This window comes from Pseudomonas sp. (assembly GCF_036404235.1).
GTDB lineage: Bacteria > Pseudomonadota > Gammaproteobacteria > Pseudomonadales > Pseudomonadaceae > Aquipseudomonas.
Genome location: NZ_DASWOT010000191.1, coordinates 1 through 57,671 on the forward strand (window position 1 = coordinate 1; position 57,671 = coordinate 57,671).

At 57.2% G+C, this 57,671-nt stretch carries 40 protein-coding genes (1 of these 40 running past the window's edge); 25 read left to right on the forward strand and 15 right to left on the reverse strand.

The window, feature by feature from the left end:
• Positions 1 to 561 precede the first annotated feature (561 nt).
• Positions 562 to 3,255 (forward strand): putative bifunctional diguanylate cyclase/phosphodiesterase, encoded by a 2,694-nt coding sequence (locus VGC62_RS23930; RefSeq protein ID WP_331189553.1) that lies wholly within the window; start codon positions 562 to 564, stop codon positions 3,253 to 3,255.
• A gap of 107 nt (positions 3,256 to 3,362) precedes the next feature.
• Complete coding sequence (gene msrA, locus VGC62_RS23935; protein WP_331189554.1) at positions 3,363 to 4,022, forward strand: peptide-methionine (S)-S-oxide reductase MsrA; 660 nt, start codon at positions 3,363 to 3,365, stop codon at positions 4,020 to 4,022.
• A gap of 104 nt (positions 4,023 to 4,126) precedes the next feature.
• Here the strand turns inward: msrA and VGC62_RS23940 are convergent, their stop codons facing one another.
• Entirely contained in the window at positions 4,127 to 4,969 is an 843-nt protein-coding gene (locus VGC62_RS23940) for a 23S rRNA (adenine(2030)-N(6))-methyltransferase RlmJ (RefSeq protein ID WP_331189555.1), read from the reverse strand.
• A 395-nt stretch (positions 4,970 to 5,364) separates the two neighbouring features.
• Between VGC62_RS23940 and VGC62_RS23945 the strand changes: the two genes are divergently transcribed.
• On the forward strand, positions 5,365 to 5,628 hold the full coding sequence (locus VGC62_RS23945) for a hypothetical protein (protein WP_331189556.1): 264 nt from the start codon (positions 5,365 to 5,367) through the stop codon (positions 5,626 to 5,628).
• A 685-nt stretch (positions 5,629 to 6,313) separates the two neighbouring features.
• On the opposite strand, the gene VGC62_RS23950 is transcribed toward VGC62_RS23945, so the two are convergent.
• Positions 6,314 to 7,417 (reverse strand): GlxA family transcriptional regulator, encoded by a 1,104-nt coding sequence (locus VGC62_RS23950; RefSeq protein WP_331189557.1) that lies wholly within the window; start codon positions 7,415 to 7,417, stop codon positions 6,314 to 6,316.
• A gap of 429 nt (positions 7,418 to 7,846) precedes the next feature.
• Positions 7,847 to 9,223 (reverse strand): L-serine ammonia-lyase, encoded by a 1,377-nt coding sequence (locus VGC62_RS23955; protein ID WP_331189558.1) that lies wholly within the window; start codon positions 9,221 to 9,223, stop codon positions 7,847 to 7,849.
• Between the two features lie 484 nt (positions 9,224 to 9,707).
• On the opposite strand from VGC62_RS23955, the gene VGC62_RS23960 reads away from it, so the two are divergent.
• The 13 genes from VGC62_RS23960 (at position 9,708) to yccS (ending at position 27,783) form a co-directional block, all read left to right on the forward strand.
• Entirely contained in the window at positions 9,708 to 10,655 is a 948-nt protein-coding gene (locus VGC62_RS23960) for a choline ABC transporter substrate-binding protein (protein WP_331189559.1), read from the forward strand.
• Between the two features lie 67 nt (positions 10,656 to 10,722).
• Positions 10,723 to 11,568: a choline ABC transporter permease subunit gene (choW, locus tag VGC62_RS23965; protein ID WP_331189560.1), complete on the forward strand. Its 846-nt coding sequence runs from the start codon at positions 10,723 to 10,725 to the stop codon at positions 11,566 to 11,568.
• The gene (gene choV, locus VGC62_RS23970) at positions 11,565 to 12,743 is read left to right on the forward strand and encodes a choline ABC transporter ATP-binding protein (protein ID WP_331189561.1); all 1,179 of its coding nucleotides are present in this window, start codon (positions 11,565 to 11,567) and stop codon (positions 12,741 to 12,743) included. The genes choW and choV overlap by 4 nt, the downstream gene beginning before the upstream one ends.
• Before the next feature lie 243 nt (positions 12,744 to 12,986).
• Positions 12,987 to 13,580 carry a transcriptional regulator BetI gene (gene betI / locus VGC62_RS23975; protein ID WP_331189562.1) on the forward strand — a complete coding sequence of 198 codons (594 nt, stop codon included), beginning with the start codon at positions 12,987 to 12,989 and terminating at the stop codon, positions 13,578 to 13,580.
• Between the two features lie 88 nt (positions 13,581 to 13,668).
• Positions 13,669 to 15,141 carry a betaine-aldehyde dehydrogenase gene (gene betB / locus VGC62_RS23980; RefSeq protein WP_331189563.1) on the forward strand — a complete coding sequence of 491 codons (1,473 nt, stop codon included), beginning with the start codon at positions 13,669 to 13,671 and terminating at the stop codon, positions 15,139 to 15,141.
• Positions 15,142 to 15,379: 238 nt separating this feature from the next.
• Positions 15,380 to 17,083: a choline dehydrogenase gene (gene betA / locus VGC62_RS23985; protein ID WP_331189564.1), complete on the forward strand. Its 1,704-nt coding sequence runs from the start codon at positions 15,380 to 15,382 to the stop codon at positions 17,081 to 17,083.
• A 271-nt stretch (positions 17,084 to 17,354) separates the two neighbouring features.
• Positions 17,355 to 18,050, forward strand: a complete 696-nt coding sequence (locus VGC62_RS23990; protein WP_331189565.1) for an RraA family protein — start codon at positions 17,355 to 17,357, stop codon at positions 18,048 to 18,050.
• 182 nt (positions 18,051 to 18,232) lie between these two features.
• On the forward strand, positions 18,233 to 19,675 hold the full coding sequence (locus VGC62_RS23995) for a TldD/PmbA family protein (protein WP_331189566.1): 1,443 nt from the start codon (positions 18,233 to 18,235) through the stop codon (positions 19,673 to 19,675).
• A complete protein-coding gene (locus tag VGC62_RS24000; protein WP_331189567.1) occupies positions 19,675 to 21,000 on the forward strand; it encodes a TldD/PmbA family protein in 1,326 nt (441 codons plus the stop codon). The genes VGC62_RS23995 and VGC62_RS24000 overlap by 1 nt, the downstream gene beginning before the upstream one ends.
• A gap of 183 nt (positions 21,001 to 21,183) precedes the next feature.
• A complete protein-coding gene (mdtD, locus tag VGC62_RS24005; RefSeq protein ID WP_331189568.1) occupies positions 21,184 to 22,626 on the forward strand; it encodes a multidrug transporter subunit MdtD in 1,443 nt (480 codons plus the stop codon).
• Between the two features lie 87 nt (positions 22,627 to 22,713).
• Positions 22,714 to 24,093, forward strand: coding sequence for an ATP-dependent RNA helicase DbpA (gene dbpA, locus VGC62_RS24010; RefSeq protein ID WP_331189569.1), 1,380 nt, complete (start codon positions 22,714 to 22,716; stop codon positions 24,091 to 24,093).
• Between the two features lie 155 nt (positions 24,094 to 24,248).
• Complete coding sequence (locus tag VGC62_RS24015; RefSeq protein WP_331189570.1) at positions 24,249 to 25,427, forward strand: NAD(P)/FAD-dependent oxidoreductase; 1,179 nt, start codon at positions 24,249 to 24,251, stop codon at positions 25,425 to 25,427.
• A 145-nt stretch (positions 25,428 to 25,572) separates the two neighbouring features.
• The gene (gene yccS, locus VGC62_RS24020) at positions 25,573 to 27,783 is read left to right on the forward strand and encodes a YccS family putative transporter (protein ID WP_331189571.1); all 2,211 of its coding nucleotides are present in this window, start codon (positions 25,573 to 25,575) and stop codon (positions 27,781 to 27,783) included.
• Here yccS and VGC62_RS24025 read toward each other — a convergent pair.
• Positions 27,764 to 28,501 (reverse strand): substrate-binding periplasmic protein, encoded by a 738-nt coding sequence (locus tag VGC62_RS24025; protein WP_331189572.1) that lies wholly within the window; start codon positions 28,499 to 28,501, stop codon positions 27,764 to 27,766. The two genes, yccS and VGC62_RS24025, sit on opposite strands and share 20 nt — an antisense overlap.
• Before the next feature lie 368 nt (positions 28,502 to 28,869).
• On the opposite strand from VGC62_RS24025, the gene VGC62_RS24030 reads away from it, so the two are divergent.
• Positions 28,870 to 29,328: a GNAT family N-acetyltransferase gene (locus VGC62_RS24030; protein WP_331189573.1), complete on the forward strand. Its 459-nt coding sequence runs from the start codon at positions 28,870 to 28,872 to the stop codon at positions 29,326 to 29,328.
• Positions 29,329 to 29,346: 18 nt separating this feature from the next.
• Here VGC62_RS24030 and VGC62_RS24035 read toward each other — a convergent pair whose 3' ends face one another.
• Genes VGC62_RS24035 through VGC62_RS24045 form a run of 3 tightly spaced genes read right to left on the reverse strand, consistent with a single transcriptional unit; the run spans position 29,347 to position 32,412 of the window.
• Entirely contained in the window at positions 29,347 to 29,643 is a 297-nt protein-coding gene (locus tag VGC62_RS24035; protein WP_331189574.1) for a winged helix-turn-helix domain-containing protein, read from the reverse strand.
• A 57-nt stretch (positions 29,644 to 29,700) separates the two neighbouring features.
• A complete protein-coding gene (locus VGC62_RS24040; RefSeq protein ID WP_331189575.1) occupies positions 29,701 to 30,219 on the reverse strand; it encodes a M48 family metallopeptidase in 519 nt (172 codons plus the stop codon).
• Positions 30,220 to 30,258: 39 nt separating this feature from the next.
• Positions 30,259 to 32,412, reverse strand: a complete 2,154-nt coding sequence (locus VGC62_RS24045; protein ID WP_331189576.1) for a putative bifunctional diguanylate cyclase/phosphodiesterase — start codon at positions 32,410 to 32,412, stop codon at positions 30,259 to 30,261.
• Positions 32,413 to 32,717: 305 nt separating this feature from the next.
• Between VGC62_RS24045 and VGC62_RS24050 the strand changes: the two genes are divergently transcribed.
• Positions 32,718 to 33,389, forward strand: coding sequence for a polysaccharide lyase family 7 protein (locus VGC62_RS24050; protein ID WP_331189577.1), 672 nt, complete (start codon positions 32,718 to 32,720; stop codon positions 33,387 to 33,389).
• Between the two features lie 58 nt (positions 33,390 to 33,447).
• On the opposite strand, the gene putP is transcribed toward VGC62_RS24050, so the two are convergent.
• Complete coding sequence (gene putP, locus VGC62_RS24055; protein ID WP_331189578.1) at positions 33,448 to 34,932, reverse strand: sodium/proline symporter PutP; 1,485 nt, start codon at positions 34,930 to 34,932, stop codon at positions 33,448 to 33,450.
• A gap of 442 nt (positions 34,933 to 35,374) precedes the next feature.
• Here putP and putA point away from each other — a divergent pair, with 442 nt between their 5' ends.
• Positions 35,375 to 39,328 (forward strand): trifunctional transcriptional regulator/proline dehydrogenase/L-glutamate gamma-semialdehyde dehydrogenase, encoded by a 3,954-nt coding sequence (putA, locus tag VGC62_RS24060; protein ID WP_331189579.1) that lies wholly within the window; start codon positions 35,375 to 35,377, stop codon positions 39,326 to 39,328.
• 239 nt (positions 39,329 to 39,567) lie between these two features.
• Complete coding sequence (locus tag VGC62_RS24065) at positions 39,568 to 41,370, forward strand: acyl-CoA dehydrogenase (protein ID WP_331189580.1); 1,803 nt, start codon at positions 39,568 to 39,570, stop codon at positions 41,368 to 41,370.
• A 21-nt stretch (positions 41,371 to 41,391) separates the two neighbouring features.
• On the opposite strand, the gene VGC62_RS24070 is transcribed toward VGC62_RS24065, so the two are convergent.
• Together VGC62_RS24070 and VGC62_RS24075 are read right to left on the reverse strand one after the other, a co-directional pair.
• Positions 41,392 to 41,949, reverse strand: a complete 558-nt coding sequence (locus VGC62_RS24070; protein ID WP_331189581.1) for a hypothetical protein — start codon at positions 41,947 to 41,949, stop codon at positions 41,392 to 41,394.
• Entirely contained in the window at positions 41,946 to 44,006 is a 2,061-nt protein-coding gene (locus VGC62_RS24075) for a dermonecrotic toxin domain-containing protein (RefSeq protein WP_331189582.1), read from the reverse strand. Before VGC62_RS24075 ends, VGC62_RS24070 begins: the two co-directional genes overlap by 4 nt.
• Positions 44,007 to 44,624: 618 nt before the next feature.
• On the opposite strand from VGC62_RS24075, the gene VGC62_RS24080 reads away from it, so the two are divergent.
• The 3 genes from VGC62_RS24080 to selO are packed head-to-tail and all read left to right on the forward strand — an operon-like array spanning position 44,625 to position 51,283.
• Positions 44,625 to 46,367 carry a potassium/proton antiporter gene (locus tag VGC62_RS24080; protein WP_331189583.1) on the forward strand — a complete coding sequence of 581 codons (1,743 nt, stop codon included), beginning with the start codon at positions 44,625 to 44,627 and terminating at the stop codon, positions 46,365 to 46,367.
• A gap of 35 nt (positions 46,368 to 46,402) precedes the next feature.
• On the forward strand, positions 46,403 to 49,771 hold the full coding sequence (gene mscK / locus VGC62_RS24085; RefSeq protein WP_331189584.1) for a mechanosensitive channel MscK: 3,369 nt from the start codon (positions 46,403 to 46,405) through the stop codon (positions 49,769 to 49,771).
• Between the two features lie 48 nt (positions 49,772 to 49,819).
• Entirely contained in the window at positions 49,820 to 51,283 is a 1,464-nt protein-coding gene (gene selO / locus VGC62_RS24090) for a protein adenylyltransferase SelO (protein WP_331189585.1), read from the forward strand.
• Here the strand turns inward: selO and VGC62_RS24095 are convergent.
• The 4 genes from VGC62_RS24095 to VGC62_RS24110 all read right to left on the reverse strand — a co-directional run bounded on the left by VGC62_RS24095 (position 51,278) and on the right by VGC62_RS24110 (position 55,834).
• On the reverse strand, positions 51,278 to 52,195 hold the full coding sequence (locus tag VGC62_RS24095) for a hypothetical protein (protein WP_331189586.1): 918 nt from the start codon (positions 52,193 to 52,195) through the stop codon (positions 51,278 to 51,280). The two genes, selO and VGC62_RS24095, sit on opposite strands and share 6 nt — an antisense overlap.
• A gap of 344 nt (positions 52,196 to 52,539) precedes the next feature.
• Complete coding sequence (locus VGC62_RS24100) at positions 52,540 to 53,349, reverse strand: hypothetical protein (protein ID WP_331189587.1); 810 nt, start codon at positions 53,347 to 53,349, stop codon at positions 52,540 to 52,542.
• Positions 53,350 to 53,490: 141 nt separating this feature from the next.
• On the reverse strand, positions 53,491 to 54,357 hold the full coding sequence (locus tag VGC62_RS24105; RefSeq protein WP_331189588.1) for a hypothetical protein: 867 nt from the start codon (positions 54,355 to 54,357) through the stop codon (positions 53,491 to 53,493).
• 778 nt (positions 54,358 to 55,135) lie between these two features.
• A complete protein-coding gene (locus VGC62_RS24110) occupies positions 55,136 to 55,834 on the reverse strand; it encodes an aspartate/glutamate racemase family protein (RefSeq protein WP_331189589.1) in 699 nt (232 codons plus the stop codon).
• Positions 55,835 to 55,994: 160 nt separating this feature from the next.
• On the opposite strand from VGC62_RS24110, the gene trxC reads away from it, so the two are divergent.
• Positions 55,995 to 56,429: a thioredoxin TrxC gene (trxC, locus tag VGC62_RS24115; RefSeq protein ID WP_331189590.1), complete on the forward strand. Its 435-nt coding sequence runs from the start codon at positions 55,995 to 55,997 to the stop codon at positions 56,427 to 56,429.
• A gap of 142 nt (positions 56,430 to 56,571) precedes the next feature.
• On the forward strand, positions 56,572 to 56,964 hold the full coding sequence (locus tag VGC62_RS24120) for a PAAR domain-containing protein (protein WP_331189591.1): 393 nt from the start codon (positions 56,572 to 56,574) through the stop codon (positions 56,962 to 56,964).
• Positions 56,965 to 56,987: 23 nt separating this feature from the next.
• On the opposite strand, the gene VGC62_RS24125 is transcribed toward VGC62_RS24120, so the two are convergent.
• Positions 56,988 to 57,671, reverse strand: partial view of a ParA family protein gene (locus VGC62_RS24125; RefSeq protein ID WP_331189592.1) — the 3' portion only. Its footprint extends 93 nt past the window's final position; 684 of the gene's 777 nt are visible here — the last part of the coding sequence; its start codon lies off the right edge, out of view; it ends in the stop codon at positions 56,988 to 56,990.

Sequence of the window (57,671 nt, forward strand, 5' to 3'; positions counted from 1 at the left end):
CAGGCGAAGAAGATGGTGGGTGAGTCGGTCTCGATCTACAACGGCGAGCGACCGCACCTGTCTTTGAAATACAAAACGCCCGATGCGGTGCATCGGGCGTTGGGATGAAACAGGTGTAAACCTATTTCAGGACTAGACAGAGCGATCTGCTGGCCGCCCCTCGTACCATCTTGCTGTAAGGGCGTTAAAGGGGACTGATCTTATTTACAGCGCTCCACCGTAAATAAATCTGTCCCCTTTAAATACCCGTTAGGCGCGACAAGCGCCGACTGTTTTTCGAGCTGCCACGCTCGTACCTCAACCCCGCTATTTGGCGGGGCTTTTTTTGCCTGAGAGCTGAATTCAGAATGAGCACAATCGGTCGATAACAATCACTTAGCGCCCATTCCGGAGAAATCCGACCAACAACCTTCAGTTACCGTCTCATTTGCCGAAAGATTTATAGCACTAAGCCATCGCACTCACTTGTCAGCCCACGCTGCATGATGCAACCTTGCTACACGCGAATTAACGACGGGTGCTTTGCCCGTGCGCGATCAGTACTCTGGAAGTGAGTCCTTCATGAAAAGCCAGCCTGATGCTTCCGGTAGAACGGCGGCCGAGGTAGTGACGCAATTACCGGTGCCTTCGCGGCTCGGCATGCTGCGTTTTGAGCGGCTTAATGAAACCAGTTGGACGCTGCTGTATCTGGACCCCAATTGTGAAAAACAGTTTGGCATGCCAGCCGTCGAGCTTTGCGCTCTAATCGGCGCGCCTTATGCCAGCCTGATGGAGCCCGAGGCTCGCTATCAGTTGCACGATGCAGTGCAGATGCAACTGGTCAGCAGCCCCTATTACCTGATTCGCTACACCCTACACACCAGTCGCGGCCCGCTGGGGTTGCTGGAACTGGGTGAAGGCTACAAACAGCACAACCGCCACCTACTGCGCGGCTATCTGATGGTCGTCGATGGGGTCTTCGAAGAAAGCGAGTTTAGCGTCAAGCCCGATCTGGAAACCCAGAACAGCCGACTGCAGATCGCCCTTGAATTGAACCAACGCGCCCAGCATGAACAGATGCGTCATCTGGAGCGCGTGCGTGCCCAGCAAAGCCTCATTCTGCGTCTGGCACGCCATCGCTACAGCTCAAGCAATTCGCTGCAAGAAGCGGCTGAACTCATTACCAAAAGCGCCTGTGAGATTTACGACATCGCTTGCGCCAGCATCTGGAACCTCAACGACCAGGTACTTGAACCTATTGCTGAATACCTACGCAGCACCAGCGCGTACCGAAAACCCAATCCGATCGACATCAGTCACTTTCCCAGCTACCTCGAAGCACTGCACACCAGTCGTGCGATCGACGCCAACGATGTCGAGCATGATCCGCGTACCCGCGAGCTGGTCGAATGCCTGCGCCCGCGCGACATCAACGCCATCCTCGACGCCAGCGTGCGCATCGACGGTCAAGTGGTAGGCGTGCTGTGCCTGGAACAGACGGGTACGCCGCGTGAATGGCAATCCGATGAAATCGCCTTCGCTGGCGAGCTCGCCGATCAGTTCGCGCAAGCGATCAACAACCACAACCGGCGTACCGCCACCAACGCGCTGCATCTGTTCCAGCGCGCAGTGGAGCAAAGCGCCAACGCGTTTTTGCTGGTCAATTGCGACGGAGTGGTGGAATACGTCAACCCGAGCTTTACCGAGATCACTCAATATTCCGCCGATGAAGTTCACGGCCACAAACTGTCCGAACTGCCGGCGCTGGAGAACCTTAATGCGCTGCTGCTGGATGCCAATTCCAGCCTGGCTAGCAGCAATAGCTGGCAGGGCGAATTCAAAAGCCGACGCAAGAATCTCGAACCGTATTGGGGTCAGCTATCGATTTCCAAGGTCTACAGCGATGATCGCGAGCTTACTCATTACATTGGTATCTACGAGGACATCACGCAGGCCAAGCTGTCGCAGCAACGTATCGAACGTTTGGCGTACACCGATAACCTGACCAATCTGGGTAACCGCCCGGCGTTCATTCGCACCCTTGACGAGCACTTTGCCCGGGACGTCGAAACGCCGATCAGCCTGTTGTTGGTCGATATCGACAACTTCAAACGCATCAACGACAGCCTCGGCCATCAGACTGGCGACAAGCTGTTGATCAGCCTTGCGCGTCGCTTACGCAACAGCCTGAGCCCGAATGGCATTCTGGCGCGTTTCGCCAGCAACGAGTTCGCGGTGCTGCTCGATGACACCAATCCAGAAGAAGGCCAACGCATCGCAAGCCAGGTGTTGACAACCCTGGACAAGCCGATGTTCGTCGACAACCAGTTGATCAGCGTAACCGGCTCGGTGGGCGTGGCGTGTGCCCCGTTGCACGGACGCGACCCGCAAACCCTGATGAAGAACGCAGGCCTAGCACTGCACAAGGCCAAAGCCAATGGCAAACATCAGGTTCAGGTGTTCACCGAAGCGCTCAATGCCGAAGCCAGTTACAAACTGTTTGTCGAGAACAACCTGCGTCGCGCGCTGACTCAAAACGAACTGGAAGTCTTCTATCAGCCCAAGCTGTGCCTGCGTTCCGGTCGGCTGCTGGGCATGGAGGCGTTGCTGCGCTGGAACCATCCGGAAAAAGGCATGATCCGCCCGGACCAGTTCATCAGCGTGGCTGAAGAAACCGGTCTGATCATTCCGATTGGCAAATGGGTGGCGCGCCAGTCGTGCCGCATGAGCAAGCAACTGACGGCCGCAGGCTACGGCAAGTTGCACGTAGCGATCAACGTCTCGCCCAAGCAGTTTTCCGACCCGGAACTGGTGGCGTCGATTGCCAGTATCCTCAAGGAAGAACAACTCGACGCGTCGCTGCTGGAGCTGGAGCTGACCGAGGGCCTGCTGCTGGAAGCCACCGACGACACGCGACTGCAGTTGGAGTCGTTGAAGACACTGGGCCTGACCCTGGCGATGGACGACTTCGGTACCGGTTATTCGTCGTTCAGCTACCTGAAGAAATTCCCCATCGATGTGATCAAGATCGACCGCAGCTTCATCCGCGACATCCCGGACGATCAGGACGATATGGAAATCACTTCGGCGGTCATCGCCATGGCCCACAACCTCAAGCTCAAAGTGGTGGCCGAAGGCATCGAGACCGCCGCACAACTTGCATTCCTGCGGCGTCATCAATGTGACGTCGGCCAAGGTTATTTGTTTGACAGGCCAATCCCCGGGGAAGACTTGATCGACAAACTGCGACGTTACCCACGCGGACCACTCGCCTGAGCCCTCTTCCCTGCTTGCGGCCCTTGCGGCAGAATTTTCTGACCCCATATACACCCTCTTACTGACAATACCTGTCGGTTATCTTGCTCCCAGAGAGGATTTACCTCATGGTCTTGCGCTCGGAAATTCTTGTGAACAAAAACGTATTGCCTACCGCTCAGCAGGCGTTGCCAGGGCGTGAAACACCGATGCAATTGCCTGAACACCACTTCGTCAACGGCAATCCGTTACTTGGTCCGTTCTCCAGCAACGTGGATTTTGCGATCTTCGGCCTGGGCTGTTTTTGGGGTGCCGAGCGGCGCTTCTGGCAAAAAGAAGGCGTGGTCAGCACCGTCGTCGGATACGCAGGGGGGTTCACGCCGAACCCGACCTACGAAGAAGTCTGCTCGGGCCTGACTGGCCATAGCGAAGTCGTGCTGGTGGTGTACGAACCGGAGAAAGTCAGTTACGACGAACTGCTGGCGATGTTCTGGGAGCTGCACAACCCGACGCAAGGCATGCGCCAGGGCAACGACATCGGCACCCAATACCGCTCGGTGATCTACGCCACCTCGCCCGCACAACTGGACGCAGCCAAAGCCAGCGCACAGGTGTTCCAGGCTGAATTGACCAAAGCCGGCATGGGCGACATCACCACCGAAATCGAACAAGCGCCCACGGTGTACTTCGCCGAGGCGTATCACCAGCAATATCTGGCGAAGAATCCAGACGGGTATTGTGGGATTGCCGGGACAGGGGTGTGCATGCCGCCGAGTTCAAATCCGTAACCTAGCTATCGGCAGGGGCTCGCCCGTCGCGCAGCTCCTTCAGAAATTTAGAAAGTCTCTTTTATTCAGAGAGTTACAGTGTCCCTGATGAGAGCAGCGCCCAATCACGCTTCGGCAATCAACCAATCCATCTTCCAGTCACCCTGAGTCTGCCCCAGCGTTTTCGCCAACCACGGCAGCAATTCGCGCAACTCTTCTTCCAACCCCCAAGGCGGGTTGGCGATGGCCAGGCCTGAGCCGTTCAGGCTGTTCGGCGTATCCAGCGGGTGGACCAGCAACTCCACCCGCAAAAGCTTTGGCGCACCGGTTTCAGCCAGTTCCTGATAAAAACGCTTGAGCGCGCGCTGGTCCTTGATCGGGTACCAGATCGCCGCCACGGTCTGACGCATGCGGCTGATGGCTTCTTTGAGCGCAATAGAGCAACGCTTCATTTCATCCAGTTGCTCAAAAGGCGGATCGATCAGCATCACCGCACGCTTTTCCTGCACCGGCAACAGCGCCCGAGGCACATGCCAACCTTCTCCCAGATGCACGGCGACGCGGCGGTCGAATTTCATGTTGTCTTTGAGCAGCGCGCCATCTTCCGGATGTTTCTCGTTGAGCAGCACCCGGTCTTGCTCGCGGGTTAGACGGCGGGCGAGTTCAGGAGAGCCTGGGTAATAACGCAGTTCGCCTGTCTTGCGATTCATATGGCGCAGCACGTCCATGTAGCCAGATGCCAACTCGAGCACATCAGGCGCATCCCACAACCGCCCAACACCCTCGATCCATTCGCCAGTCCGCGTAGCCTGGTCGCCCTGCAGATCGTACAGACCAATACCGGCGTGTGTATCGAGGTAAGCGAACGGCTGCTCTTTGCGCGCCATCAAGGCGAGGATACGAGTCAGGACGATATGTTTGAAAACATCGGCGTGGTTGCCGGCGTGGAAGGCGTGACGGTAATTCATGGCAGCTCCTGCAAGGCCGCGCAGTTTAGCAAAACAGCCGACCTTTGGCAGACCGCTCGCACTGCCATTGGCAGCACACTCGAAATCCAGGCAAAAAAAGCCCCGGTTAAGCCGTTACAAAACCAGAGGCAGGTATTGCGCAGGCCTGAAGGTGACCAAACCATGATCGGCGCAATGGGAGTGGAATCAGCTTGCCTAACTGACCGAACAGTCACTTAGTCGAAAACGACCTGTTCATAGGTATGCCAGCCATTGTCGACAAGAGCCCTTGCCGAGGTCCTCGGGCGCTACCAGAATCGATCCGAGAACGGGGACAGATTCATTTACGGTGAAGCGTTGTAAATAAATCAGTCCCCTTCCACAACCTCCCACACGCCAACAAAGGAACGAGCGCCATGATGCATGCGGACCTGATCGACCAGGAAGACCTGCTCAGTCAACTCAGATCACTGGGGTTTGAAATGCCTGCCGGTGCCACCGCAGAACAGGCCTGCACCCAAGCGGTTTGCGGCCTGAACGACGACCGTGCCCGCGCGTTGCGTCAGTTGGTGGAAAAAATGCTCACCGGCAGCGCGACAATCTTGCCAGCCGTGCGCCAGGCGATCGATCAGCAGTTGTTGCCGGCATTGGCGACGTACAACAAAACCCGTAGCGTTTAACCGATCTGTTGGAGCGAAGCTTGCCCGCGAAGGCGGTGTGTCAGCTGATAAACGGACCACTGACACACTGCCATCGCGGGTAATTGTGTTGTGGTCGAGGCTGCAGAGCGCGCTTCATCTGTAGGAGCCAACTTGTTGGCGAGGCGTCCAATGCGGCGCGCCCGAAACACCGCCTCGAGAACAAGTTCGCTCCTACAGCGGGTCCAAGGCATCCGCCAATAGCGCGCCGCGACGGATGAGCAGCGGCAGCCAATGGTGTCGAAACGCGCTTCACCTGTAGGAGCCAACTTGTTGGCGAGGCGTCCAACGCGGTGTGCCCGAAACACCGCCTCGCGAACAAGTTCGCTCCTACAGCGGGTCCAAGACATCCGCCAATATCGCGCCGCGACGGATGAGTAGCGGCAGCCAATGGTGTCGAAACGCGCTTCACCTGTAGGAGCCAACTTGTTGGCGAGGCGTCCAACGCGGTGTGCCCGAAACACCGCCTCGCGAACAAGTTCGCTCCTACAACTGGCCCACTATCGTGTGGAAGGCATCCGCCAATAGCGCGCCGCGACGGATGAGTAGCGGCAGCCAATGGTGTCGAAACGCGCTTCACCTGTAGGAGCCAACTTGTTGGCGAGGCGTCCAATGCGGGCGCCCGAAACACCGCCTCGCGAACAAGTTCGCTCCTACAACGATCGATCTACAACCGCACGCTCGCAAACGTCGATTCGTTACGCGCTTGGCTCAATGCCGACAGCGGCCCAGACAGCGGCGCAAGGACCATCGCTTGCGGGATTGGCATCATCGCCACTTGCTGCGCAGTGTTGGAACCTACGCGTTCGTCGCGTGGTGGAATGCCGAAGTATTCGCGGTAGCACTTGGAGAAGTGTGGCGTCGACACGAAGCCGCAAACCGAGGCGACTTCGATGATCGACATCGGCGTTTGCTTAAGCAACTGACGCGCGCGGATCAGGCGCAGCTTCAGGTAGTAGCGCGACGGCGAGCAATGCAGGTATTTCTGAAACAGCCTCTCCAACTGACGGCGGGACACCGCGACGTACACCGCCAGTTCATCCAGATCGATCGGTTCCTCTAGATTGGCCTCCATCAGCGCGACGATTTCTTGCAACTTCGGCTGATTGGTCCCGAGCATGTGTTTGAGCGGCACACGCTGGTGATCCTGCTCGTTACGAATGCGCTCGTAGACAAACATCTCCGAGATCGCGGCGGACAGTTCACGGCCGTGATCGCGGCTGATCAAGTGCAGCATCATGTCCAGGGGCGCAGTGCCGCCTGAGCTGGTGAAGCGATTACGGTCGAGGGTGAACAGGCGAGTGCTCATGGCAACGCGCGGGAAGGCTTCCTGCATCGCAGCCAGACACTCCCAATGCACGCTGCAATCGAAACCATCGAGCAAACCGGCACAAGCCAGCGCCCAACTGCCGGTGCAGACGGCACCCAGACGACGCGATTGACGCGCCTGGCTTTGCAGCCAGCTCACGTGTTCGCGGGTAACGGTTCGTTGTATACCCACGCCGCCACAGACGATCACGGTGTCCAGCACCGGGGCCTTGTGCATCGCGGCGTCAGGGGTGATTTGCAGACCGTCGCTGGCCCAGACCTGACCGCCGTCAACGCTCAACGTGGTCCAGCGATACAGCTCGCGACCGGACAACTGGTTAGCCATCCGCAGTGGCTCAACCGCCGATGCGAGGGAAATCAGCGTGAAATTGTCCAGCAGCAGAAAGCCAATGGATTGCGGCGCACGGTTCTGGGGTTGTGCCCCGGAGTTGAACGAAGTCATCACGGTATCTCCTCACACGAAAAGCGGTTGATGGCCCCACATGAGGCTCTTGTTTTGTGCTCTCTTTTGAGTGGAGAGCATGCCATTGCAACGCAAATGCCATGCCTAAAGTTGAACGAGCATTCAATAAACCCTGATTGCGACGTCGCGATGCGTCTAATTGGTAGCGACACGACCATCCGATTCGCGACCTTCAGGCCGCGAAGCCACGGGAATGGCGGGAGTGATGAGCACTTCGGTAGCACTTTTGAGAAGGCTCGAAGTGTCGACAGAAACGGAGTGTCACCCCATGCACGGGTGACCGACGGTCAGCATCAAAGTCCCGCACCGCATGGCTTTACGCCATACGCGCAGGGATTACGCGCTAAAAAGCAGCGGGGGAATTGGTTCGTGATCGAAAAGCGAGCAGTGGCCTTGTTGCTTACTTGCTCAACACTCCACCGCACTCACCGCCAACCCACCACGCGACGTCTCTTTGTATTTGTCGTGCATGTCGGCGCCGGTGTCGCGCATGGTGCGGATCACCCGATCAAGGGAGATGAAGTGCTTGCCGTCACCGCGCAAGGCCATTTGGGCGGCGTTGATGGCTTTCACTGCGGCAATCGCGTTGCGCTCGATGCATGGCACTTGCACCAAACCACCGACCGGATCGCAGGTCAGCCCCAGGTTATGTTCCAGCCCAATCTCGGCGGCGTTGCACAGTTGCTCAGGCGTCGCACCAAGAATGTCCGCCAGCCCTGCCGCTGCCATTGCACAAGCCGAACCGACTTCCCCCTGACAACCGACCTCGGCGCCAGAAATCGACGCGTTCTTTTTACACAGAATCCCCACTGCCGCCGCGCCCAAAAAGTAATCCACGACGTTGGCCTCGCTGACCTCGTCGCTGAACTTGACGAAGTAATGCAGCACCGCCGGAATGATCCCGGCCGCGCCATTGGTCGGCGCGGTGACCATGCGCCCACCCGCTGCGTTTTCTTCGTTGACCGCCAGAGCAAACAGGTTGACCCATTCCATCGCGCTCAAGGTCGAGCCGATCACGTTGGGCTTGCCCAGCTCCTGCAAACTGCGATGCAGACGCGCGGCCCGACGACGCACATTCAAGCCACCCGGCAAAATGCCTTCGTGCTGCAAACCTTGCTCGACACAATCCTGCATCGCTCGCCACAGCTTCATCAGGCCAGCACGAATTTCCTCTTCGCTACGCCAGACCTTTTCGTTGGCCATCATCAACTCAGAGACGCGTAAGCCATGCTGCTCGCACAATTTCAATAATTCATCGGCGCTGGAGAAGTCGTAAGGCAGCACAGTGCTGTCCATGTCCAGCACGCCACTTGCTGCCTGAGCCTCATCAACAACAAACCCACCGCCGACCGAATAGTAAGTGTCGCGATGAAACTCGCCGCCCTCACCCTGCGCGATCAGCGTCATCGCGTTGGGGTGGAACGGCAGGTTTTCATCGATCAGTCGCATGTCACGCTGCCACACGAAGGGGATCGAGCGCTGACTGTTCAGCTGGAGGGTGTCGGTTTCCTTGAGCACGGCAATACGCTGCCCGATCACCGATGGATCGATTGCGTCAGGCCACTCGCCCATCAAGCCCATGATCACAGCGTTGTCGCTGCCATGGCCGATGCCGGTGGCCGAAAGCGAGCCGTACAGACGAACTTCCACGCGTGTTACCTGTTCCAACTGATCGCGTTCGCGCAGCCCTTGCACGAACAACGCCGCGGCGCGCATAGGGCCCACGGTATGAGAACTGGAGGGTCCGATACCGATTTTGAACAGATCGAACACGCTGATAGCCATGAACCGCAAACCTCCGAAGGCAGGATTTCCGGCGCGCCAGACGGCCGGTGACGGAGCTGCTACGCTCAAGCTGCTATCCGTCAAGATGGCGGCATCATCAGTCTTTTATCGTGGCGGACGTCGTCTCACACCGACTTACTCATGCCCACTAACGTCGCTTTGGCGAGCGAGCCTGCGCAGTACACTTGGCTTGCGGTTTTCATGGCGGTTCTGGCCGTTTTTTACCGTATCAGCACCTGAAAAGCGCTTCCGGAGACGCTAAGAAATCTGTATGCGACGTCACTGACACTGGATACGACCCCGTATGTACTGGTTACGACGCCCCCTGTAGGCGTTTATTTTTCCCTGTTACATGATCGGCTCGACTCGATCGCCACACGCAGTGATAGAGCCGTTGCGCAACTTGACTCGCCAACATCAAAAAACGTCGGTTTCTGGCTGACAACGAGAAGCTGATATCAAAAAAACACCTAAGGAGTCCTCCATGAAAGGTTCACAGAAGTTGTTGCTGGGCGTTGCGCTGAGTCTGCCACTGCTGGCTCAGGCGGCAGAACCCGCTCAATGCGCAACGGTCAATTTTTCCGATGTAGGCTGGACCGACATCACTGTCACCACTGCAGTTACCAGCGCCGTACTTCAATCGCTGGGCTACAAAACCAAGACCACCATGATCTCCGTGCCCGTGACCTACAAATCATTGGCAGACGGCAAAAACATGGACGTGTTCCTCGGCAACTGGATGCCGACCATGGAAAACGACATCAAGTCTTATCGTGACGCTGGCACCGTTGAAACCGTTCGCGCCAACCTGGAAAACGCCAAATACACCCTGGCCGTTCCTCAAGCGCTGTATGACAAGGGGCTTCACGACTTCGCCGACATCGCTAAATTCAAGAAAGAACTCGACGGCAAAATCTACGGTATCGAGCCGGGTAACGACGGCAACCGCCTGATCCAGAGCATGATCGACAAAAATGCTTTCGGCTTGAAAGACGCAGGCTTCAAGGTCGTCGAATCCAGCGAAGCCGGCATGTTGTCGCAGGTTGATCGTGCGTCCAAACGCAACACCGACGTGGTGTTCCTGGGCTGGGAACCACACCCGATGAACACCCGTTTCAAAATCCAGTACCTCACTGGTGGCGACGATTACTTCGGCCCTAACTTCGGTCAGGCCACCATCTACACCAACACCCGCAAGGGCTACACCCAGGAATGCAGCAACGTGGGCCAGTTGCTGAAAAACCTGTCGTTCACCCTGCCGATGGAAAGCGCGCTGATGGGCAATGTGCTGGATGACAAGCAAAAGCCTGATGTCGCTGCCAAGGCGTGGATCAAGAAAAACCCTCAAGTGCTCGACACCTGGCTTGCAGGCGTGACCACTGTAGACGGCAAGCCTGGTCTGGAGGCCGCCAAAGCCCAACTGACGAAGTAACCCGACACGCAGGCGGCCAAGCCGCCTGTTGTCCTAAATTTCCTCCCGTATGCGGACAATCGATACCATGCTGACTGATCACAAAATCCCCTTGGGCCAGTACATCGCGGCCTTCGTCGAATGGCTGACGCAACATGGCGCCAGCATTTTCGACGCGATCGCGTCGTCGTTGGAAACCATGATCCATGGCCTGACATTTGGCCTGACCTGGTTCAACCCTCTTGTATTGATCGGCCTGATTGCTCTGCTTGCCCATTTCATCCAGCGCAAATGGGGCCTGACGATTTTTGTCATCGCCTCATTTCTGTTGATCCTGAACCTGGGTTATTGGGTCGAGACCATGGAAACCCTGGCGCAGGTGCTGTTCGCCACACTGGTCTGCGTCGTGATCGGCGTGCCGCTTGGCATCGTTGCCGCGCACAAGCCGCTGTTCTACACCCTGATGCGTCCGGTCCTCGACCTGATGCAAACCGTGCCGACTTTCGTTTACCTGATTCCAACCCTGACCCTCTTCGGGCTGGGCGTGGTGCCTGGCCTGATTTCGACGGTGGTGTTCGCGATTGCAGCGCCCATCCGCTTGACCTACCTGGGCATCCGCGATGTACCCCACGAATTGCTCGACGCGGGCAAAGCCTTCGGCTGCTCGCGCCGTCAACTGCTGTCACGTATTGAACTGCCCCACGCCATGCCCAGCATCGCGGCTGGTATCACCCAATGCATCATGCTGTCGCTGTCGATGGTGGTGATTGCCGCACTGGTGGGTGCCGATGGCTTGGGCAAACCCGTGGTCAACGCACTGAACACTGCTGATATCGCCCTGGGCTTCGAAGCCGGATTGGCGATCGTATTGCTGGCGATCATGCTCGACCGTATCTGCAAACAACCTGACGCACAGGTCAAGGGGGACGCATGAGCATTATCAAGTTCGATAACGTCGACGTTATCTTCTCCAGGGACCCTCGCGAAGCACTCAAGCTGCTCGATCAAGGCCTGAACCGCGAACAAATCCTGAAGAAAACCGGCCAAATCGTCGGCGTTGAAAAAGCCTCTCTGGAAATCGAAAAAGGCGAGATCTGCGTACTGATGGGCTTGTCCGGTTCGGGCAAATCCAGCCTGCTGCGCTGCATCAATGGCCTGAACACCGTGAGTCGCGGCTCGCTGTTTGTCGAGCATGAAGGCTCGCAAATCAACATCGCGTCCTGCACCCCGGCCGAACTTAAGATGATGCGCACCAAACGCATCGCCATGGTGTTCCAGAAGTTCGCCTTGATGCCGTGGCTGACCGTGCGTGAAAACATCAGCTTTGGTCTGGAAATGCAGGGTCGCCCCGAGAAAGAACGGCACACGCTGGTGGACGAAAAACTGGAGCTGGTCGGCCTCACGCAATGGCGCAACAAGAAGCCAGACGAGCTGTCCGGCGGCATGCAGCAGCGCGTGGGCCTGGCCCGTGCGCTGGCAATGGACGCTGACATTCTGCTGATGGACGAGCCGTTTTCCGCGCTCGACCCCCTGATCCGCCAGGGGCTGCAAGACGAACTGCTGGACCTGCAGAAGAAGCTAGCCAAAACCATCGTGTTCGTCAGTCACGATCTGGACGAAGCGCTCAAGCTCGGCAGCCGGATTGCGATCATGAAAGACGGCCGGATCATTCAGTACAGCGTCCCGGAAGAAATCGTCCTCAACCCGGCGGACGATTACGTGCGTACCTTCGTGGCCCACACCAATCCGCTGAACGTACTCTGTGGCCGCAGCCTGATGCGCACCGTCGACAACTGCACCCGCGTCAATGGCTCGCTGTGCCTGGACCCGAGCGGCGACTCTTGGCTGGATCTGGCCGAAGGCAATCTGATCAAAGGTGCCCGCCAGAATGGCGCGCAACTCGACTTGCAAAACTGGGAACCGGGTCAGGCGATGGACACCTTGGGTCGTCGTCCAACCGTGGTCCACTCTGATATCGGCATGCGCGACGCTCTGCAAATACGCTATCAGACCGGCAATAAACTGGTCTTGCAGGAAAATGACAAAGTGGTCGGGATACTCGGTGACAGCGAGCTGTATCACGCATTGCTCGGTAAAAACCTGGGCTAACGCGGCCATTTTTCTGTAGGAGCCAACGGGTTGGCGAACCGTTCGATGAGAGGTGTCAGGCACACCGCTTCGCGAACAAGTTCACTCCTACAGAAGCCCGATCTCAGGTGCTGAAGTGTTGCGGCTTTCTCGCTTTCCGTGCGCCTATCGTTTTTTGTTGATTGAACGTTCAATTAAAGATTGTTAGGGTGCAGGCCACTTTTAGTCACCGCTATTACGCTGGCGAGCCAAGGAGACACCTCAATGCCCAAGGTCGGAATGCAACCGATTCGTCGTCAACAGTTGATCCACGCCACTCTCGAAGCGGTCGATCAAGTGGGGATGGGGGACGCCAGTATTGCGCTGATCGCCCGGCTGGCAGGGGTCTCCAACGGCATCATCAGCCACTATTTTCAGGACAAAAACGGCCTGATCGCCGCGACCATGCGCCACCTGATGAATGCACTGATCATCAATGTCACCGAACGCAGACAAGCGCTGACCGACGACAGCCCTCGGGCACACCTGAAGGTGATCATCGAGGGCAACTTCGACGCCAGTCAGGTCAACGGTCCGGCGATGAAAACCTGGTTGGCCTTCTGGGCTACCAGCATGCATCAACCGTCTTTGCACCGGTTACAGCGGATCAACGATCACCGTCTGTATTCGAACCTGTGCTGCGAGTTCCGCCGCGTGCTGCCGTTGGATCAAGCACGCAACGCAGCACGTGGTTTGGCGGCACTGATCGACGGTTTGTGGTTGCGCGGCGCGCTGTCGGGAGACGCGTTCGACACCGAGCAAGCGCAACAGATCGCGTACGAATACATGGATTTCCAACTGGCAAAAGCTGCGTGCTGAGCGCCACGTCATACACCGCTGAACACTGACCAGGACAACCCGCACGGCCCCCTGATCACAGCCCATAACAGAGAACACCGAGGACTTTATGGCCCGTTTCGAACTGCAAAAACTCTACATTGACGGTGGTTACGTCGACGCCAGCAGCGATGCCACCTTCGAAGCCATCAACCCGGCCAACGGTGAAGTGCTCGCTCAGGTTCAACGCGCCACCAAAGAAGACGTCGAACGTGCAGTCGTCAGCGCCGAAAAAGGCCAGAAAATCTGGGCCGCGATGACCGCCATGCAGCGTTCACGCATCCTGCGTCGTGCGGTCGACATCCTGCGTGAACGCAACGATGAGCTGGCCGCGCTGGAAACCCAGGACACTGGCAAATCGATTTCCGAAACCAAATACGTCGACATCGTCACCGGCGCTGACGTGCTGGAGTACTACGCAGGTCTTGTGCCGGCCATCGAAGGCGAGCAAATCCCGCTGCGCACTTCATCGTTCGTCTACACCCGCCGCGAACCGCTGGGCGTGACTGTCGGCATCGGCGCCTGGAACTACCCGATTCAGATTGCCCTGTGGAAATCCGCGCCAGCCCTCGCAGCAGGCAACGCGATGATCTTCAAGCCGAGCGAAGTGACTTCGCTGACCACCCTGAAACTGGCAGAAATCTATACCGAGGCCGGTCTGCCGGATGGCGTTTTTAACGTGCTGACAGGCAGCGGTCGTGAAGTCGGTGGCTGGCTGACCGAGCATCCGCGTATTGAGAAAATCTCCTTCACGGGCGGCACCGACACGGGCAAGAAAGTCATGGCCAGCGCGTCGAGTTCGTCGCTCAAGGAAGTGACCATGGAGCTGGGTGGTAAATCACCGCTGATCATCTTCGACGACGCCGATCTGGATCGCGCCGCAGACATCGCGATGATGGCCAATTTCTACAGTTCCGGCCAGGTCTGCACCAACGGCACCCGCGTGTTCGTGCCGAGCGCACTCAAAGCAGCGTTCGAAGCCAAAATCGTCGAACGCGTGAAGCGTATTCGTGCTGGCGACCCGCAGGACGACAACACCAATTTCGGCCCGCTGGTGAGCTTCGCCCACATGGAAAGCGTGCTTGGTTATATCGCCAAGGGCAAGGAACAAGGCGCCCGCGTGCTGATCGGCGGCGAACGCCTGACCGAGGGCGAGTTTGCCAAGGGCGCATTCGTGGCACCGACGGTGTTCACCGACTGCACCGACGACATGACCATCGTCAAAGAGGAAATCTTCGGCCCAGTGATGAGCATCCTCAGCTACGACACCGAAGAAGAAGTCATCCGCCGCGCCAACGACACCGAAATGGGCCTGGCCGCTGGCGTCGTCACCAAAGACCTGAACCGCGCCCACCGGGTGATTCATCAACTGGAAGCCGGTATCTGCTGGATCAACGCCTGGGGCGAGTCGGCGGCTGAAATGCCGGTCGGTGGCTACAAGCAATCCGGCGTTGGACGCGAAAACGGCATCAGCTCGCTGGCGCAGTACACGCGCATCAAATCGGTACAGGTCGAGTTGGGCGAGTACGCGTCGGTGTTCTAGCTCCCGACCAAACCTTCTGTAGGAGCCAACGTGTTGGCGAGGCTCTAGGCGGTGTGTCAGGCAGGCCAGCTCGCGAATGAATTCGCTCCTACAGAGGCGTATTACCCCGCTCGGCTCTGTAGGAGCCAACGTGTTGGCGAGGCTCTAGGCGGTGTGTGTCAGGCAGGCCAGCTCGCGAATGAATTCGCTCCTACAGAGACGTATTACCCCCGCTCATATCAACGAGGGAGCATGCCCAATGTCCCAGGAATTCGACTACATCATCATCGGCGCAGGCTCGGCCGGTAACACCCTGGCAGCCCGTCTCACTGAAGACGCAGGCGTCACCGTGCTGCTGCTTGAAGCGGGCGGCCCGGATTATCGCGCGGACTTTCGCACGCAAATGCCTGCCGCGCTGGCGTTTCCGCTGCAAGGCCGTCGCTACAACTGGGCCTATGAAACAGACCCCGAACCGCACATGAACAACCGCCGCATGGAGTGCGGGCGTGGCAAGGGCCTGGGTGGCTCGTCGCTGATCAACGGCATGTGCTACATCCGCGGCAACGCGATGGACTACGACGGTTGGGCGAAAAATCCAGGGCTCGAAGACTGGAGCTACCTCGATTGCCTGCCGTATTTTCGCAAAGCTGAAACTCGCGACATCGGCCCCAACGACTATCACGGCGGCGACGGCCCGGTCAGCGTGACCACGCCCAAAGCGGGCAACAATCCACTGTTCGCGGCCATGGTCGAGGCCGGCGTCCAAGCCGGTTATCCCGCGACTTCTGACCTCAATGGTTATCAGCAGGAAGGCTTCGGCCCCATGGACCGCACAGTCACCTCGTTTGGTCGGCGCTCCAGCACCGCACGCGGTTATCTTGATCAGGCGAAGAAGCGCCCAACACTGACCATCGTCACCCACGCTCTGACCGACCGCATTCTGTTCGACGGCAAGCGCGCGGTCGGTGTGGCTTATCTGGTCGGTAGCAGCGACGCCCCCGTCGAAGCCAAAGCGCGCAAGGAAGTCCTGCTGTGTGGCGGCGCGATTGCCTCGCCGCAGATTTTGCAACGCTCAGGGGTCGGTCCGGCCCAAGTGCTGAAAAAACTGGATATTCCCGTGGTCCACGACCTGCCAGGCGTGGGTGAAAACCTTCAGGACCACCTGGAAATGTACCTGCAATACGCTTGCAAGGAGCCGGTCTCGCTGTACCCGTCGCTGCTGTGGTGGAACCAGCCGCCCATTGGCGCCAAGTGGATGTTCCTCGGCAAAGGCATCGGCGCCAGCAACCAGTTCGAAGCCGGTGGTTTCATTCGCTCTCGCGAAGAGTTCGAGTGGCCGAACATTCAGTATCACTTCCTGCCCGTAGCGATTAACTACAACGGCAGCAAGGGCGTGCAGGAGCATGGTTTCCAGGCACACGTCGGCTCGATGCGCTCGCCAAGTCGCGGTCGCGTACAAGTGAAGTCGAGGAACCCGCGCGAATACCCGAGCATTCTTTTCAACTACATGGCCACCGAGCAGGACTGGCAGGAATTTCGCGACGGCATCCGCCTGACCCGTGAAATCATGCAGCAGCCTGCTCTGGACAAGTATCGCGGCCGGGAGATCAGCCCCGGCATCGAGGTGCAGACTGACGAGCAATTGGACCAGTTCGTTCGCGAGCACGCCGAAACCGCTTATCACCCGTCCTGCTCGTGCAAGATGGGCACCGACGACATGGCGGTGGTCGATGGTCAAGGCCGCGTGCATGGATTGCTGGGCCTACGTGTAGTCGATGCTTCGATCATGCCGCTGATCATCACCGGCAACCTGAACGCCCCCACGATCATGATCGCCGAGAAAATCGCCGACAAGATTCGTGGGCGGGCGCCGTTGCCGCGCAGCACGGCGGACTACTTCGTGGCAGGTGACAAACCTACGCGTGGCAAGCCGTTGCGAGACGTGAGCCGCAGCGCGCAGTAGTCCATTACGTGGGCTTGCCTCCTCTCCTGCTCAGGCTGGGCGAAGCGAGGCTCGCCCGCGAAGGAGCCAACACGCTCTACCCACTTCGTAACCTGAGCCAACAGCTTCGCGCCAACAAGTCATGCGCTCCCCTTTACAGTTCATAAACCCTCCGTCCACCGCGCCGCGCTTGATCCGGGCATCCCCGCAGGCCTACTCTAGCGCCAGCACAATCGTTTAATCTCCCCGTTTCATTGACACGCCGGTACTGACTGGCCACGAGGCTTTTTCCATGTTTGATGTCGTTTCTTCGAGCAAATGGCCCACCGGCTACCTGATTAGCCCGAACGCAGAGCCTCTGGACCCGAAATGGTTGAAGGAATTCAGCAAGATCCCGGCCGCAGCAGTCAGTGACTGTCTGGGTCGCAACGTCGGCGGTCTGGGTCTCAAGCCTTTTCACGGCAACACCCCGATGCTTGGCAGTGCGCTGACCGTGCGCGTGCGTCCCGGTGACAATTTAATGATCCTCAAAGCCATGCAAATGGCCCGCCCTGGCGACGTGCTAGTAATCGACGGCAGTGCCGACCTGACCCGCGCCGTGTTCGGCGGCATCATGCGCGCCATGGCATTGAAGGCTGGCATCGTCGGCGTGGTCATCAACGGCGCGATACGTGACCTGGATGAGTGGCTGACAGGCGAATTGCCGGTCTATGCCATCGGTGGCGTACACCGTGGTCCGAGCACGGACGGTGGCGGCGAAATCAACGTACCGATTTCCTGCGCGGGCATGCTGGTGATGCCGGGCGACCTGATGATTGGTGATGGCGACGGCGTGGTTGCTGCCGCGCGCTCGGAGTTGCCTGAACTGCTGATACGTTGCCACGACCTGCTGGCGCGTGAAAAAGCCACCCTGGTGGGCATCGAAGCCGGCACCCTCGACCCGGACCGTTTCGACGCGATCCTGCGTGCCAAGGGTTGCCCGTTGTAAAATCCGCAGCAACACCGAATTGTCCCTGTGGGAGCCGACGAAGGCCGCGAAACGTCGTAACATCCGACGCATGTTCAGCGCTTGCCAAATCGCATCGCAGCCTTCGGCAACTCCTACCTGAGTCCGCGTTTCGCTTCAGGTCTTGTTTTGCCTGAAAGCACGCAAAAAAGGAGCCTCTTTGCATGTTCGACTTTTCCGCTCAACTCAAGCAGCGGTTTGCCGCGCTGCAGAGTAGCGCCCAGTTCTTCTCCCTGCGTTATGTCAAACAAACCAGCCAGCACTTGTCAGTGCGCAAGAACGTCGCTGCGCCGCCGCATTTAAGCACCGACGAAGGCGCGATGCTGACCGTGCGCGTCAACGGCGTCGAAGCCTATGCAGCCACTAACGACATTTCCCAGCGCGGCCTGCAAGCGGCACTGGAACACGCTGAAATCCAGGCCCGCATGCTAGCGCCGTATTCATTGCTGGACCTGAGTAAGCAGAGCGTTTCCAGCAGCCGCGCCGATTATCTGTCGCCTAACCTGAGCAGTGCCTTTCCTTCGCTCAGCGATTGCTACGCCCTGCTCAGCGCCGAGTCAGCGGCAGTCCCGAAAGACCAGCGGCTGGTGAACTGGCAAGTCAGCCTGGGCCTTGAAAACGTCGAACAGATTTACCTCAACAACGCTGGCGCCGAGATTCGTCAGGCGCAGCGCTTCGTCTTCCCTGGGCTGAGCGTCACGGCCTATGACGGCAACGACAGCCAGACCCGCAGCCTGGGCCGCGAGAACTTTGGCCAACAAGGCGGCGCAGAAGTCATTACCACGTGCGGCATCATCGGCGCGGCAACGAAGGTCGCCGATCAGGCGCTGCAACTGATCATGGCGCCCAACACGCCGTCCGGACCGCGCGATCTGCTGCTCACCCCCGACCAAATGATCCTGCAGATCCACGAATCCATCGGCCACCCGCTGGAACTGGACCGCATCCTTGGCGACGAACGTAACTACGCAGGCACCAGCTTCGTTAAAGCCAGCGACTTCGGCACGCTGCAATACGGTTCCAGCCTGCTGAACGTGACCTTCGACCCGGACATCCCCGAGCAACTGGCGAGCTATGGCCACGACGATGACGGCACCCCGGCCAGCAAGCAATTTTTGATCAAGGACGGCGTACTGGTCCGACCGCTGGGCAGTGCGCTGTCTCAGTTTCGCGCAGGCATGGACGGCGTCGCCAATAGCCGCGCTTGCGGCTGGAACCGCGCACCGATTGATCGCATGGCCAACCTGAATATCGAGCCGGCCGACAAGTCGATGGAGCAACTGATCGGCGCGATTGAGCACGGCATTCTGATGAGCACCAACCGCTCATGGTCGATCGACGATGCGCGCAATAAATTCCAGTTCGGCTGCGAATGGGGCCAATTGATCGAAAACGGCGAACTCAAGGGCGTGGTGAAGAACCCGAACTACCGAGCCATCTCCGCTCGGTTCTGGCGTAATCTCAGCGCGGTGGGCGACGCCAGCACCTTCAAGGTCCTGGGTACGCCGAACTGCGGCAAGGGCGAGCCCAATCAAGTCATACGTGTGGGCCATGCATCGCCCGCCTGCGTGTTCTCCAATGTCGATGTCTTCGGGGGTGACGCCTGATGTCCCATCAAGCTCAATTCACAGCCTTGGTCCAGTGGTTGCAGGGCGCGATCACGCCTCAAGAGCGTTTCACTCTGAGCTACAACGCAGAGGCTTCGGATTTCATCCGTTTCAATCACGCGAAAGTACGCCAGGCAGGGCATGTGCAGCAGGCTAGCGTGGATTTCAAGCTGATCGATGACGGCCGCCACGCCAACCTCAATCTGACACTGTCAGGCGACGGCGATGTTGACCGTCAGCGCTTGTCCGAGGCCCTGCATCAACTGCGCGAAACCCTGACGCTGCTGCCGGAAGATCCTTACCTGCTGCTCAATGAGGACGACTGGCAGAGCAGCAACGTTCAGGACCAACCGCTGCCCGACAGCGCCCATGTCGTGGGGCAAATCGCGCGGTTGGGCGAAGGTCTGGATTTGGTAGGCATCTACGCGGCGGGCCAGTTGTATCGCGGTTTCGCCAGTTCCAATGGCGCGTTGGGCTGGCATCAGGCCAATAGCTTCAATTTCGATTGGAGCCTGTTTCATGAGAACGGCCAGGCCGTGAAGGCCAACTACGCCGGTCACGCCTGGAGCGATGAAGCGTTTGCGCGGCGCTTCAACCTGGCTCGCGAGCAATTGGCGTTTCTCGGGCATCCTTCCCATACCTTGGCGCCTGGGCAATATCGCGCTTACCTGGCGCCCGCCGCGCTGGAAGAAATCATTGGCATGCTGTGTTGGGGCGGGTTCTCGGCGCAGTCGCTGGCCGACAAAACCAGCCCGCTGCAACGCCTGTACAGCGGCGACCTTGCGCTTAACCCGCTGGTGAGTTTGGACGAACAAGTCAGCGGTTCGCTTTCACCCGCGTTTTCCGGCGAAGGCTATCGGCGCTCAGACTTGTCGCTGGTGGTTGACGGCGCTGCACGCGATCAATTGGTAGGGTCGCGCAGCGCGGCGGAATATGGCCTGACGGCCAATGGCGCAGGCTGGGGCGAATCGCCGAGTGCATTGAGCATGAAGGGCGGCTCGCTGGCGCTGGACGAGGTACTGCAAAAGCTCGGCACAGGTTTGTACATCAGCAACCTGTGGTATCTCAACTTCTCCGACCGCAGCGCGGGCCGCATGACTGGCATGACCCGGTTTGCGACGTTCTGGGTCGAAGACGGCAAGATCAAGGCACCGGTCAGCACCATGCGTTTCGACGACAGTGTGTACAGCCTGCTGGGCAGTGCCCTGGAAGAATTGACCACAGAACGGGAACTGATTCTGTCGGCCAGTACCTATAGTCAGCGCGATACCAGTTCGAACTGCCTGCCGGGGGCGTTGATCGGCAGGCTGACGTTGACGTTGTAGGAATACCGCCCCCTTCTAGGAGCGTGGCTTGTCCCGCGATTGGCCGCAAATCAGTCGTGAAACAAGCGCTGCGGTGCATCAGCTTCAACCGAGTAAATCGGTTTTGCTGCCGCTACGCACCAGATCGCGGGACAGCCGCGCTCCTACAAGTCGTCAATAACAATACAAGGACCCACGATTCACATGCCGACTACAACCCCGCAGTTGGACGCCAAAACCCTGCGCTGGATGCCCTGGGTCATTGCCATCGCATTTTTCATGCAAAGCCTGGACGGCACGATTCTCAACACTGCCCTGCCCTCCATGGCTCGCTCGCTGTCCGAGGACCCGCTGCGCATGCAGTCGGTGATCATCGCCTACATGCTGACCATCGCCCTGCTGATTCCGGCGTCGGGCTGGATTTCCGACCGCTTCGGCATCAAACGCATCTTCTTCAGCGCGATCCTGTTGTTCAGCTTTGGCTCACTGCTCTGCGCGCTTGCCAACTCCCTGAGCATGCTGGTCGCGGCGCGGGTGATTCAAGGTCTGGGTGGGGCGTTGATGATGCCGGTAGGGCGCTTGATCGTGTTGCGCGCCTACCCGCGGACCGAACTGGTGCGTACCTTGAGTTTCATCACCATGCCGGCCCTGCTGGGGCCGTTGATGGGCCCGACTGTCGGCGGCTGGCTGGTGGAATACCTGAGCTGGCACTGGATCTTCCTGATCAATATCCCGGTGGGTCTGCTGGGTTGCTATGCGGTAAAACTGTTTATTCCGGATTTGCAGGGCGGGGGACGAACCCGGTTCGACCTGGTGGGGTTTGCGCTGTTCGGCGCGGCAATGGTGCTGATCACCATTGCGCTCGAAGGTCTGGGGGAACTTCATCTCCCGCACATGCGCGTTGTCATGCTGCTGTTTGGTGGCCTGGCCTGTTTGACCGCGTACTGGCTGCGCGCCAGCCATGTGGAGTTCCCGCTGTTTTCAGCGTCGCTATTCCAGACCCGCAGTTTTGCCGTGGGCATCATGGGCAACCTATTCGCCCGACTGGGCAGCGGCGCCCTGCCGTTTCTGGTGCCGCTGATGCTGCAAGTAGCGCTGGGCTATTCACCGTCCCACGCAGGGATGAGCATGATCCCGCTAGCCATCGCGGCGATGTTTGCCAAACCGCTGGCGACCCGCGCTATCGAGCGTTTGGGTTATCGCGTGGTCCTGACCGGCAACACCTTGCTGCTGGGAATTCTGCTGGCGAGCATGGCGCTGGTCGATGCGCAAACGCCTTACTGGATTTTGCTGACGCATCTGGCATTGCTGGGCGGGGTCAACTCGCTGCAGTTCTCGGCGATGAACGCGGTGACGCTGATCGACCTCGATGACGCTAATGCAGCCAGCGGCAACAGTTTGCTGTCAGTGGTGGCGCAGTTGTCCCTGAGCCTGGGCGTGGCATGCGCTGCGGCGCTGCTGGGCGGTTTTACCGATGACGTGGCCAGCGGTGAAGTCAGCAGCGTGCTGGGCGCGTTCCAGCTGACGTTCCTCTGTGTCGGTGTACTGGCGATGCTCGCTGCGTCGATCTTCTTGCAGTTGTCGCCCCGAATTCCACCCGAGAATCCCCCACGCAAGCCGCAAGCAGAGCCGGAAATCGAAGCATAGAAAGCCTGCCATTTATCGCCAGCGGCCCCAAGGCAGGGGCCGCGACCTGATACACTGCGCGACATTTTGTTTTGCAGGCTCACTCTTGTGACTAACACCGCGTTTAACTCACTGCCCCTTTCCGCCGCCATGTTGGCTAACCTGGAGTCCCTTGGTTATGCCGAGATGACGCCGATTCAGGCGCAGAGCCTGCCGGTGATTCTCAAGGGCATGGACCTGATCGCCCAGGCCAAGACCGGCAGCGGCAAGACCGCCGCCTTCGGTGTCGGCCTGTTGAACCCGATCAATCCGCGCTATTTCGGCTGTCAGGCGCTGGTGTTGTGCCCGACTCGCGAGCTGGCCGACCAGGTCGCCAAGGAAATCCGCCGTCTGGCGCGTTCCGAGGACAACATCAAGGTCCTGACCCTGTGCGGCGGCGTGTCTTTCGGCCCGCAGATCGGCTCGCTGGAACATGGCGCGCACGTCATCGTCGGCACACCGGGCCGTATCCAGCAGCATTTGCGCAAGGGCTCACTGGTGCTGGATGGCTTGAACACGCTGGTCCTGGACGAAGCCGACCGCATGCTGGACATGGGGTTCTACGACTCCATCGCCGACATCATCGAGCAAACGCCGTCGCGCCGTCAGACTTTGCTGTTCTCGGCGACCTACCCGGTGGGCATCAAGCAGTTGTCGTCCAAATTCATGCGCGACCCTCAGACCGTCAAAGTCGAAGCGCTGCATGCCGACAGCCAGATCGAGCAGATTTTCTACGAAATCTCTCCAGAACAGCGTTTGGAAGCGGTGGTAAAAGTCCTCGATCATTTCCGTCCGCAGTCCTGCGTGGCGTTCTGTTTTACCAAGCAGCAGGTTCAGGAAGTGGTCGATCACCTGACCGCCAAAGGCATGTCGGCGGTCGGCCTGCATGGCGATTTGGAGCAGCGTGATCGCGACCAAGTGCTGGCCATGTTCGCCAACCGCAGTACGTCGGTGCTGGTAGCGACTGACGTAGCCGCTCGCGGTCTGGACATCGATGCGCTGGACATGGTGATCAACGTCGAACTGGCACGGGACTCGGAAATCCACATCCACCGCGTCGGTCGTACCGGCCGCGCGGGCGAAACCGGGATTGCCGTCAGCCTCGTTGCGCCATCGGAAAGCCAACGCGCGCGCGCCGTTGAAGAGTTGCAGAAAGCGCCTCTGAACTGGCAGCAATACGACGACCTGACACGCACCGAAGGCGGCAAGCTGCTGCCACCGATGACAACTTTGTGTATCGGCTCGGGCCGCAAAGACAAGCTGCGCCCTGGCGATATTCTCGGCGCGCTGACCGGTGAAGCGGGTATTCCAGGCGCCCAGGTCGGCAAGATCGCGATCTTCGATTTCCAGGCCTACGTCGCCGTTGAACGCAGCATGGCCAAACAGGCGCTTGAGCGTCTGAACAACGGCAAGATCAAGGGCAAGTCGTTGCGGGTCCGGATTCTCTAAGAACTGCGCAATCTCCTTGAGCTGCGCCCGACCTGTAGGAGCTAACTTGTTGGCGAGGGATGCGTGCGAGGTGTCGGTGACGACGCCTCGCGAACAAGCTCACGCCTACAAGCGATTCGTTCGACTGCAAGACTGATAAAACAGAGGAATCCGCTTTGCCCGTTACTGACGTTGTGATCATCGGCGCTGGCGCCGCAGGTTTGTTGTGCGCGTTCACGGCAGCCAATCGTGGGCGTCGGGTGATGCTGATCGATCACGCCAATAAGCCGGGCAAAAAAATCCTCATGTCCGGCGGCGGGCGCTGCAACTTCACCAACATGTACACCGAGCCGAGTAACTTCCTGTCGCAGAACCCACATTTCTGCAAGTCGGCGCTGGCGCGTTATACCCAATGGGATTTCATCGAACTGGTGTCCAGGCACAACGTGCCTTACCACGAGAAAAAGCTCGGCCAGCTGTTTTGCGATAACAAGTCCAGCGACATCCTTGGTCTGTTGCTCGATGAGTGCGATCAGGCTGGGGTGCAACTGCACATGGACACGTCAGTGCAGCACATCGAGAAAACCGAAACGGGCTACCTGCTGCAAACCACCTTGGGCGAAATCAGCTGCGAGTCGTTGGTGATCGCCACCGGCGGCCTGTCCATCCCGACATTAGGCGCCACCGGTTTCGGCTATCAAGTGGGCAAGCAGTTCGGCCACACCTTGCTGCCGACCCGCGCGGGCCTGGTGCCGTTCACCATCACTGACCAGCTCAAAGAGTTGTGTACGGAACTGTCGGGCACCTCAGTGGATTGCCTGGTTAGTTGCAACGACACGCACTTCAGGGAAAACATCCTGTTCACCCATCGCGGCCTCAGCGGTCCGGCGATTCTGCAAATCTCGTCTTATTGGCAGCCTGGCGACAGCATCGAAATCAACCTGATGCCCGACCACGATGTGCCCAGTTGGCTGGCTGAGCAACAAGCCGAACGCCCCAACAGCGAGCTGAAAACCCTGCTCGGCGAGATCTTCACCAAGAAGATGGCCAACCTGATCGCCGAGCAATGGTTTGTGTCCAAACCCATGAAGCAATACACCCATGCACAACTGGCCGACATCGCCGGCAAACTGGCGAGCTGGCAGGTGATTCCGGCCGGCACCGAGGGCTATCGCACGGCCGAGGTTACGCTGGGCGGGATCGACACGCGGGAAGTGTCGTCCAAGACCATGGAATCGCTGAAATCGCCTGGCCTGTATTTCATCGGCGAAGTGCTGGACATCAGCGGCCACCTGGGCGGCTTCAACTTTCAGTGGGCCTGGGCCTCGGCTTACGCAGCCGCGCAATACGTCTGAACCAAGGGCCAGCCCAACAGCTACGTTGGCTGGCGCCGCGCCAGCAAGGAATAAATTTCGCCAGGCCGATGTACAGCCCTCGTTGATCGCTGTACATATCCATGTGCGGGATCGACTCATAACGAACAAGGCCGTCAGCATTTATATGGCATCGAAATCGTTGCATAACACTTTCCGCCGCCTATGGGCGCTGGACAAGTTCAGCTACAGCGTACGGGTGTTCATCGCACTGACCGGCAGCATGGTGCTCTGCTGGTACCAGAACGAAATGGCACTGCTGATTCCGCTGTTCCTGGGGATTATCGCCTGCGCCTTGGCCGAGACCGACGACAGCTGGCAAGGCCGTCTCAATGCACTGGCCGTGACACTGGTGTGCTTCAGCATTGCGGCGCTGGCCGTGGAGCTACTCTTCCCCTACCCCATCTTGTTTGTCATCGCCCTGGCGGTTGCGGCGTTTTGCCTGACCATGCTCGGCGCCTTGGGTGAACGCTACGGAGCGATTGCCTACGGCACGCTGATTCTGTCGGTCTACACGATGATCGGTGTGGACCAGCGCGGCGGCGAAGTCACCGATTTCTGGCATGAGCCCATGCTGCTGGTGGCAGGCGCGGCGTGGTATGGCCTGCTCTCGGTACTGTGGCAGATGCTGTTTTCCAACCAGCCGGTGCAACAGGCATTGGCGCGATTGTTTCGTGAACTGGGCCTGTACCTGAAGTTAAAGTCCGAGCTGTTCGAACCGATTCGCACGCTGGATGTAGAGGCCCGTCGTCTGGAATTGGCCAAGCAGAACGGCAAAGTGGTCGCGGCGCTGAATTCGACGAAAGAGATCATCCTCAATCGCGTGGGCAATGGTCGACCCGGCTCGAAAGTCAGTCGTTACCTGAAGCTGTACTTTCTGGCGCAGGACATTCACGAGCGCGCCAGTTCGTCGCACTACCCCTACAACTCGCTGGCCGAGGCATTTTTTCACAGCGACGTACTGTTCCGCTGTCAGCGCCTATTACGTCAGCAAGGCACAGCCTGTCGCGATTTATCGATATCGATTCAACTGCGTCAGCCATTCGTTTACGACGACAGTTTTACTCACGCACTGGACGATCTGCGCGCCTCTCTGGAGCACCTGCGCATCCAGAGCAACCCGGCCTGGCGCGGACTACTGCGGTCATTACGCGCGCTGGCCAATAACCTTGGCACGCTGGATCGTCTGCTCAGGGACGCCAGCAACCCGGATGCGCTCGCCGACGCCACTGACAGCAGCCTGCTGGACCGCTCGCCGCGCAACCTCAAAGACGTGTGGAACCGTCTGCGTCTGCAACTGACCCCAACCTCGCTGTTATTTCGCCACGCGCTGCGTCTGCCGCTGGCGCTGGTCATCGGCTACATCACGGTTCACCTGGTTCATCCGTCGCAAGGTTACTGGATCATCCTCACCACGGTTTTCGTCTGCCAGCCGAGCTATGGCGCGACGCGACGCAAATTGGGTCAGCGGATCGTCGGCACGGCCATCGGCCTGACCGTCGGGTGGGTGCTGTTCGATGTGGTGACGTCGCCGATTCTGCAGTCGATGTGCGCGGTGATCGCTGGCGTGGTGTTCTTCGTCAATCGCACCACACGCTACACGCTGTCGACAGCGGCAATCACGGTGATGGTTCTGTTCTGTTTCAATCAGGTCGGCGATGGTTACGGGTTGTTCCTGCCGCGCCTGCTGGATACCTTATTGGGAAGCCTGATCGCAGGCCTGGCGGTGCTTTTGTTCCTGCCGGACTGGCAAGGCCGACGCCTGAACAAGGTGCTTGCCAACACTCTGACGTGCAACAGCATTTACCTGCGCCAGATCATGCAGCAATACGCACAGGGCAAGCGCGACGACCTGGCCTATCGCCTCGCTCGCCGTAATGCTCACAACGCTGACGCTGCGCTGTCGACCACTCTGGCAAACATGCTGATGGAGCCAGGCCAGTTTCGCAAAGAAGCTGACGTGGGCTTTCGCTTTCTGGTGTTGTCACACACGCTACTCAGCTATCTGTCGGGCTTGGGTGCGCACCGGGAAACCTCTTTGCCCGCCGAAGTGCGCGAGCATTTGATCGAGGGTGTGGGCGCCAATCTGGCCAGCAGTATTGATGAGATCGCGCAAAGCCTGGCAACCCGGCAACCTGTAGCCATTCATAGCGATGCCGAGCAAGCGCTGGCAACGCAGCTGGAGCAGATGCCCGAGGAGCTCGACGAAGGCCAGCGATTGGTGCAAACCCAGCTAGCGTTGATCTGTCGTCAGTTGGGGCAACTGCGCACGCTGGCGGCGCATTTGATCAAGGGCTCAGATACCGAGCAAGACGAAACTAAAGGCCGTGCAGCTTGAACAGCGTGTCGTAACTGCCATCGGCTTTCATCGCCGCGATTTCCTGGTCGAACCTGGCGACGATCTTTTCATGGTCGGGGTTCTTCAGGCTGACCAGGATGTGCAGGGTATTCTCGGCCAGCGGCTTGGACAAAAACTCGACGCTGTCACGCACTTGCTGTGACTCGCGACTGAGCGCGAAACGAGCGGCATATTCATCCTCGACGGTTAACTCGACACGTCCCGCCGCCAGCATTCTCACGGCTGTCGAGAAGCTCGCCACAGGGATTTTCTTGAGTTCGTAATCATTGTCGAACGCATTCGAGTACGCATAGCCGCGCACCACCGCGATGGAATGAGCGTGCAATTGGGCAAGGTTCTGGTAATCGATATCAGAATTCTTGCGCTTGATAAAACGTAGCCGATTGGTCAGGTACCCAGCGGAGAATTGACCGATGCGGGTACGCTCATCGCTGTACCACGCGTCGATCAATACGTCGTAGCGCCCTTCACCCAGATCGTATATCGCACGCGCCCAAGGCACTTGTTCGTATTCAGTGGTGTAGCCCGCCCGGCGCAGCGCGGTGCTGATCAGGTCTATTGCCAGTCCGCCATTGAGTAACGATGCATCCGCGTAGGGTGCCCAGGCATCGCCAACCATGCGCAACTTGTCCGCAGCTGCGGTGTGGGCCGCCAACATTAAGCCCAACAACCCTATGGCTCGAAGCAAACATGGCATGCTCAAGATCCCTGGCCAGACTAACAGCCCTTTATTATTCCAACGCCCAGTTGGCGGCGTGGCGTCCCTGGTTCGAGCGTTTGACGGCGCGGTTTTCACGGCTCTGTAACGTTGCGGCCTAGGTCAAATCGCCAGCAACCACCGTGCGTTACCCAACGCCCGCGTGGAGAAAGATGGCAACTTGCCGTCATTGAAAACCCATTCGGCCCTCAGCACAACTCATAAAAATGTGACGTTTGTGCCGCAGTTCACGAACATCATCAACACAGACTCACTCCACTGCGTCAGAGCAACCGGGCCAATACCTGTTTGGGCTTGCGCCCTTAAGCGTTTAGTATCCACATGGATTTCTCTTTCGAGCTTGTGTCATGTCGATCAACTGGGTTTGCAAACACCATACCGAACTCACCAAAGAACAGCTGTACGCGATTCTTCAGCTGCGCGCGCAGGTGTTCGTGGTGGAACAGAAATGCTGTTATCTCGATGTGGACGGGCAGGATTTACTGGGCGATACCTGCCACTTGATGGCGTGGCAGAACGATCAGTTGGTGGCGTATCTGCGCCTGCTCGATCCCATTCAGCAAAACGGCGACGTCACGATAGGTCGCGTTGTCACCGCCCCATCGATACGCAATAAAGGCATGGGGCATGAGTTGATGGTGCAGGCCCTCGACAATGCTGAGCGTAAGTGGCCCGATCAGCCTATTTACCTTTCGGCTCAAGCGCATCTGCAGGGGTATTACAGCCGGTATGGCTTCAACGCAGTGGGCGAGGTCTACGTTGAGGACGGTATCGAGCACATCGGTATGCGCCGCGATCTGGATTAAACGGTGGGCCATCCGGTTTCAGGGGTAACCCAACACTGATTTGATCTGTGAAAGATGGGTGGCGATCCAATGCTTGTCGATCGCGCCCCAATCGCAAATCTGATAACCGCCCGCATGATTGCGCGCGCCATCGAGTTGCTCGAACTCACAAACGATATCCAGATCCGCCAGCGCCGCGATGGTGTCCTGTGCAGTACGCCGTGGCATACCGGTGACCTCGGTCAAGGCTGGCACATTGCTGGCGAGCCGACTGTCGATCAGATACGCCACGTACAAGCGACGGTAGAAACTGGTTTTGGTCTTGCTGACGTCCATCGTCAGGGGTCCTTGCTGGTCAGTTGACACTTAACTGTTTTAGAAGAAGAAAGCTCACTACTTGCCCGACACCTGCATGTCCCGCCACGTCAGGTACACCCGCAAATCGAACTCCAACTGGTGATAACCCGGCTGCATGTGCTCGCACAGGTTGTAGAACGCCTTGTTGTGGTCGGACTCCTTGAAGTGCGCCAACTCATGCACCACGATCATCTTCAGAAACTCAGGCGCGGCATCCTTGAACAGCGAGGCGACGCGTATTTCCTTTTTGGCCTTGAGCTTGCCACCTTGCACCCGCGACACCGTGGTGTGCAGGCCGAGCGCGCGATGGGTGAGATCCAGACGGTTATCGAACAACACCTTGTCGATGTTTGGCGCGTTACGCAGGTATTCCTGCTTAAGCGAAAGCGCATAGGCGTACAACGCTTTGTCGCTCTGCACCTCATGACGACCGGGGTAGCGTTGCTCCAGATAAGCGCCCAGTTTTTCCTGGGCAATCAACTGCCGCACTTGCTCCTGCAGACCCGGAGGATAGGCCTGCAGGTACTTCAGCGGAATAACTATCGGTGAACTCATGTTCGCTTCAACGGGCCGAAAAATGCCGAGTTTACAGGGTTAGTTCTTGCTGATCTGCAAAGGATCGACGGGCATGGTCACGCCATCGACAAAGCGCAAGGCATCGTCCGGCGCCATGGGGTGCCCCAGCAGAACCCCCTGGATGACCTGACACCCGTTACCGACCAGCCAACGATATTGCTCCACGGTTTCTACGCCTTCGGCGATCACCTCAATATCCAGCTGTCGACACAAGTCGATGATACTTCGCGCCACGGCCATGTCCCGCGTAGAACCCAGCAGCCCAGTGACGAAGTGTCGGTCGAGCTTGAGGGTATCCAGATCGAGATTGCGCAGATGGATGAGCGAACATTCTCCTGAACCGAAATCATCCAGGGATACCCGAACACCAATGTCATGCAGGCTCTGCAGCTGTTTGCGGCTGTGGACCAGATTATGGACCAGCGAAAGCTCGGTTATTTCGACCTCAAGTTGACGCGGGTGCAAATCATGAATGTGAATGGCCCGCTGCAGCTCCGTCGCAAGGTTAGGCATGCTGAACTGCGCCGGACTGACGCTGACACTCATCACCAGATCGTCTGGAAACACATCGTTCCAGCGCTGGCGCTGGGCAGCGCTCTGCTCGTAAATCCAGCCACCCAGCTTGTTGATCAGGCGTGTTTCCTCAAGCAACGGAATAAACAGACCGGGCGGCACGTCCCCCGCCGAGGGATGCTGCCAACGCAACAACGCCTCGAAACCACGAATACTGCCGTCAGCGACGCGCACCTGTGGCTGATAAACCATCGTGAAATCCTTACCTTCGATGGCCGTACGCACACTTTCCTCAAGCATCAAGCGTGATCGCGCGCGCCCGTTCATGTCTTGATCATAAAAACGATACTGTTGGCGCCCGGCGCGCTTGGCTTCGTACATCGCGATATCAGCCGCGCGCAGCAACGCGTCGAGGTTCAAGCCACAATCGGGATACACGGCAATGCCGATACTGGCACCCAGGGTTGCCTCCAGACCATCGATCTGTCGCCGGACCGAGACCCGCTCGATCAGCTTCTCTTCCACTTTCGCGGCGTGTTCGGGGTAGTCAAGACCATTGATTACCACCACAAACTCATCACCGCCCAGACGCGCCAGCACATCATAGGGCCGTAAGCTGTCTTTTAACTGCTCAGCCACCCATAACAGAACCTGATCGCCGGCGTCATGTCCGAGAGAGTCGTTGACGTGCTTGAAGCCATCGAGATCCAGATACAAGACCACCAGAAACTTATCGGCGTGCTCATTGCGTAGCAACATGCCTTCGACGGCCTGATAAAAACCACGGCGGTTGAGCAATCCGGTGAGCGCATCCGTCACCGCCTGCTTTTCCAACTGGCTATACAGATCGCGCACCACCGACATGTCGAGAATGCTCAACACCATCGCCTTCTGCTCACCGGGTAATGGCGCGCAGGACAGCGCCACTGGCACTTGTCGACCTTCCGGCGAGCGCATGATCGCGTCATGCACCCGATAAGTGTCGGCACGGCGATAGTGATGATAGAAGCCTGAGTCGGTCCATTCAGAGACGCAGGGTTCCAGCAGATAGCAGATCAATTGAGTGCCGCGCAGTTCGCCGTCGGTCATGCCCAACAATCGACAGATCGCCGGATTGGCAAAACTGATCAGGCCCAATTCGTCGACTACCAGGATGCCTTCCGCAACGTTCGCCAATACCGAGGCGTTAAACGCCCGAGCCGCCTCAAGCTCGCGGCTGAGTTTCTGCAACGCGCGACGATTGGCCTGATGCTCAAGCAGCGCCTGCACTTTGGACTTGAGGATCTTGGGGTCGAACGGTTTGAACAGGTAATCCACCGCTCCACTGGCATACCCCTTATGGACAGCGTCCTGGGATTGCTCGTTGGCGGTAAGGAAAATAATAGGCGTCAGTCGAGTGCGCTGGCTGCCGCGCATCAGGTGCGCCACTTCAAAACCATCCATGTCAGGCATTTGTACGTCGAGCAAGACCAGATCGACCTCGACATCCAATAACAGACTCAGGGCTTCCATCCCCGAGCTGGCCGTGACGATATCCCAATCCTGTCGCTGCAAGACCGCACGCAGGGTGACTAGATTTTCCGGATAGTCATCGACAACCAATAAAACCGACTTGCCAGGCACTAGGTGGGATTGCACGCATTCCATGCTGCTACTCATTCATTACTGCTGCCCGGGAATGGGGCTCCGCCCATGATCCGAATGACTTTCACTCTAGACGTCTCTGGAGAAAAGAGAAGAGCAATAGCCTTGTGCCACACACAATACTCTCACCACCCGACTAACGGTCATTAGCCTGAGAAGACCTGTAGCGCTTATTCACAGGACAAATAGAGGCAATCTGACTTCATCCGCTCGACGGAATTGCGTTAACAAACCCCATAACGAATCGTATAAGGAACACCCTTCAAACCCTTGCGCCAGGCGCTATTGCTGGCAATGAGACACATTGGACGAACCAGACAATGATTGATTTGGGATCCTGGAATCTAAGTATTCCTGTGGGCTCGCCCCCCGCGACGATTGAAACGCAGCAACTGGTAAAAGGCTACGACAGCAAGTATTTCAAGTCCGAATCTTCTTCGATTGTGTTCTGGTCACCCGTGACAGGCAGCAAGACTGCCAACGCGATTTATCCTCGCAGCGAACTCCGGGAAACCTGGTCCAACGGCCAATTGCATAACTGGTTCTACCCTGACGCCGACAACTACTTGAATGCCAAATTGCAAGTCAATCAAGTGCCGTCTTCGGGCAAGATCGTCATCGGCCAGATCCATTCGTATGAAAGCACCCAACCGCTGCTCAAGGTCGAATATCAGTTCAAGGACGCCACCCACTCCGGGAACATCGTCGCCAAAGTGCGCTTTCATCCTGACGACAAAGAAAGCCGCGTCTTCACCATTGCCGAGGACGTGCCCCTCAATGAAACGTTTAACTACATCATTCGCCTGAGCCCAGGCGGCATGTTGAACGTCACTGCGCACAATATGAACTGGCACGACCGGATCAGCGCCACCTGGAGTGTCAAACCCCTGTATTTCAAGGCTGGGGTCTACACTCAGGACAATACCGGCTATACCAGCGAAGGCGGTAAGGCGACGTTCTTCAATCTGGATATCGATCACAACAAGACATGATGCAAGAAAGGCCCGCCCTCTTCCGAGACGCGGGCCTTGCTTGATAGACGCTGAATGCCTAAGCCGCCTTGTACTCTTTTTCCGCCGCATCAAAGCGCGCATGCATCGATGCCGATGGGCCTTTACCCGTCAAGCTGAACACGACGATAGCCATGCTGGCGAAGATGAAGCCCGGGATAATTTCGTACAGCCCCATGACTTCGAAGTGCTTCCACACCACAACCGTAATCGCCCCGACCAGAATCCCTGCCAGCGCGCCATTGCGCGTCATGCCTTTCCACATTACCGAAATCAGTACCACCGGACCGAACGCCGCACCAAAACCAGCCCAGGCGTAACTCACCAGACCCAGCACACGGTTTTCCGGATTTGCCGCCAGCGCAATCGCAATCAATGCCACCAGCAGCACCATGGCGCGTCCGACCCACACTAACTCCACTTGTGAAGCGTTCTTGCGCAGGAACGCCTTGTAGAAATCCTCGGTCAATGCGCTTGAGCACACCAACAACTGGCAACTCAGAGTGCTCATCACCGCCGCTAGAATGGCCGACAGCAGCACACCGGCAATCCATGGATTAAAGAGAATCTTGGTGAGCTCGATGAACACACGCTCATGATTTTCAGTGACTGGCGCGGCAAGCTCCGGATGTGCCGAGAAGTAGGCGATACCGAAGAAACCCACCGCCACCGTGCCGCCCAGGCAAAGAATCATCCAGGTCATGGAAATACGACGGGCCTTGGCGATGGATTTAACCGAATCGGCCGCCATGAAACGCGCCAGGATATGCGGCTGGCCGAAGTAACCCAAGCCCCAGCCCATTAGCGAAACGATGCCAATGAAGCTGGTGTTTTTAAGCAGGTCAAAGTTCGTCGGATCGTTTGCTTCGATGGCCAGGAAGGTTGTATCCACACCGCCAGTCGCCAGCAACACGATGATGGGGGTCAGGATCAGCGCGAAAATCATCAGCGTGGCCTGTACGGTGTCGGTCCAGCTGACAGCCAGAAACCCACCGATGAACGTGTAGGCAATGGTCGCAGCAGCACCGGCCCACAACGCCGTTTCATAGGTCATGCCAAACGTGCTTTCGAACAACCGCGCACCTGCGACGATGCCCGAGGCGCAGTAAATGGTGAAGAACACCAGAATCACAATGGCCGAGATCACGCGCAGCAAGCCGCTGGCATCTTCGAATCGGCTGGTGAAATAATCCGGCAACGTCAGCGCATCACCGTTGTGTTCGGTCTGCACTCGTAGGCGTCCGGCCACGAACAGCCAATTGAGATAGGCACCGACGATCAGGCCAATGGCAATCCAGCTTTCAGAGAGGCCGGACATATAGATGGCGCCAGGCAGCCCCATCAACAGCCAACCGCTCATGTCCGAGGCGCCGGCTGACAGTGCGGTGACAACGCTGCCAAGACTGCGGCCACCGAGGATGTAATCAGAGAGATTGTTGGTCGAGCGATAAGCCATGAGTCCGATCAAGACCATCGCCGCGATGTAGATCACGAATGTAATCAATGTTGGGTTGCTGACACTCATTGTGTACGCCCTTTGCTTGTTTTTATTAAGGCGAATGGGGCAGCAAGCGTTCGTCCTGACGTGCGCACTTGTCACTCCATCGCCGTGCGTATGGACGAAAAAATCCCAGGGAAATCATCGCCATTGCAGCTTCCAGCCGCTCATAGGGACCGATCCCGCGAATGCTAATCAACTAGCCGAAGCAGGTGCAACCCCTAGTCGGAAATTAGTCGCACCTGAGCCTGAATAAAATGTAACCGCGTCCTTTTTGTGCGCCCTTTCGGAGCAGATATCCCTTAAGCCATAGGAAATAGCCCCTTATCGTGCAGGCCTTTTCGCACAGCTGACGAGCAGTTCAAATATCCTGAAAAAACAGGTTGCACCCGGTTGCACCTACCGCAGAGCAAGGCTAATCTTTGCAACTGCTGAAGCCATAGAACCGTGGCTAATATGAGGACAAGACATGGCGACCACCACTCTGGGTGTCAAACTCGACGACCCAACCCGCGAGCGATTGAAAGCAGCTGCGCACTCCATTGACAGGACCCCGCACTGGCTTATCAAACAGGCGATTTTCAATTACCTGGAAAAGCTCGAAGGTGGTGCAACGCTTAATGAACTCAATGGCCTGACCAGCAAGGATGCCGACGAACAGGGTGACGTGCCCCCGGACAGCACTCACCAGGCCTTTCTCGAGTTTGCGGAAAGTATCCTTCCGCAGTCTGTTCTGCGCGCAGCGATAACCTCCGCGTATCGTCGTCCCGAGCCAGAAGTCGTTCCGATGCTTCTGGAACAGGCGCGTCTCCCAGCCGCCATGGCACAAGCCACTCACAAACTGGCGTCCTCGATCGCCGAAAAGCTACGCAACCAGAAAAGTGCCGGCGGACGTGCGGGTATCGTTCAGGGCCTGCTGCAAGAGTTCTCGCTGTCTTCGCAAGAAGGCGTGGCGTTGATGTGCCTGGCCGAAGCGCTGTTACGCATCCCGGACAAAGGCACCCGCGACGCATTGATCCGAGACAAAATCAGCACCGGCAACTGGCATCCGCACCTGGGTAACAGCCCATCACTGTTCGTCAACGCCGCCACGTGGGGGCTGCTGCTGACCGGCAAACTGGTCAGTACCCATAACGAGGCAGGCCTGACATCCTCCCTGAGTCGCATCATTGGCAAAAGCGGCGAGCCCATGATCCGCAAGGGTGTAGACATGGCGATGCGTCTGATGGGCGAGCAGTTCGTCACCGGCGAAACCATCGCAGAAGCCCTGGCCAATGCCAGCCGCTTCGAAGCCAAAGGCTTCCGTTACTCCTACGACATGCTCGGCGAAGCGGCGCTGACCGAACACGATGCGCAGAAATACCTGGCCTCCTATGAGCAGGCCATTCACTCCATTGGCAAAGCGTCCAATGGCCGCGGCATTTATGAAGGCCCCGGTATCTCTATCAAGCTGTCCGCCTTGCACCCGCGTTATAGCCGTGCGCAGTACGATCGCGTGATAGACGAGCTGTACCCGCGCCTGCTGTCTCTGACCTTGCTCGCCAAGCACTACGACATCGGCCTGAACATCGATGCCGAAGAAGCCGATCGCCTGGAACTGTCGCTCGACCTTCTTGAGCGCCTATGCTTCGAACCGCAACTGACCGGCTGGAACGGCATTGGCTTCGTGATTCAGGCTTACCAGAAGCGCTGCCCGTACGTGATCGACTATGTGATCGATCTGGCCCGCCGCAGCCGTCATCGCCTGATGATTCGCCTGGTAAAAGGCGCATATTGGGACAGCGAGATCAAGCGCGCTCAGGTTGAGGGCCTTGAGGGTTATCCGGTCTACACGCGAAAGGTGTACACCGACGTTTCCTACATAGCGTGTGCTCGCAAACTGCTGTCGGTCCCGGAGGTCATTTATCCGCAATTCGCCACCCACAACGCGCACACGCTGTCGGCGATTTATCACATTGCCGGCCAGAACTATTACCCCGGCCAGTACGAATTCCAGTGCCTGCACGGCATGGGCGAACCACTGTATGAGCAGGTCGTCGGCAAAGTTTCCGATGGCAAGCTAAACCGTCCATGCCGCGTGTACGCACCGGTCGGCACCCACGAAACCCTGCTGGCGTATCTGGTTCGTCGCCTGCTGGAGAATGGTGCCAATACCTCGTTCGTCAATCGGATCGCCGACCAATCGATCTCGATTCAGGAACTGGTCGCCGACCCTGTGAGCAGTATCGAACACATGGCCACCCAGGAAGGTGGGTTCGGTCTGCCGCATCCACGTATTCCCCTGCCACGCGACTTGTATGGTGGCGAACGCGCCAACTCGGCAGGCATCGACTTGTCCAACGAACATCGCCTGGCATCGCTGTCTTCTGCGTTGCTGGCGACCGCGCATAACGACTGGAAAGCCGCGCCAATGCTGGGTAGCCCGGTCAGTGCCGGAGCTTGGGTTACTGTGCTGAACCCATCCGACCTGCGCGATGTGGTCGGCCATGTTCAAGAGGCCAGCCTGGAAGACGTCGATAACGCCCTTCTCAGCGCGGTGAGCGCAGGGCCGATCTGGCAAGCCACACCGCCCGCAGAGCGCGCCGCGATCCTTGAACGGGCCGCCGACCTGATGGAGGCCGAGACTCAACCACTGATGGGCCTGCTGGCTCGCGAAGCTGGCAAGACCTTCGCCAACGCTATCGCCGAAGTCCGTGAAGCCGTGGACTTCCTGCGTTACTACGCGGTGCAGGCTCGTAACGATTTCACCAACGACGCCCATCGCCCACTGGGCCCCGTCGTCTGTATCAGCCCCTGGAACTTCCCGCTGGCGATTTTCAGCGGTCAAGTCGCGGCAGCGCTGGCAGCCGGCAACCCGGTACTTGCCAAACCCGCCGAGCAAACTCCATTGGTCGCCGCTCAAGCCGTTCGGTTACTGCTGGAAGCTGGTATTCCTGAAGGCGTCGTGCAACTGCTGCCAGGCCGTGGCGAAACCGTCGGCGCTCGCCTGGTCGGTGATGATCGGGTCAAAGGCGTGATGTTCACCGGCTCCACCGAAGTCGCTCGTCTGCTGCAACGCAACATCGCCGGGCGTCTTGATGCACAAGGTCGACCGATCCCGCTGATCGCCGAGACCGGTGGCCAAAACGCGATGATCGTCGACTCATCAGCGCTGACCGAACAAGTGGTCATCGACGTGGTGTCATCGGCCTTCGACAGCGCCGGTCAACGCTGCTCGGCGCTACGGGTATTGTGCCTACAGGAAGATTCAGCCGAACGCGTCATCGAAATGCTCAAGGGTGCAATGGCCGAAAGCCGCCTTGGCAATCCTGAGCGCCTGTCCGTTGACATCGGTCCTGTAATCGACGCAGAAGCCAAGGCGGGCATCGAGCAACACATCCAGACGATGCGCGACAAAGGCCGCTCGGTGTACCAGATGGCCATCGCCGACAACGACGAGATCAAGCGCGGCACTTATGTGATGCCAACCCTGATCGAACTCGAAAGCTTCGACGAGTTGCAACGCGAAGTCTTTGGTCCGGTGCTGCACGTTGTGCGGTACAAACGTAAAGAGCTGGACCAACTGATCGGCCAGATCAATGCGTCGGGATACGGTCTCACGCTCGGTGTCCATACTCGCATCGACGAGACCATTGCCAAGGTGGTGGACAACGTCAACGCCGGCAACATGTACATCAACCGCAACATCGTCGGTGCCGTGGTGGGTGTGCAACCGTTCGGCGGTGAAGGCCTGTCGGGCACCGGTCCGAAAGCTGGCGGTCCGCTGTACCTGTATCGTTTGCTGTCGACCCGCCCAGTGGACGCCATTGAAAAATCGTTCTTGCGTGGCGATGCGCTAACCGCATCCGATACCCGCTTGCGTAACTCAATGAGCAAACCACTGAACGCCCTGACAGCGTGGGCCACCAACAACCAACACACCGACCTGGAAGCGCTGTGCAGCCAATTCGCGAAACAATCGCAAAGCGGCATCACTCGGTTGCTGGTTGGCCCGACAGGTGAACGCAACAGCTACAGCATCCTGCCGCGCGAACACGTCCTGTGCCTGGCAGAAGACGAAACAGACCTGCTGACTCAACTGACTGCGGTCGTGGCTGTCGGTAGCACAGCGATCTGGCCAGAAAACGAACTCAGCAAACCGCTGCGCAATCGCTTACCCAAGGAAGTACAGGCACGCATAAAGCTGGTCGCCGATTGGAGCAAGGAAGACGTGATCATTGATGCCGTGTTGCACCACGGTGATTCGGACCAACTGCGCTCGATCTGTGAGCAAGTTGCCCAACGCGCCGGGGCCATCGTTGGTGTTCAGGGTTTATCGAAAGGCGAAACCAACATTGCGCTGGAGCGCCTGGTGATCGAACGCGCATTGAGCGTCAACACAGCGGCGGCAGGTGGTAACGCAAGCCTGATGACTATCGGGTAAGTTTCTACGCCGTTTGCAGGAACGCGCTTGCCCGCGATAGTTTCAGCCAGACAACGCTGCTGTGTCTGGCTGGCTCTATCGCAGGCGAGCGGCCTCCTATAGCCAGAAAGGCTATGAGTAAGCGACCCGTCTTGGCGAATGGCACGTCTTCTACCCCTCCATCACCCACATCAATCTTCCTGTTCACCCCTGCGCTGCGCACCTAGACTCCTCGGCACGCCAATAAAAGGTACGCCGCTATGCCTGAGACGCTGCTCAGTTCCCGCAATCTGGCTTTCGAGCTGTATGAAGTGCTGGATGCCGAAGCGCTGACTCAGCGCGAGCGTTTTTCCGAGCACAATCGCGAAACCTTCGATGCAGCCATCGCCACGGCACGGACCATAGCCGAGAAGTACTTCGCACCACACAACCGCAAGGCCGACGAGAACGAGCCGCGTTATGAAAACGGCGAAGCGATCCTGATTCCTGAAGTAAAACCGGCGGTCGATGCCTTTCTGGAGGCCGGTTTCCTCAATGCCGCGCGAAGCTTCGACGTCGGCGGTATGCAATTGCCAACACTGCTATCGCAAGCCTGCTTTGCGCATTTTCAAGCGGCCAATGCCGGTTCGGCGTCCTACCCTTTCCTGACCATGGGCGCGGCCAACCTGATCGAGAGCTTTGGCAGCCAGGAACAAAAACGGCACTTCCTTGAGCCGATGATCAACGGTCGATTCTTCGGCACCATGGCGCTAACCGAACCCCATGCCGGCTCATCACTGTCGGACATTCGTACCCGCGCCGAACCGATGGCAGACGGTACCTATCGCCTGCGTGGTAACAAGATTTTTATCTCTGGCGGCGACCATTCACTGTCGGAAAACATCGTGCATATGGTCCTGGGAAAACTGCCAGATGCGCCTGCGGGGGTGAAGGGTATCTCGCTGTTCATTGTGCCCAAGTTTCTGGTCAACGATGACGGTAGTCTGGGCACGCGCAATGACGTGCTGCTGGCCGGGTTGTTTCACAAGATGGGCTGGCGCGGCACGACATCGACCGCGCTCAACTTCGGCGACAACGGTGAGTGCGTCGGTTATCTGGTGGGCAAGCCGCATCAAGGCCTGAGCTATATGTTCCAGATGATGAATGAGGCGCGCATCGGTGTCGGCATGGGTGCAGTGATGTTGGGTTATGCCGGTTATCTGTACTCACTGCAATATGCTCGCGAACGTCCACAAGGTCGTTTGCCGGACAACAAAAGCCCTGACAGCGCGCCGGTTACGATCATCCAGCATGCGGACGTAAAACGTATGCTGCTGACACAAAAGGCTTATGTGGAGGGCGCCTTCGATCTGGGCCTCTACGCTGCACGGCTGTTCGACGACACCCAGACCGGCGAAAGCGAGGAACAACGCAAACAGGCTCATGAATTGCTCGACCTGTTGACGCCCATCGTCAAATCCTGGCCATCGGAGTTTTGCCTAAAGGCCAACGAACTGGCGATCCAGATTCTCGGCGGTCATGGCTACACCCGTGAATACCCTGTAGAGCAGTACTACCGCGACAACCGTCTGAATCCGATTCATGAAGGCACCCACGGCATTCAGTCGCTGGACTTGCTGGGACGCAAACTGGCGCAGAACGATGGCTCCGGCCTCAAACAGCTGATCCGGCTGATTACCAACACCTGCAAACGCGCGCAGACTTATGAGTCATTGGACGGGCTGCGCCAGCCTTTGGAGCAACTGGCAGCACGCCTGCAAAACGTCACCATCGGCTTGTTGACAGGCATGGCGCAAGGCGAAGTCAACAGCACGCTTGCCAACTCGGCGCTGTACTTGAAAGCGTTCGGCCACACAGTCATCGGCTGGCGCTGGCTCGAACAAGCCATTCGCGCCGAGGAAGGTTTAAGCAAAGGGAACGCCGCAGAAACCCACTTTTATAAAGGCAAACTTCAGGCAGCCCGGTACTTCCTGACGTGGGAAGTACCGAGCTGTCATCACGAACTGGCCATCCTGGAAAGTCAGGATGACACTTGCTTGTCGATGAAGAACGAGTGGTTTTAACGAGTTACCAGGTCACCTACCTCATGGGAAAAAGCGATCCACCAGCGATGTCGCATCTGGCCCCAGTCTGGCCGCATAGGCCTCGCGACTGAAAGCCTCTCCGGTACGCAGGTCATAGACGCCGCCAGACGCCTGCGATGCGTCGATTTCCTTCATCTGGAGCTGAATGAAACGGTAGTTCGAGCCCACCACTTCCTCGATGCTTTCGACACGAAAGTAATGTCCGGGCAAAAACACGGACTCTGCTTCTTTCGAACCCGAGGCAAAGGGAGCAATCGGGATAGCTCCAAAATGATTGTTGGCCTCAATGACATAGATGATCGATGTTTCATCGAACGTCCCCAGGTCTGTGGCTTTGATCGAGACTTCTCCGCCCCGGCTGTTCGCGAAGTTTCTCGCCACATAGGGGTTCTCGCTGAATGAGGTGATGTCAGTGTTGACCAACGTGTCCCCAGACTTGATCACACCTTTGCGAAAGGTCTCTCCGGACGTGCCGCGCTCACCGCTGCCTCCACGATACAACGTCACAGAGCGATCCAGACCGACCTGCTCCAGATCATCGGCAAGTGCCTCGATCATGAGCACTGGATCGTGATACGAGAATGCCACCCCCGTGCGCAGGAATTGATTGTAAGCATCGTCTTCCTGTACGTAGTGCTGGATATTCCCACCATTGAAATGACCGTCATCGGTCTTGAAGACCCGATGATGATCGCCCCACTCATCAATAAATTCATCATAGCCATCGTCACTACAACGAGTTCCTCCCCCGGCACCTCCAACACTTCGACAATGTCTTTTTGCCGCGCCATCGCTACATTGGACAAACGCAGTTCTTCTTCACGATTGAACTGCATGTAGGGCTCCCAGAAGGCTGAGGCAGTAGTGGTTTGTGGATTGGCTGTTGGCGTGCCACCCATCTGCGAAGAGCCAGCCTGCTCATCCATACCCCCTTTCAGCTTCGGCGCCGGGAGTAACTCCCATTCACCCTGGGCATTCAGCCGGACGGGGTTGGCGCCATAAAACGCGAAGGGGTTGGCCGGATCGACAATAGTCCAGACCTGAAGCTCGTCGCTGTAGCGCACCTGGTAGGGCAGATCATTCAGACTGATCCAGTTCTGGCCATTGGCATTCATATAAACACCACGCAGGCGCCCTTCGGTCGCTAGCGATTGAGCGTCATCCAGAATTTCATTACCTTCAAGACCCGCGAGCGGATTCTCGACATTGAGCCCGATGACCGACGGCTCAGTCGTCGATACCGGTGTAGACGGCAGTTTGAATGTATCCTCGCGGGCTCCGGTTACCTCCACCCCGTCGCCAACCTCCCCAATATCTGCGAGCAGCGGCAAGTTGAAGAGGACAAAAATCGAATTGATAATCGCCGCTTCCACCCCGGCTTTGCGCAACTGCGCGCTCGCGCCGTTGACCGCCTGATCCACGTTCAAACCGACATTGATGGTGCCCGCACCAATCACTGTCAACGCCACGGGCCATCCCAGAGGCGCCAAGCCACCGAACACATGAGTGAAGGCACTCAGATAACCAATCCACATTTGTTTGTGGAGGGAAAGGTTGGATGTCAGCAACGTGAAGGCATCCGACGCCATTTCCTGCCGGGCTATTTCGCGCACATGTTCAAACGGATCACCCAGGATAAATTCGTCACGCCTGTCGACGATCGGTCGCTCGAACCACTCTTGCCTGCGCAACCGATCAATCACGCCAGCGAACGCCTCGCCATCTGACTCGCGCGCAGCGGCCGAATGCAAGAAGTGCTGTGTAAAGGCCGCCCTTGACCCCTCATCGGCAACACGACTGCGAGTCCACTCGTACAGTTCGCGCTTGCTGCCAAACCCATGGAAGGCTGTTTTTTCGCCGGGCACATATACAATCTGCCGCCCCGAGGCATCGACAATGCGCAATATGTCGCGAGACACATACTCATCAAGACTAAAGGTATGTATGGAGATACCAGCCTTCGGCGCGACCTTGGCTTTTAGCGTGGCCAACGTCATGGTCGGCTCAAGCCCGTCGGTGACTGAGTGAATGACTGTTTGGAAGTCATCCTCGCAAAGGTGTCCACTGCGTCGACATTGCAGCGCTGAGACCAGGAAATGTGACTTGGCCAGCGTACGAAAATCCTCACTATGGGTCGCCCAGAAACGCTGCATCCTCCGCGCGTAGACGGCACTGAAATCAAGCGCCCAAAAGTCATCCATAACGTCTTTGGGCAGCATGCACACTTCGTTGCGCTCATCGAAGGCCTCGTGATCCGGGCCATCAGTGTAAAAACCGCCATAGAGCTGAAGCTCATCCCAGGCTTCCTGCTCCTGCGCACTGAAGCGACGCATCACCAGCTCGATGAAGGTCATTGACTCGAGCGGCGGGTCAACATGCTGCCAGCCGGTAAAGGTCCTGGGGCTACTGACCGCCGTGCCGAAGCGATGCCAGTAAACCTTCTCTGGATTAAATTTCTTGCCCGTGTGCTTATACATAATGTTTCTTGCGGCCGAGTATGCCATGCCATGAATATCGGGATAAGCATCCATGAATTGCCGGGCAATATCCTTTAGTTGATGTTCATCGGTTTTATCCGCAACTTGCACCTTTAAAGTATTAACTCTGTTGATCATAAACTTAACGACTTCCCTATCTCTGGATTAACGGAAGTCATAGGTAACCAGTTCAAACAAACAGGGTGGCAATACTTATTTATATTGCCTCTTCGATAACTAACCCACCACCTATCTGATAGGCAACCCGACCCTTGTGGTGATTCTGCCCTTCACTCCACCTATTCAACGCAATACTCAGATCTCGGCACTTAGCGCAAAGAAAACATCCATCAACGGTGCGCCCGAGGCGCCCAACGTGACTGCCTATCGTTTGTGCCCAAAGGGTTTACCCGTACGAAAGTCCAACAGAATAAGGCCTGGCAACGGTCCGGCGACGGCTTTGATCTGCACCTCCCAAAAGCGGTAGAAGGCTCCGATCACAGGCTCGATGCCGGGCCTGCCTGATCAGATAGTTCAACGACGGTAGAGTCCATGGTTTGCTCACACGGATGAATGCTAGCCATACTTCAGCAGAAACAAGAGAAACTAACGCGCTAACTATTTATCGATGGCGGAAAAACGGGCATCACCATAAAGCTTTGACAGCCTGCCAATTCAACAGGTTAAATCGTTTGGCACGCGGACTGCATGGCCAGTTCGTGCCTCGTCTTTGAACTGTTTTCTGGAGTACCGCCTTTGGATGCCATCACCATCAACAGCCTGTTCCTGATCGGCGCGTTGCTGGTGGCTGCGAGTATTCTGGTCAGCTCGCTGTCGTCACGGCTCGGCATCCCGATTCTGGTGATCATCCTCGCGGTCGGCATGACCGCCGGGGTCGATGGTGGCGGCATCATCTTCGACAACTACCCCACGGCCTACCTGGTCGGCAACCTGGCCCTGGCGGTGATTTTGCTAGACGGCGGCCTGCGAACGCGGGTAGCCAGCTTTCGGGTCGCGTTGTGGCCCGCGTTGTCGCTGGCCACCGTCGGCGTACTGATCACCACTGGCCTGACCGGCATGATGGCGGCCTGGCTGTTCGATCTGAACATCATTCAAGGCCTGTTGATTGGTGCGATTGTCGGCTCCACCGATGCCGCTGCCGTCTTCTCGCTGCTAGGCGGCAAAGGCCTGAACGAACGGGTCACGGCCACTCTGGAAATCGAGTCCGGCAGCAACGATCCGATGGCGGTGTTCCTGACTGTCACCTTGATCGACATGATTTCCAGCGGCCAAACCGGCCTGCACTGGAGCCTGCTGGGGCACCTGATACAAGAATTCGGCATCGGCGCGATTATCGGTCTTGGCGGTGGCTGGTTGATGCTGCAATTGGTTAACCGTATTAATCTTGCCAACGGCCTGTATCCGATTCTGGTCATCGCGGGCGGTTTGTTTGTCTTCGCGTTGACCAACGCCATTCATGGCAGCGGCTTCCTGGCGGTTTACCTGTGCGGTCTGGTGCTAGGCAACAAGCCCATACGCAGCCGTCACGGCATCCTGCACATGCTTGACGGCATGGCGTGGCTGGCACAGATCGGCATGTTCCTGGTGCTCGGCCTGCTGGTCACGCCACACGATCTTTTACCGATCGCACTTCCGGCTTTGGGCTTGGCGCTGTGGATGATTCTGGTGGCACGTCCTTTGTCGGTAGTGGCTGGTTTGCTACCGTTTCGAGTGTTCCATGGCCGAGAAAAGGCCTTCATTGCCTGGGTAGGTTTACGCGGCGCTGTCCCGATCATTCTGGCGGTGTTCCCGCTGATGGCGGGGTTAGAACACGCGCAGCTGTATTTCAACCTGGCGTTCTTCATCGTCTTGGTGTCGCTGCTGGTACAAGGGACAAGCCTGCCGTGGGTCGCCAAGCTGCTGAAAGTCACCGTGCCACCAGAACCCGCGCCCATCTCGCGCGCGGCATTGGAAGTCCACGTCACCAGTGAGTGGGAGTTGTTCGTGTATCGCCTTGGCGCTGAAAAATGGTGCATCGGGGCAGCCCTTCGAGAACTGAAAATGCCGGAAGGCACCCGTATCGCGGCCTTGTTTCGCGGCGAGCAATTGCTCCATCCGTCGGGTAGTACGGTGTTGGAAGTCGGCGATCTGCTCTGCGTCATCGGCCATGAGCATGACCTCCCAGCACTCGGCAAGCTGTTCAGCCAAGCGCCGCAACGAGGCCTGGACTTGCGCTTTTTCGGCGACTTCGTGCTCGAGGGAGACGCTCAACTGGGGGCCGTTGCGGCATTGTACGGTTTGAAACTCGACGGACTGGATTCGAATATGCCGCTGAGCCAATTCATCATTCAAAAGAATCGTGGCGCCACAATTGTTGGCGACCAGGTCGAATGGAACGGGACTATTTGGACTGTTGCGACCATGGAGGGGAACAAGATCCTCAAAGTCGGCGTCAGATTCCCCGAAGGAAGCCGCACAGGCCCTGGGCTGTTCCTTTAAACTGTCCGTTTTCTTACCTGCTCGACCCGGTGTCTATGTTCTCGTTGCGTACCTTTATTGCCTCGACCCTGCTTGGGTTTTGCCTTTTCTCTGTTCCGGTTTTGGCTGCCGATACCCCTGTGCCGACCGCCGATTCGGTTCAGCAAAGCCTGGACAAGATCGGCGACCGCAAACTGGCGGACGCTGATCAGAAAGCCCTGCAACAAGTGCTCGAACAGACGCTGACCTTCCTTGCCAGCCAGAAGGACAACCAGAAAAAGCTCGAGGACTTGAAGCGCCAATTAGCCGATGCGCCCAAGCAGACGGCCGATAACCAGAAAGAGCTGATCCGCCTCAAGGGCATCCGTTTGATGCCGGTGGCGCAACGCTACGCCAATCTGGACGTACCGACGCTTGAGCAAATGCTCAGTCAACGCAGTACGCAACAGGCCGACCTGCAGAGCGCGCTGAACGATGCCAATAGCCTGACCATTACCGCCCAGACACGCCCGGAGCGCGCACAAGCGGAAATCAGCACCAGCCAAACACGCATCCAGCAGATCAACGCCATACTCAAGGTGGGCAAAGACGCAGGCAAGACCATCAACGCCGACCAGCGCAACCAATTGATCGCTGAGCAAGCCGCGCTTAACTCGCTGATAGCTTTACGTCGCCAGGAGTTGGCCGGCAACAGCCAACTGCAAGATCTGGGCGGTAGCCAGCATGATCTGCTGACCGAGAAAGTGACCCGTCAAGAGCAGGAGATTCAAGACCTGCAAACCCTGATCAACGACAAGCGGCGCGCGCAATCCCAGGAAACCGTGACACAGCTGTCGATCGAGGCGCAAAAAGCCGGGGGCAGCAGCCTGCTGGCAACCGAAAGCGCAGCCAACTTGAAGCTGTCCGACTACCTGCTTCGTGGTACCGACCGGCTCAATGAACTGACCCAACAGAACCTCAAAACCAAACAACAACTCGATACCCTGACCCAAAGCGATCAAGCACTGGACGAGCAGATCAACGTACTCAGTGGCAGCCTGCTGCTGTCGAAGATTCTCTACAAACAAAAACAAGCGCTGCCGCACCTGAAACTCGATGCAGGTCTGGCCGATGAAATCGCTGATATCCGCTTGTATCAGTTCGAAGTCAATCAGCAACGCGAGCAGATGAGCAGCCCCGGTGCTTACGTCGAAGCCCTGCTGGCAACGCAAAAGCCTGAAGACGTCACACCTGCGTTGCGCAAAACCTTGCTGGACCTGGCGACCACCCGCAGCGATCTGCTGGAGCGCCTGAATCGCGAGCTGAGCTCACTGCTCAACGAATCCATCACGTTGCAGCTCAACCAGAAACAATTGGTCAGCACCGCGATCAGCCTGCGCGAAACGCTGGACGAACAGATGTTCTGGATACCCAGCAACAAGCCGCTGGATCTGGAGTGGTTCGAGCGGATTCAGCCGCGCCTGATAAAACAGATCGCTACGCTGCCGTGGACATCGAGCGTCAGCGAGCTGTCGGACGGGCTGACCCAGCGTCCGCTGATCTTCCTGCCGCTGCTGTTGGTCATCGGCGTGCTGATGTGGAAACGCAAGGCGCTCTACGACAAGCTCAACCGGCTGCATGCCGATATCGGCCACTTCAAGCGTGATAGCCAGTGGAAAACGCCGCTGGCAATCCTCATCAATATTCTGCTGGCGATGCCGCTTTCACTGGCCTTGGCGCTGTGTGCCTATGCGCTGCAAATCGACGCCCGGGGGCAAAACGTCAACCTCGGCTCAGCGCTGCTGCAGATCGCGCTGGCGTGGCTGATGTTCTACACCGCTTATCGCATCCTCGCGCCGGGTGGCGTGGCACAACTGCATTTTGGCTGGGAAAAACCTCAGGTCGAGTTTTTGCGCGGCTGGATCCGGCGCCTCGGCCTGGTAGTGCTGGCGCTGGTAACGGTGGTTGCAGTTGCCGAACACGAACCCGCCGCACTGGCTGACGATGTCATCGGTATCGCAGTGGTACTGACCTGTTATGCGTTGATGACCTGGCTGCTGGCGCGCCTGCTGCTGACCAGCCCGACCCACCACAACGCCTCGATGTTCCGCCGCGCGATGGGCTTGGCGTTTACCGCGCTGCCCGTTGCACTGTTTTTGGCCGTGTGTTTTGGCTACTACTACACCGCCCTGAAACTCAGCGACCGACTGATCGACACGCTGTACCTACTGATGTTGTGGCTGGTAGTCGAGGCAGCCTTCGTTCGCGGCCTGAGCGTCGCGGCCCGCCGACTGGCTTATCAACGCGCCTTGAGCAAACGTCAGGCCGCGAAAGAAACCGGCGACGGTGAGGGCGTGATCGAAGAGCCGACGCTGGACATCGAACAGGTCAACCAACAATCGCTGCGCCTGATTCGTCTGGCCTTGCTGGCGGGCTTCATCGGCGCCTTGTATTGGGTCTGGGCCGACTTGATCACGGTGTTCTCGTACCTCGACAACATCACGCTGTACGAATACACCAGTGGCACCGGCGCCGCCATGAGCATGGTTCCGATCAGCCTTGGTGATCTGATCGGCGCGCTCGTCATCATCGGCATCACCTTCGTGCTGGCGGGCAACTTGCCTGGCTTGCTGGAAGTACTGGTGCTCTCGCGCCTGAACCTGGCGCAAGGCAGCGCTTACGCAACCACCACGTTGCTGTCCTACGCCATCGCCGGTATCGGCTTCGTTTCCACGTTGTCAGCCCTCGGCGTCAGTTGGGACAAGTTGCAATGGCTGGTGGCTGCGCTGTCAGTGGGACTTGGTTTCGGTATGCAGGAGATCTTCGCGAACTTCATCTCCGGCATCATGATTCTGTTCGAACGTCCGGTGCGCATCGGTGACACCATCACCATCGGCAACCTGTCGGGCACGGTCAGCAAGATCCGCATCCGCGCCACGACCATCACCGACTTCGACCGCAAGGACATCATTGTCCCGAACAAGACGTTCATCACAGGCCAACTAATCAACTGGTCGCTGACCGATACCATTACGCGCGTAACCCTGAAGGTGGGTGTCGATTACGGTTCCGATCTGGACCTGGTACGCAGCCTGCTGCTCAAGGCCGCGCAGGAAAACCCGCGCGTACTCAAAGAGCCAGCGCCGATTGTGTATTTCCTGAACTTTGGCGAGAGCACGCTGGATCACGAACTGCGCATGCACGTTCGCGATCTGGGCGACCGTAATCCGGTGGTAGACGAGATCAACCGTTTCATCAATAAAGAGTTCAAGAGCCAGCACATCAACATCTCGTTCCGGCAGATGGAGGTTTACCTCAAGAACATGCAGGGCCAGGAGTACAAGCTGGTACCCGCCGATCCCGAACCGAAACCCGCAGCCACACCGACCGCATTGCCCACCGCACCGAAGGATGTACCTGAGCCTCCGGAAGTCCAACTCGACTGACGGGCCAATTCCCAGCAGAATGCTAGGACATTCTGCTGGAGGTCTCCCTTGAAAGCCCTCGATGAACTGACTTTCGATAACCGCTTCGCCCGCCTGGGCGATGTGTTTTCAACGTCCGTGCTGCCTGAACCGATTACCGAGCCGCGTCTGGTGGTAGCCAGTGATGCAGCGTTGGCGCTGCTGGATCTGGACCACGAGCAAGCCGAACTGCCGGTGTTTGCCGAGCTGTTTAGCGGCCAAAAGCTGTGGGCCGAAGCCGATCCACGGGCGATGGTGTATTCCGGCCATCAGTTCGGCTCATACAATCCGCGCTTGGGCGATGGACGCGGCCTGCTGCTGGGCGAGGTCTATAACGATGCGGGCGAACATTGGGATCTGCACCTCAAGGGCGCCGGACAAACGCCCTATTCACGCATGGGCGACGGACGCGCCGTATTGCGTTCCTCGATTCGCGAATTCCTGGCCTCAGAGGCCCTGCACGCGCTAGGGATTCCCAGCAGTCGCGCCGCCTGCGTCATCGGCTCCACGACACCTGTCTGGCGCGAGACTCAGGAGCGCGCCGCAATGGTATTGCGTCTGGCCAAGAGCCACATCCGCTTCGGCAGCTTCGAATATTTCTTCTACACCAAGCAACCCGAACGGCTTAAAGAACTGGCCGATCACGTTCTGAGACTGCACTACCCGCAAGCACTGGAAGCGGAGGAGCCGTATCTGGCGATGTTCACCGAGATCGTCGAACGCAATGCCGAACTGATCGCCAAATGGCAGGCTTACGGTTTTTGCCACGGAGTGATGAACACCGACAACATGTCGGTCCTGGGCATCACCTTCGACTTCGGACCCTTCGCCTTTCTCGACGACTTCGACCAGAAGTTCATCTGCAACCACTCCGATCATGAGGGGCGCTACTCCTTCAGCAATCAGGTGCCGATTGCACAGTGGAACCTCAGCGCACTGGCCCAGGCCTTGACGCCGTTCATCAGCGTCGATGCGCTGCGTGAGGCGATTGGGCTGTTTTTGCCGCTGTATCAGGCGCACTACCTGGACTTGATGCGCCGACGCCTGGGCCTGACCACCACCGAGGACGACGACAGCAAAATCGTCACTGGGCTGCTGCAACTGATGCAGAACAGTGGCGTCGACTACACGCTGTTTTTCCGTCGCCTGGGCGATGAGTCAGCCGAGGTAGCCGTCAATCGTCTGCGTGATGACTTCGTTGATCGCGCAGGTTTCGACGCCTGGGCTGAAGTCTACAAAGCCCGCGTCGCCCGAGAAAGCGCGGGCACCGAGGCGCAGCGCCAAGTGCGTATGCATGCAGTCAACCCGCTTTACATCCTGCGCAACTACCTTGCCCAACGCGCCATTGAAGATGCCGAAAAAGGCGATTATCAAGAAGTTCGCCGACTGCACGCTGTGCTCTGCAACCCATTCAAGGAACAAGCCGCAATGGACAGTTATGCACAGCGGCCGCCGGACTGGGGCAAGCACTTGGAGATCAGTTGTTCGTCATGAGGGGGATTGCGCCGGGGGAGTCGTGCTCAAGGGTGCTGGGGACGGTGAAGGGTCGGGATGGGTTTCTGCCCAGGAAGGCGCCGTTGCCGATGTCCGTGGAGAAAATTTCCCGGTGTGCGCCGGGCTACCCGGCTCGGGATCCTTCTTTTCGGGCGGTGTCAGCCCCGCCAGAATGTCGTAGAGGTTGAGAACACGCTCCGTTTTTTTGCGCTCTCCAACGCCAGGCAGAGACAACTCCGCGCGGATTTTCGCCTCCATTTGCGCGACGTAATTTTTTGGATAGCGGTCCTGAACTTTTTCTATCTCCGGCAGCGCCTTGTAATGGGTCAACACTTCGGTCAGGAAGACCGGTATTTTTCCGCTGAAACCTTTCTCCAGCTCTCCCCGGCTAACGACGTCATTGGCCCATGCCTGCTCCATTTTGGAACTGCCATACCAGGCTGCTCGTCGTTCATTGGTTGTGTAGCCACCCTTGTCGTCATAGGCAATCAATGTCAGTTGATCGCGCGAAAGGCCGGCAAAAGGGTTTCGCGCATGGCTGTCACCTTTATCAGAACGACTGAGGTATTCGGTGGCTCGCTTGGCACGGTCCAATAAATCGAGGTCATCGGTCTTGGGACGCTCCAGATCGTGCTGGACTTTTTTCGACGTATAACCCTCCAGGAGAAAGTCATGTTTTTGTTGGTTGGCATAGGCTGCCAACTCATCACGGCTCATGGTGTTTTCTCGGTCACTTGCCCGCTTGGCACTGCCGCTTAGTTGCCGCCCCAGCACGGACATGTCCGCAGTGTCCGCCGCACTCTTAACGACCTGGACCTCTGTTTCTTTCTTCGAAAGCTGCGAAGGCACCACTTTAACGTCGCCCCCCACCTTGACCATATTCATAAGTGTCGATTTCAGATTTTCTATCATGAGACGATCCTTGTTGTGACTCCAACGCCAACAAATAGCCGACCACCATAATCAGCCATGATTATTGATTACTAAGCAGAACAACCAGCGCATCGTGAAGTTCACGCATAGAGTTCGTTATATAGCGGGTATTGGACTAAAAAATCCGGGGCCCATTGGATAACGGAATAGCGAACGACGGCGTAAATAATGAAAGAAACAACCGCGAGCACGAACAAAGCTTTACGCCTATCATTATTTCTCATTTCTTATCACTGCATTCGTTGTTAATAATTAATAATCCAAACCTCACAAGCAAACGTATTGATAACAAGCCAATAAGAAAAGTTATACCGGGTCCGGCTCTATACGGTTTTGGTATTGTCAGACTTCATCTGAGCCATCGTTTCCGGCCTTGTCGACAACATGAGTCCGGTGAGAGTGTCATGCAGGTTCAGCACCCGCCGACCCGGTTCTCGGCTCGCCACACCTGGAATGAACTTCTCGTCATAGATGTGGCCCTCCAGGGTTGCAATGGTCGTTTTCGGGTAGTTAAGCGCCTTCTCAATAGCAGGCAGGCTTTTGTAGTGCTCCAGCACATTCGTAAAAAACTTCGGTGCTCTGCCCACACGTGCTTGTTCGACATTTCCTTTTTCGACCGTCGAATGACGCCACTGCCGCTCCAGGTCGCCAATCCCTTCATAGGCCGCCCGTCTTTCATTCAAGGTGAAATCACCGCCGTCGTCGTAGGCAATCAATGTCAACTGGTCACGCGACAGTCCTGTGAACGGATTCCTGGCACGAGGATCGCCCGCAAGCATTTCGGCGATGTAATCGGTCGCTTTTCGAGCACGAATCAGTAACTGAGGATCATCGGTGCCGGGAACTTCCAGCGCGCGCTTTTTATCATTCATTTCCTTGGTATTAACGGAAAACTTTTCTATCTGCGCATGAGCAAACTTTACCAGTTCATCGTGCGTCATCGTCTTTTCACGCACCCCAGCACGCATTGCGCTGACGCTCAGTTGACGGGCTAATATCGACAACTTTGGTTTATCCGAGGCGTCTGTTGTGGCTTTAGCCTTATCAGTACCTGGTTGCGTTGCGACAGCAGGGGATACAGCAGGGGAGCCAGGGGCAGCGGATGAAGCAGATGACTGAATGTTATTAATCATTGGTCACTCCTTGGCACTGAGACGACAGCACACCGAACACGCTCAATATGAATACCGAAACACCTTATCCTTAAGACAAAATTGTTCGTTCGATACACACTCGTAATTTTTCCAAATATCACTTATGACTTTGCGTGGAGATTAGCTACTTCCATTTGTACCGTTTGCTTGCCCAGTGCTCGTGCCCGAAGCTGTCGCAGCGCAGGCATTGCTAATAGAACTACCAGATGAGCGGCCATCTTTTTCTGTAGAGCCTATCTTTTTACGCTTGAGCATGATTTCCAACATTTCAAACAACGTCAGAAACTTAGGCTCCTTTCGCTTAAGAGGATTGCTTGCCTCATCGATCCTGACTAATAGCTTGGCCTCATAGTTATCAGGGTACTGAACTTGTTCTATAAGGGGCAACGTCTTGTAGTGAGCCATAACCTCAGCGTAAAACATCGGCGTTCGGCCGCCATTCATTGCCGACTCGAGATTCTCGTCGCACATTAACTTTCGGTTCCACTTTGCCTCGATATCGCTAACACCGTACCAAGCGGCACGCCGCTCATTAACTGTGTACAAACCACTCTCGTCGTAGACGATCAAGTTAAGCTGGTCTCTAGAAAGGCTGATAAACGGATTTTTAACATTACGATCATGCTTGTCGGATCGTACGATATAGTCTGTAGCTTGCCTTGCCCTATCTAATAGATCGGGGTCAATAGTCCTAGGTACTTCCGTATTGTGCGAGGCTTTGTCTGCCTGATAAACATCTCCCAATATCTGGCTTAACAGTCTCTCGGCCTCCACGCCGAGCTGGCGTCGATCAAGATTCGCGTTTCTAATCTCGGCACGCGAAGCGCTCTCACTGAGCTGCCTGGCAAGAGTGGAGATTTTTGAGCCACTTGCTGGAGCATCTATAACCGCAGTTCTTTTTATCGTCAGAGGCGCCGACAAGGCATCATCCACCCCGCTAACGACAACCTTTTCGAAGGAACTATTACTTGAAATACCATTAATCATATACAAGTTTCCTACTACAAGGAAAGCAGCCTGAATCGCCCACGCGTAAAATTAAAATAACCCTTTGCGCCGTACTATTCAGTACCGATTTACAATACGCTACCGCATTGTAAATTCCACCGCCCAAGCATGAGTAGCTACGTTAGTCGACGTAATTCTTATTCCGCATCTTGCGCCCCCGCTTGCGTCAGCGCTCTTGTTCCATTTTGGTACGGCACCAAGACCTGGAAGTTTCAGGTAGCTTGTTTTGAACTTACAAGTCTTAGAGCCAATTTTGTACTGAAAAATTACCGAAGTAACATCAGACGACAAACTACCTCTTACTTTGGATACGCTTGATTCGCCACTTCTCACCGTAGCCGCCGGCTTCGGGTTAGCCTCCCCATAGCTATAGGCGCTACTACCAAGAGGATCGTAAACCGCCTCAGAACCCCCATTATTCTTAAATGTGATCTGCACCTCAGGCCCCGCCTGCACCAAGCCCGCCGCCATTAGCACACATACAGCCATAACGCTCACAGTACATTTTTTAAAATTCATTGATATTCTCTTTTTATTATTAATATAAAAATACACGCGCCAACAAGGTATTCTCGACACCCTAAGGATTTAAAGACCCAGCAAGCATTAACAGATGCGCTGAACACTACAAAACCAGAAATTCAACGCATATCATTCAAGTTGTTTCCTGTGAAAAAAGACTATCGCCACAGGCCAATATGCGCAACTATCCGAACGGGCAGCTCTTTCGGATAGTTAAAAACGTCGATTAAAACCCTCAGAACTTATCCAGCAACCACTTCAAACCCATTGCCACATGCTCATGCGTGCTGTCGATTAACGGCAATGGACTGTCGACACCCTCAAGCAACAATCCAATCTCCGTACATCCAAGAATCGCCGCTTCAGCACCCTGATCTCGTAATTGCTCCAGTACACCCAGATAGAACTCACGAGCGGGCTGATTAAACTCGCCTTGGCACAGTTCAGCAAAGATCACGCGATCGATTTCACTCATGGCCTCTAATGTTGGCAACATTGTCTCGATGCCGAAGCATTCGGTCAGGCGGCGCTTGTAGAAGTCTTCCTGCATGGTGAATCGCGTGCCCAACAATGCCGCTTTTGCTATGCCGCGCTGTTGCAGCGCCTCGCCCACCGCTTCGCCGATATGCAGCAAAGGGATATTCACCGCCGACTCAATGGCGCCCGCCACTTTGTGCATGGTATTGGTCGCCAGCAACAGTGCCCCGGCCCCCGCACGCTCAAGTCCGCGAGCCGCATCGGCCAGTTGCTCACCGGCTTCATCCCACTCGCCTGCTTTTTGCAGTGCGGCAATCCCGGCAAAATCCACTGAGTGCAGCAGAATGGGCGCCGAGTGAAGGCCACCAAGGCTGTCGCGCACACCCTCATTCAGCCATTTGTAATAGGTGGCAGTGGATTCCCAACTCATTCCGCCCAACATGCCCAGGGCTTGCATATCGCACTCCGTCAATCGGTGACGAATGCAGACTAGGCGCATCTCTCGGCAGCAGCCAGTGACAGAAACCGCGCAGTCGGGCGGTACAGTCCGTAACGCTGTTGATAAACGCACTCCCCGTCACCACTTAAGCGTCATTGGTCTTTTAAAGGAGCCTGCCGTGTCTGAGTCCCTGATGATCCCTTGCCCGCACTGCAACGGGCTGAACCGAATACCCACCGACAGGCTGGGCGACCAGCCTAAATGCGGTCGTTGCAAACAGCAGGTATTGCTGAGCAAGCCCTTCAATCTGACGCAGGGCGACTATGCCAGCCAGATCAAAGGCGATCTGCCGTTGTTGGTCGACGTATGGGCCGACTGGTGTGGACCGTGCAAGTCATTCGCACCGACGTTCGAACAGGCAGCGGTTCAGCTTTCCGGACGTTGCCGCCTGGCCAAACTGGACAGCGAAGCCAATCAACAACTGTCAGCGCAATTGGGGATTCGTTCGATTCCCAGCCTGATCCTGTTCAAGAACGGTCGAGAAGTGGCACGCCAAAGCGGCGCGCTCCCCCTGCAACAATTGAATGCGTGGCTCAGTAGCCAAGGCATCTGAGCGAAACTTGAAACACGACGAAGCACTCTTCAGCGCTTCGTTTTTTTATTGTAGGACGTCTCTGAAAACGTCTTTTCTCCAAGTAATCTCCCCGTTTAGCGCCTAGGATTTTGGCTTCGAAAAGCATCCAGGAGCCACAGCAATGACGTTCGTAGTCAGGGAAGGCGATTCAACGAGCACCGGAGGTTTCGTTTTGAAAGCAACCGGAAAACAATTGTGCGATGACCGAAGATTGGCCCGCATGGGTGATCCCGTGTGGTGCGCGGCTTGTCAGAGAGTGGGGTTTATCGCGCAGGGCAATCCGACGTACATCGACGAACTTGTAGCGGTCGCTACGCATGGGCAAAGCGTTCGCTGTGACTGCCCTGACGACCATAATCGGCTGATCTCCAGTCAGAACACGCTGACAGCTGACATGGATGCAACCATCAGCATTCCGCCAGATCTGGCGAAAATGGCGCAGAAGCTAGCGAGGAAGATGACGGCTGCGATCAGTGACGGCTCGATGCTGCTAGAACGCCGCGAGCTTTCCTGACCCAGGGGGAATTCACGCATCGTTCAATCCGCATGGTTTTCCAGAAACTGATGCAGCTCCATGAACTGCTGCGTCAGTTTGTGCCGGGGCTCCAGGTAGATCAACGGAGTACTAGCCTGATGCGACTCACGCATTTTGACTGAGCTGTTGAGATAGACCGGAAGCACCGGCAGCCCCTCAGCGATCAACTCATCCAATATCTGCTGCGGCAAGCTGGCGCGGGACTGGAACTGATTGACAATAATGCCCTCCACTTCAAGCCCTTCGTTGTGATCCTCTTTCAGTTCTTCTATTTCCTTTATCAGGCCGTATAGCGCCTGGCGGGAGAAACTGTCGCAGTCAAAGGGGATCAACACCTTATCCGCTGCAATCAACGCTGAAACCGCATAGAAATTCAATGCCGGCGGGGTATCGATGTAGATCCGCTCGTAATCCTCATCCAACTCATCGAGCAGTTTGCGCAGTTTGTTTATCTTGTGCTTGGCCTCAAGCTTTGGTTGCAAATCAGCCAACTCAGCACTTGCCGTCACAATATGCAGATTGTCGAACGGCGTTTCGTAGATATCGACTTTGTTTTTCTTGGCGAACGGCCCTGAGGACAACGTTTGCTTGAAGAAATCGGCGATGCCCATGGGGATGTCGTCGCCGGTCAGCCCTGTCAGGTACTGAGTAGAGTTGGCCTGCGCATCAAGATCGATCAATAACGT

Bases quoted from the DNA above. Each gene is read 5' to 3' on its own strand.
- VGC62_RS23930 (WP_331189553.1), top strand. From the start codon at position 562: ATGAAAAGCCAGCCTGATGCTTCCGGTAGAACGGCGGCCGAGGTAGTG.
- msrA (WP_331189554.1), top strand. From the start codon at position 3,363: ATGGTCTTGCGCTCGGAAATTCTTGTGAACAAAAACGTATTGCCTACC.
- VGC62_RS23940 (WP_331189555.1), bottom strand. From the start codon at position 4,969: ATGAATTACCGTCACGCCTTCCACGCCGGCAACCACGCCGATGTTTTC.
- VGC62_RS23945 (WP_331189556.1), top strand. From the start codon at position 5,365: ATGATGCATGCGGACCTGATCGACCAGGAAGACCTGCTCAGTCAACTC.
- VGC62_RS23950 (WP_331189557.1), bottom strand. From the start codon at position 7,417: ATGACTTCGTTCAACTCCGGGGCACAACCCCAGAACCGTGCGCCGCAA.
- VGC62_RS23955 (WP_331189558.1), bottom strand. From the start codon at position 9,223: ATGGCTATCAGCGTGTTCGATCTGTTCAAAATCGGTATCGGACCCTCC.
- VGC62_RS23960 (WP_331189559.1), top strand. From the start codon at position 9,708: ATGAAAGGTTCACAGAAGTTGTTGCTGGGCGTTGCGCTGAGTCTGCCA.
- choW (WP_331189560.1), top strand. From the start codon at position 10,723: ATGCTGACTGATCACAAAATCCCCTTGGGCCAGTACATCGCGGCCTTC.
- choV (WP_331189561.1), top strand. From the start codon at position 11,565: ATGAGCATTATCAAGTTCGATAACGTCGACGTTATCTTCTCCAGGGAC.
- betI (WP_331189562.1), top strand. From the start codon at position 12,987: ATGCCCAAGGTCGGAATGCAACCGATTCGTCGTCAACAGTTGATCCAC.
- betB (WP_331189563.1), top strand. From the start codon at position 13,669: ATGGCCCGTTTCGAACTGCAAAAACTCTACATTGACGGTGGTTACGTC.
- betA (WP_331189564.1), top strand. From the start codon at position 15,380: ATGTCCCAGGAATTCGACTACATCATCATCGGCGCAGGCTCGGCCGGT.
- VGC62_RS23990 (WP_331189565.1), top strand. From the start codon at position 17,355: ATGTTTGATGTCGTTTCTTCGAGCAAATGGCCCACCGGCTACCTGATT.
- VGC62_RS23995 (WP_331189566.1), top strand. From the start codon at position 18,233: ATGTTCGACTTTTCCGCTCAACTCAAGCAGCGGTTTGCCGCGCTGCAG.
- VGC62_RS24000 (WP_331189567.1), top strand. From the start codon at position 19,675: ATGTCCCATCAAGCTCAATTCACAGCCTTGGTCCAGTGGTTGCAGGGC.
- mdtD (WP_331189568.1), top strand. From the start codon at position 21,184: ATGCCGACTACAACCCCGCAGTTGGACGCCAAAACCCTGCGCTGGATG.
- yccS (WP_331189571.1), top strand. From the start codon at position 25,573: ATGGCATCGAAATCGTTGCATAACACTTTCCGCCGCCTATGGGCGCTG.
- VGC62_RS24025 (WP_331189572.1), bottom strand. From the start codon at position 28,501: ATGCCATGTTTGCTTCGAGCCATAGGGTTGTTGGGCTTAATGTTGGCG.
- VGC62_RS24030 (WP_331189573.1), top strand. From the start codon at position 28,870: ATGTCGATCAACTGGGTTTGCAAACACCATACCGAACTCACCAAAGAA.
- VGC62_RS24035 (WP_331189574.1), bottom strand. From the start codon at position 29,643: ATGGACGTCAGCAAGACCAAAACCAGTTTCTACCGTCGCTTGTACGTG.
- VGC62_RS24040 (WP_331189575.1), bottom strand. From the start codon at position 30,219: ATGAGTTCACCGATAGTTATTCCGCTGAAGTACCTGCAGGCCTATCCT.
- VGC62_RS24045 (WP_331189576.1), bottom strand. From the start codon at position 32,412: ATGAGTAGCAGCATGGAATGCGTGCAATCCCACCTAGTGCCTGGCAAG.
- VGC62_RS24050 (WP_331189577.1), top strand. From the start codon at position 32,718: ATGATTGATTTGGGATCCTGGAATCTAAGTATTCCTGTGGGCTCGCCC.
- putP (WP_331189578.1), bottom strand. From the start codon at position 34,932: ATGAGTGTCAGCAACCCAACATTGATTACATTCGTGATCTACATCGCG.
- putA (WP_331189579.1), top strand. From the start codon at position 35,375: ATGGCGACCACCACTCTGGGTGTCAAACTCGACGACCCAACCCGCGAG.
- VGC62_RS24065 (WP_331189580.1), top strand. From the start codon at position 39,568: ATGCCTGAGACGCTGCTCAGTTCCCGCAATCTGGCTTTCGAGCTGTAT.
- VGC62_RS24070 (WP_331189581.1), bottom strand. From the start codon at position 41,949: ATGATCGAGGCACTTGCCGATGATCTGGAGCAGGTCGGTCTGGATCGC.
- VGC62_RS24075 (WP_331189582.1), bottom strand. From the start codon at position 44,006: ATGATCAACAGAGTTAATACTTTAAAGGTGCAAGTTGCGGATAAAACC.
- mscK (WP_331189584.1), top strand. From the start codon at position 46,403: ATGTTCTCGTTGCGTACCTTTATTGCCTCGACCCTGCTTGGGTTTTGC.
- VGC62_RS24095 (WP_331189586.1), bottom strand. From the start codon at position 52,195: ATGATAGAAAATCTGAAATCGACACTTATGAATATGGTCAAGGTGGGG.
- VGC62_RS24100 (WP_331189587.1), bottom strand. From the start codon at position 53,349: ATGATTAATAACATTCAGTCATCTGCTTCATCCGCTGCCCCTGGCTCC.
- VGC62_RS24105 (WP_331189588.1), bottom strand. From the start codon at position 54,357: ATGATTAATGGTATTTCAAGTAATAGTTCCTTCGAAAAGGTTGTCGTT.
- VGC62_RS24110 (WP_331189589.1), bottom strand. From the start codon at position 55,834: ATGCAAGCCCTGGGCATGTTGGGCGGAATGAGTTGGGAATCCACTGCC.
- VGC62_RS24120 (WP_331189591.1), top strand. From the start codon at position 56,572: ATGACGTTCGTAGTCAGGGAAGGCGATTCAACGAGCACCGGAGGTTTC.